The organism is Methanosarcina baltica, from assembly GCF_055394095.1.
Map to the genome: position 1 here is coordinate 3,342,697 of NZ_AP042463.1, position 57,671 is coordinate 3,400,367.

Annotated in this window: 46 protein-coding genes and 3 pseudogenes (2 of these 49 only partly in view); 32 read left to right on the plus strand and 17 right to left on the minus strand. The window is 44.1% G+C overall.

What is annotated here, in order from left to right; all coding sequences use genetic code 11:
- The 4 genes in view from ACZ5QV_RS14575 to fdhD are tightly spaced (at most 55 nt apart) and all read left to right on the plus strand, a layout consistent with a single transcriptional unit that may run on beyond the window.
- Positions 1–74, plus strand: the 3' end of a protein-coding gene (locus ACZ5QV_RS14575) for a potassium channel family protein (protein ID WP_464600491.1). The gene continues 970 nt to the left of window position 1, outside the view; 74 of the gene's 1,044 nt are visible here — the last part of the coding sequence; the start codon falls outside the window, past its left edge; it ends in the stop codon at positions 72–74.
- 42 nt (positions 75–116) lie between these two features.
- A complete protein-coding gene (locus tag ACZ5QV_RS14580) occupies positions 117–593 on the plus strand; it encodes a type IV pilin N-terminal domain-containing protein (RefSeq protein ID WP_464600492.1) in 477 nt (158 codons plus the stop codon).
- A 55-nt stretch (positions 594–648) separates the two neighbouring features.
- On the plus strand, positions 649–2,658 hold the full coding sequence (locus ACZ5QV_RS14585; protein WP_464600493.1) for a PKD domain-containing protein: 2,010 nt from the start codon (positions 649–651) through the stop codon (positions 2,656–2,658).
- A 2-nt stretch (positions 2,659–2,660) separates the two neighbouring features.
- Positions 2,661–3,383: a formate dehydrogenase accessory sulfurtransferase FdhD gene (gene fdhD, locus ACZ5QV_RS14590; protein WP_464600494.1), complete on the plus strand. Its 723-nt coding sequence runs from the start codon at positions 2,661–2,663 to the stop codon at positions 3,381–3,383.
- 829 nt (positions 3,384–4,212) lie between these two features.
- Here the strand turns inward: fdhD and ACZ5QV_RS14595 are convergent.
- On the minus strand, positions 4,213–4,695 hold the full coding sequence (locus ACZ5QV_RS14595; RefSeq protein ID WP_464600495.1) for a hypothetical protein: 483 nt from the start codon (positions 4,693–4,695) through the stop codon (positions 4,213–4,215).
- Between ACZ5QV_RS14595 and ACZ5QV_RS14600 the strand changes: the two genes are divergently transcribed.
- Both ACZ5QV_RS14600 and ACZ5QV_RS14605 read left to right on the plus strand, forming a co-directional pair.
- Positions 4,689–6,089 carry an MFS transporter gene (locus ACZ5QV_RS14600; RefSeq protein ID WP_464600496.1) on the plus strand — a complete coding sequence of 467 codons (1,401 nt, stop codon included), beginning with the start codon at positions 4,689–4,691 and terminating at the stop codon, positions 6,087–6,089. The two genes, ACZ5QV_RS14595 and ACZ5QV_RS14600, sit on opposite strands and share 7 nt — an antisense overlap.
- Before the next feature lie 321 nt (positions 6,090–6,410).
- A complete protein-coding gene (locus ACZ5QV_RS14605) occupies positions 6,411–7,727 on the plus strand; it encodes an APC family permease (protein ID WP_464600497.1) in 1,317 nt (438 codons plus the stop codon).
- Between the two features lie 15 nt (positions 7,728–7,742).
- On the opposite strand, the gene ACZ5QV_RS14610 is transcribed toward ACZ5QV_RS14605, so the two are convergent.
- The 6 genes from ACZ5QV_RS14610 to ACZ5QV_RS14635 form a co-directional block, all read right to left on the minus strand.
- Positions 7,743–7,940, minus strand: a complete 198-nt coding sequence (locus tag ACZ5QV_RS14610; RefSeq protein ID WP_464600498.1) for a hypothetical protein — start codon at positions 7,938–7,940, stop codon at positions 7,743–7,745.
- Positions 7,941–7,950: 10 nt separating this feature from the next.
- On the minus strand, positions 7,951–8,121 hold the full coding sequence (locus ACZ5QV_RS14615) for a hypothetical protein (protein WP_464600499.1): 171 nt from the start codon (positions 8,119–8,121) through the stop codon (positions 7,951–7,953).
- An 84-nt stretch (positions 8,122–8,205) separates the two neighbouring features.
- Positions 8,206–8,448 carry a hypothetical protein gene (locus ACZ5QV_RS14620; RefSeq protein WP_464600500.1) on the minus strand — a complete coding sequence of 81 codons (243 nt, stop codon included), beginning with the start codon at positions 8,446–8,448 and terminating at the stop codon, positions 8,206–8,208.
- Positions 8,445–8,615 carry a hypothetical protein gene (locus tag ACZ5QV_RS14625; RefSeq protein ID WP_464600499.1) on the minus strand — a complete coding sequence of 57 codons (171 nt, stop codon included), beginning with the start codon at positions 8,613–8,615 and terminating at the stop codon, positions 8,445–8,447. The genes ACZ5QV_RS14620 and ACZ5QV_RS14625 overlap by 4 nt, the downstream gene beginning before the upstream one ends.
- Positions 8,615–8,785, minus strand: coding sequence for a hypothetical protein (locus ACZ5QV_RS14630; protein ID WP_464600499.1), 171 nt, complete (start codon positions 8,783–8,785; stop codon positions 8,615–8,617). The genes ACZ5QV_RS14625 and ACZ5QV_RS14630 overlap by 1 nt, the downstream gene beginning before the upstream one ends.
- Before the next feature lie 446 nt (positions 8,786–9,231).
- Entirely contained in the window at positions 9,232–9,873 is a 642-nt protein-coding gene (locus ACZ5QV_RS14635; RefSeq protein WP_464600501.1) for an HD domain-containing protein, read from the minus strand.
- 1,228 nt (positions 9,874–11,101) lie between these two features.
- Between ACZ5QV_RS14635 and ACZ5QV_RS14640 the strand changes: the two genes are divergently transcribed.
- Both ACZ5QV_RS14640 and ACZ5QV_RS14645 read left to right on the plus strand, forming a co-directional pair.
- Complete coding sequence (locus ACZ5QV_RS14640; RefSeq protein WP_464600502.1) at positions 11,102–12,529, plus strand: DEAD/DEAH box helicase; 1,428 nt, start codon at positions 11,102–11,104, stop codon at positions 12,527–12,529.
- Position 12,530: 1 nt separating this feature from the next.
- On the plus strand, positions 12,531–14,165 hold the full coding sequence (locus ACZ5QV_RS14645) for a DUF790 family protein (protein WP_464600503.1): 1,635 nt from the start codon (positions 12,531–12,533) through the stop codon (positions 14,163–14,165).
- Positions 14,166–14,471: 306 nt separating this feature from the next.
- Here the strand turns inward: ACZ5QV_RS14645 and ACZ5QV_RS14650 are convergent, their stop codons facing one another.
- Together ACZ5QV_RS14650 and ACZ5QV_RS14655 are read right to left on the minus strand one after the other, a co-directional pair.
- On the minus strand, positions 14,472–15,029 hold the full coding sequence (locus ACZ5QV_RS14650; RefSeq protein WP_464600504.1) for a PGF-CTERM sorting domain-containing protein: 558 nt from the start codon (positions 15,027–15,029) through the stop codon (positions 14,472–14,474).
- Positions 15,030–15,124: 95 nt separating this feature from the next.
- Positions 15,125–15,958 carry an SDH family Clp fold serine proteinase gene (locus ACZ5QV_RS14655; protein WP_464600505.1) on the minus strand — a complete coding sequence of 278 codons (834 nt, stop codon included), beginning with the start codon at positions 15,956–15,958 and terminating at the stop codon, positions 15,125–15,127.
- 132 nt (positions 15,959–16,090) lie between these two features.
- Here ACZ5QV_RS14655 and ACZ5QV_RS14660 point away from each other — a divergent pair, with 132 nt between their 5' ends.
- From ACZ5QV_RS14660 to ACZ5QV_RS14720, 13 genes and pseudogenes are all read left to right on the plus strand, one after another.
- Positions 16,091–16,219, plus strand: coding sequence for a hypothetical protein (locus tag ACZ5QV_RS14660; RefSeq protein ID WP_464600506.1), 129 nt, complete (start codon positions 16,091–16,093; stop codon positions 16,217–16,219).
- Positions 16,220–16,369: 150 nt separating this feature from the next.
- Entirely contained in the window at positions 16,370–18,133 is a 1,764-nt protein-coding gene (locus tag ACZ5QV_RS14665; protein ID WP_464600507.1) for a PKD domain-containing protein, read from the plus strand.
- A 236-nt stretch (positions 18,134–18,369) separates the two neighbouring features.
- Positions 18,370–18,528 (plus strand): RRXRR domain-containing protein, encoded by a 159-nt coding sequence (locus tag ACZ5QV_RS14670; protein WP_464600508.1) that lies wholly within the window; start codon positions 18,370–18,372, stop codon positions 18,526–18,528.
- A 169-nt stretch (positions 18,529–18,697) separates the two neighbouring features.
- Positions 18,698–19,039, plus strand: a pseudogene (locus ACZ5QV_RS14675) (IS5/IS1182 family transposase); the annotation flags it as partial.
- An 84-nt stretch (positions 19,040–19,123) separates the two neighbouring features.
- Entirely contained in the window at positions 19,124–20,596 is a 1,473-nt protein-coding gene (tnpC, locus tag ACZ5QV_RS14680) for an IS66 family transposase (protein ID WP_464600509.1), read from the plus strand.
- Between the two features lie 28 nt (positions 20,597–20,624).
- Positions 20,625–21,362 (plus strand): annotated as a pseudogene (locus ACZ5QV_RS14685) (transposase); the annotation flags it as partial.
- 11 nt (positions 21,363–21,373) lie between these two features.
- Positions 21,374–22,462: pseudogene (gene iscB, locus ACZ5QV_RS14690) on the plus strand (RNA-guided endonuclease IscB); the annotation flags it as partial.
- A gap of 828 nt (positions 22,463–23,290) precedes the next feature.
- Positions 23,291–24,469, plus strand: coding sequence for a nucleotidyl transferase family protein (locus ACZ5QV_RS14695; RefSeq protein ID WP_464600510.1), 1,179 nt, complete (start codon positions 23,291–23,293; stop codon positions 24,467–24,469).
- Between the two features lie 562 nt (positions 24,470–25,031).
- Positions 25,032–25,229: a hypothetical protein gene (locus ACZ5QV_RS14700; protein ID WP_464600511.1), complete on the plus strand. Its 198-nt coding sequence runs from the start codon at positions 25,032–25,034 to the stop codon at positions 25,227–25,229.
- Positions 25,230–25,530: 301 nt separating this feature from the next.
- Positions 25,531–26,376, plus strand: coding sequence for a hypothetical protein (locus tag ACZ5QV_RS14705; RefSeq protein ID WP_464600512.1), 846 nt, complete (start codon positions 25,531–25,533; stop codon positions 26,374–26,376).
- 82 nt (positions 26,377–26,458) lie between these two features.
- Positions 26,459–29,635, plus strand: coding sequence for a tubulin-like doman-containing protein (locus ACZ5QV_RS14710; RefSeq protein ID WP_464600513.1), 3,177 nt, complete (start codon positions 26,459–26,461; stop codon positions 29,633–29,635).
- A complete protein-coding gene (locus tag ACZ5QV_RS14715) occupies positions 29,632–31,128 on the plus strand; it encodes a hypothetical protein (RefSeq protein WP_464600514.1) in 1,497 nt (498 codons plus the stop codon). Before ACZ5QV_RS14710 ends, ACZ5QV_RS14715 begins: the two co-directional genes overlap by 4 nt.
- Positions 31,109–32,962, plus strand: a complete 1,854-nt coding sequence (locus ACZ5QV_RS14720; RefSeq protein ID WP_464600515.1) for a hypothetical protein — start codon at positions 31,109–31,111, stop codon at positions 32,960–32,962. Before ACZ5QV_RS14715 ends, ACZ5QV_RS14720 begins: the two co-directional genes overlap by 20 nt.
- A gap of 883 nt (positions 32,963–33,845) precedes the next feature.
- Here ACZ5QV_RS14720 and ACZ5QV_RS14725 read toward each other — a convergent pair.
- Entirely contained in the window at positions 33,846–34,919 is a 1,074-nt protein-coding gene (locus ACZ5QV_RS14725; protein WP_464600516.1) for a Fic family protein, read from the minus strand.
- A 304-nt stretch (positions 34,920–35,223) separates the two neighbouring features.
- Between ACZ5QV_RS14725 and ACZ5QV_RS14730 the strand changes: the two genes are divergently transcribed.
- Positions 35,224–35,661 (plus strand): CoA-binding protein, encoded by a 438-nt coding sequence (locus ACZ5QV_RS14730; protein ID WP_464600517.1) that lies wholly within the window; start codon positions 35,224–35,226, stop codon positions 35,659–35,661.
- An 8-nt stretch (positions 35,662–35,669) separates the two neighbouring features.
- On the opposite strand, the gene ACZ5QV_RS14735 is transcribed toward ACZ5QV_RS14730, so the two are convergent.
- Positions 35,670–39,395 (minus strand): tetratricopeptide repeat protein, encoded by a 3,726-nt coding sequence (locus tag ACZ5QV_RS14735; protein ID WP_464600518.1) that lies wholly within the window; start codon positions 39,393–39,395, stop codon positions 35,670–35,672.
- A gap of 155 nt (positions 39,396–39,550) precedes the next feature.
- On the opposite strand from ACZ5QV_RS14735, the gene ACZ5QV_RS14740 reads away from it, so the two are divergent.
- Positions 39,551–39,730 (plus strand): hypothetical protein, encoded by a 180-nt coding sequence (locus tag ACZ5QV_RS14740; protein ID WP_464600519.1) that lies wholly within the window; start codon positions 39,551–39,553, stop codon positions 39,728–39,730.
- A 44-nt stretch (positions 39,731–39,774) separates the two neighbouring features.
- A complete protein-coding gene (locus ACZ5QV_RS14745; protein ID WP_464600520.1) occupies positions 39,775–40,491 on the plus strand; it encodes a hypothetical protein in 717 nt (238 codons plus the stop codon).
- A gap of 551 nt (positions 40,492–41,042) precedes the next feature.
- Here ACZ5QV_RS14745 and ACZ5QV_RS14750 read toward each other — a convergent pair.
- The gene (locus ACZ5QV_RS14750; protein ID WP_464600521.1) at positions 41,043–43,811 is read right to left on the minus strand and encodes a tetratricopeptide repeat protein; all 2,769 of its coding nucleotides are present in this window, start codon (positions 43,809–43,811) and stop codon (positions 41,043–41,045) included.
- A gap of 401 nt (positions 43,812–44,212) precedes the next feature.
- The gene (locus ACZ5QV_RS14755; protein WP_464600267.1) at positions 44,213–45,985 is read right to left on the minus strand and encodes an IS1634 family transposase; all 1,773 of its coding nucleotides are present in this window, start codon (positions 45,983–45,985) and stop codon (positions 44,213–44,215) included.
- 197 nt (positions 45,986–46,182) lie between these two features.
- Between ACZ5QV_RS14755 and lysA the strand changes: the two genes are divergently transcribed.
- The 4 genes from lysA (at position 46,183) to ACZ5QV_RS14775 (ending at position 49,585) form a co-directional block, all read left to right on the plus strand.
- Entirely contained in the window at positions 46,183–47,445 is a 1,263-nt protein-coding gene (lysA, locus tag ACZ5QV_RS14760; protein WP_464600522.1) for a diaminopimelate decarboxylase, read from the plus strand.
- 226 nt (positions 47,446–47,671) lie between these two features.
- On the plus strand, positions 47,672–47,971 hold the full coding sequence (locus ACZ5QV_RS14765; protein ID WP_464600523.1) for a carboxymuconolactone decarboxylase family protein: 300 nt from the start codon (positions 47,672–47,674) through the stop codon (positions 47,969–47,971).
- Positions 47,972–48,076: 105 nt separating this feature from the next.
- Positions 48,077–49,102: a HEAT repeat domain-containing protein gene (locus ACZ5QV_RS14770; protein WP_464600524.1), complete on the plus strand. Its 1,026-nt coding sequence runs from the start codon at positions 48,077–48,079 to the stop codon at positions 49,100–49,102.
- Between the two features lie 198 nt (positions 49,103–49,300).
- On the plus strand, positions 49,301–49,585 hold the full coding sequence (locus tag ACZ5QV_RS14775; RefSeq protein WP_464600525.1) for a ferritin family protein: 285 nt from the start codon (positions 49,301–49,303) through the stop codon (positions 49,583–49,585).
- Positions 49,586–49,702: 117 nt separating this feature from the next.
- Here ACZ5QV_RS14775 and ACZ5QV_RS14780 read toward each other — a convergent pair whose 3' ends face one another.
- Positions 49,703–49,978 carry a DUF1294 domain-containing protein gene (locus tag ACZ5QV_RS14780; RefSeq protein WP_464600526.1) on the minus strand — a complete coding sequence of 92 codons (276 nt, stop codon included), beginning with the start codon at positions 49,976–49,978 and terminating at the stop codon, positions 49,703–49,705.
- Between the two features lie 336 nt (positions 49,979–50,314).
- Here ACZ5QV_RS14780 and ACZ5QV_RS14785 point away from each other — a divergent pair, with 336 nt between their 5' ends.
- The 4 genes from ACZ5QV_RS14785 (at position 50,315) to ACZ5QV_RS14800 (ending at position 54,075) form a co-directional block, all read left to right on the plus strand.
- Positions 50,315–51,616, plus strand: coding sequence for a phenylacetate--CoA ligase family protein (locus ACZ5QV_RS14785; protein ID WP_464600527.1), 1,302 nt, complete (start codon positions 50,315–50,317; stop codon positions 51,614–51,616).
- A 377-nt stretch (positions 51,617–51,993) separates the two neighbouring features.
- Positions 51,994–53,499, plus strand: coding sequence for an NACHT domain-containing protein (locus ACZ5QV_RS14790; protein ID WP_464600528.1), 1,506 nt, complete (start codon positions 51,994–51,996; stop codon positions 53,497–53,499).
- 97 nt (positions 53,500–53,596) lie between these two features.
- Positions 53,597–53,890, plus strand: a complete 294-nt coding sequence (locus tag ACZ5QV_RS14795; RefSeq protein WP_464600529.1) for a hypothetical protein — start codon at positions 53,597–53,599, stop codon at positions 53,888–53,890.
- A complete protein-coding gene (locus tag ACZ5QV_RS14800; RefSeq protein WP_464602117.1) occupies positions 53,875–54,075 on the plus strand; it encodes a tetratricopeptide repeat protein in 201 nt (66 codons plus the stop codon). The genes ACZ5QV_RS14795 and ACZ5QV_RS14800 overlap by 16 nt, the downstream gene beginning before the upstream one ends.
- 352 nt (positions 54,076–54,427) lie before the next feature.
- Here the strand turns inward: ACZ5QV_RS14800 and ACZ5QV_RS14805 are convergent, their stop codons facing one another.
- The 3 genes from ACZ5QV_RS14805 to ACZ5QV_RS14815 all read right to left on the minus strand — a co-directional run.
- Complete coding sequence (locus tag ACZ5QV_RS14805) at positions 54,428–54,859, minus strand: potassium channel family protein (protein WP_464600530.1); 432 nt, start codon at positions 54,857–54,859, stop codon at positions 54,428–54,430.
- Positions 54,860–54,871: 12 nt separating this feature from the next.
- Entirely contained in the window at positions 54,872–55,924 is a 1,053-nt protein-coding gene (locus ACZ5QV_RS14810) for an AI-2E family transporter (RefSeq protein WP_464600531.1), read from the minus strand.
- Between the two features lie 137 nt (positions 55,925–56,061).
- On the minus strand, positions 56,062–57,671 hold the 3' portion of the coding sequence (locus tag ACZ5QV_RS14815) for a hydrophobe/amphiphile efflux-3 (HAE3) family transporter (protein ID WP_464602118.1). It continues 733 nt past the right edge of the window; only the last 1,610 of its 2,343 coding nucleotides appear in the window; its start codon lies beyond the right edge, outside the window — the gene reads right to left on this strand; its stop codon occupies positions 56,062–56,064.

Genomic DNA, 57,671 nt, shown 5'->3' on the forward strand with positions numbered 1-57,671 from the left:
TCAAGGATAACTCGGTCCTGCTTGCGGTGGGGTCTCCGGAACAGCTTTCAAAGCTGAAGAAACTGACGCATTGAAAACAGGGTAATGGATCCAGAGAGCTTTGGAGTAACATCACCGTGACCAAAAACAAGAACTTAAAAAAGTTTATCAACGATTCCGGAGGAGTATCCGAAGTTTTTGGAAATATTCTCCTTACGGCAATTGTGGTACTGCTTCTTTCAGCGCTTTCCGTTGCCGTGTACGGCCAGCTGGGAATAAATGACTTCCCGCATGTAGAGATTCATGAAATGGTGAATACAACCACCAACAGGATAAAGGTCGAACATGCAGGGGGAGAGTCCATAAAACTCAATTCTATAAAAATAACCCTCTACCACAACGGAAACAAATACGATTTTTTGCCCTCAGATACTGACGTCACATGTGATTCTGAAAACGGGGTATGGAAATTTGGAGATACCATAATTATCGATACGGACCAGGTGCGGAGCATCAACATGGAAAAAAATGACACTGTTGACCTGTATTTTATTCACACGGAATCGAAACAGGTACTCCTCAAAGTAAGGCTTTCAGACGCCTGGAACAATTAAAAAACTTATTTTTTCAGAATAGGCTTCTATTTCTATAAAACGTGCAAGGATTATTATGAAGGCTAAGGCAACAATTCCCGGCACCGTAAAGTTGAATACATCGTTTATTAATTCTGAAAGTGCGACTGCAATTGCCCTTGCCGGAATTATATTATTTGCACTTGCATTTACGGTCTACGCCGTAATTCAGGTAGAATACGTGCCAGAATGGAAAACCGATGCCGAGTACGCCCATATGAACGAGGTATGGGGGGACATGGGAGAGGTTAAATCAAACGTAGACTCTCTGATAATACTCATGGGTTCTGATAACTCTACGGCTGAAGCCGGGATTTCGATAAGCGTACCGTTAATTATGGGAGGTGGAGAACTTCCTGTAGTAGGCTCCCTGAAGTCCAGTGGAACCCTTGCCGTCAATGAAATTCCGCATACGGTTGAAATAAAAATCATGATTGATGACCCTAATGACACTATTTCTCCTTATAATCCTACTTATGAATGCGGGACTGTTACATTCCATTCAAACAACCGCTACTACGTGGACCAGCTATTCTGGTACGAAAATGGGGCCCTGATTTTCGAACAGGATGACCATTTCCTCATGAAATACCAGCCTTCCTTCATAAACTTTAATCGGAATGCAGAAAACGAATCCGACATTTACATAAATCCTGTAGAGATTCTGGGAAGCCCTAATTCAATTTCCGGAAACATCTGGGGCAGCCTCAAGTTATCTGCAAATGGCTATGAACCGGAATTAAATTTGCCCACCCATGAAAATTTCTCAATCAACATATCCACAAAATATCCCCTGGCCTGGGTAAATTACTTAGACCTGACGGCCAGAAATGCAGGTCTTTCCCTCAACGAGAACTATACCCTTAGCTCTACCGAAGAATCGGTAAACTTCACCTATCTGGCAGGAAACCGCACACTGAACATACATCTCCGCAACGCCACAATCAAAGCCGAAATCGTGGTCGGAGGCGAAGGAAATACCGCCTGGGAATACGATGAAGAATTCCTGGTGTATCCCGTAGCCGACTTCACCTTCAATGTAAGCGAAGGATATGCACCCCTTACCGTCAATTTTACAGATTATTCTCAAAATGCAATCAATTTGAGCTGGAACTTCGGCGACGGAAACACGTCCACTGAAGAAAACCCGCTACACACTTTCGTTAACCTGGGGACTTACACTGTTAGCCTGACCGCCAGCAATGAAAACGGGACAGACACCGAAACCGCAACAATAACAGTCCTGGAAATTCCGGTAACTTACCCGTTAGCGAACTTCACAGCCAACGTAACAAACGGCCCGGTTCCTCTGACCGTGCAGTTTAATGATACGTCCATCGGGAACCCAACTTTCTGGCTTTGGGACTTCGGGGACTTAGGGGACGGAAACACCTCCAACATATCCAACCCGATTCACACCTACAATACAGCAGGAAATTACACCGTCAATTTAACGGTGGAGAACATTAATGGCACCGATTCCGAAGTCAAGTCGAACTATATTTATGCAGGCGTTCTGCTGATAGGGGACTGGTACACCTACAACAACGTTTCCGTGAATTTGAACTCGACGATTGATGTGGAAGCTCTTCAGGACTGTAATACAAGCAGCATTAATGAGTCGTACTTTGAACCCGGAGGAGAAGGGGTAGAAGAGCTTGAAGGCTACGTGCCGGTGGATGCCGCTATGGAGGACACATACAGACAGGAAAATACCACAATAACATTTGATTTTGTAAACTTCAGCAAACTTGACAACAATGTGTCTAATGTATCGATTCTGATAGTTTATCTTTATGACATAGATCAGGATTCAGGTGCGATGCCACCAATATTATTAACACTTTATAATTCAGTGTTTGATTTATCACTAGTAGTGTCACCAAAGATTGATGATAATGTATGGTACGTATTCAAAACTACAGTCCAGGTGCCCGAAGATGCACCTGAAAACCTGACCTCCAATCTAATACTTGATATTAATGGGGCAAAGGAAGGCACACTCCTAATTGATTACATGGGAGTATATCTGATTGGAGAGGGATGAAAATGCCTGAAAAATACACAACCCTTTACTCCGCAAAAAAGATCCTTTCCGATGGCAGGGCCGAAAATACGGAAATCTTACTTGCAAAGGAATGCCCCGTGGAGATATATCTAAATGGCAGGCATTTTACAACCCTTCTCGCTTCCCCTGTCCATTTCAGAGAACTCGCCGCAGGCCATATGGTTTCGGAAGGGGTCCTCACCTTCAAGGATATAGCCGAAATAACGGTTGAGGGGAAGTGGGTTGAAATAAAGACATTTGAGCCCAAACCCCGGCGGTCTGGAAGCTGGAAAACCCCGGTTGTGAATTCGGACGCGGTTTTCGGGATGGAAACAGTCTTTGCAGGGAGAGACTATCTTACATCCGAAACCTACAAAGTCACCAGGGGGACGCACCTCGCAGCCCTGGTTGACCGGAACGGAAAACTCATTTTTCAGGCCGTGGATGTTGGCAGGCACAATGCCGTGGATAAGGTGATCGGAAAAGCTCTCTTAAACGATCTCCCCCTTTCGGAATTATACCTTCTTTCAACAGGCCGGCAGCCGGAGTACATGGTGCTGAAAGCCGCACGTGCAGGCATCCCCCTCGTGGTCACAAAAGCTATGCCCTTTGATTCAGGGGTTGAGGCTGCTAAAAAAGCAAATGTGGGGCTCGTAGGCCAGCTCAAGGAAGAGTCCATGCTGGTCTTTGCGCATGAGTGGCGGGTTAAAGTCAGGTCCGATTAAAGTCAGGTCCGCCTTTCCGACAGTTGAGGGGCAGTTTTTTCTTCCCCTCAAGAATGGTGAAAATATAACTTCAGGTTTTATTTCTGGAGTTGCTTCATACTCATAAATGTTGTGTTTTTGTGAGTGGGGGTGTTTGGTGTGGTGCATTCAAACCACGGAACACACGGAATACACGGAAAAATGAATGCAGGAAGACGGCAATTACGGTTTTTCCGGCATTTTTTAGTTATTTTAAAGAATCCAGGGTCGTTTTTGAATCCTATTGCATAAAGATCCAACTTACTCACCGGCCAAAGGCCGGTTTCCGTGTCTTCTGTGGTTAATAAATGGTAAACAAAAATACTTGATATTATATTTGATCCATTCCTCAGCAATCACTTCTGCCCGGCCGAAATGAATATATCTCGAAACATTCACAAATCCGGGCCAGGCGACTCAAAAGGCCTTTCGCCATTCCCGGCCAAATATATTTTTTCTGTTTTTATCGGTTTCCGGGCTTTCAACGCCACGGGCCGTTTTTGATCTGTATGTTTATTCACTCTGGATCAAACGCCAGAGCAACCTTAAATGGTGTCCATGCGTCATTCTTTTTTCCGTGTGTTCCGTGTGTTCCGTGGTTTGAATCCGTTTTGCATCATACTCAAAAAAGATCACTCTTCAGTTGTTGAGGACCTGTTTTTCCTTGACTCCGCAATTTACCCAGCCCTGTTAATGCAAAAAATTCAGCTCATACCCGGCCCAGGCGACTCAAAAGGCTTTTCGCCAAAACTGGCCAAATATATTTTTTCGATTTTTCGAGGTTGCCGGCCCCTCGTCCCAGTCGCCGTTTTTAAAAAATTTCGAATTTTACAGAAACCCGGACTTGAATACTGAAATTTTCATTTCCTCTCAAAAAACGGTGGTAGAAAAGTATGCATTCGTTTTGCCGTCCTGATGGGCGTTGAGGGCCTGGTCCCTTCCTGGTCCCCCGGCCCAAAAACCCGGCCAGACGATTGAAGTATCCATTTATGACAGGCAGGTTTTGGCTATCTTTTTCGCTCATCTTCTTTTCCATTTTTTCGGGAAGGCCGGTCAGCAAGCTGACCGGTGAGAGTGCCAATACCTGACTTCGGCTTCTGAAACGTAGCGGGGGTGGGATCTCAAAAAAGTGGCGGAGACTTTCAGGGTATTTGGAAAACTCTTTAAACTTCGGAAGCAAAACTTCTCCTTCACTATCCAGTTTGTTGCTCAATCCTGTTTCTTCACCCCATAACTCTATCATAACTCGCCAACAGTACAGCACCGAAAAAGAAGGACAGAATTTCCATGACAAATCCCGGTCAAGCTTCCCCCACACCCGAATACACGCCTCACGAACTGAGATGCGTGCTCTTTGCAGCAACAATGGCGTCCTTCCTGTCTCCTTACATAGCTTCCTCCATCAACATCGCCCTGCCCCTGATCGGGAAGGAGTTCGGGGTGGATGCGGTGCTGCTCGGGTGGATTCCCACAACGTACCTTTTGACCTCGGCGGTGCTGCTGATCCCCTTCGGGAGGCTGGCCGACCTTTACGGGATGAAGAAGATATTCACTTCCGGGATAATTGTTTATTCTCTTGCGGTTTTACTCTGCGGTTTTTCGGTATCTATCCCTATGCTCATCGGCTGCGAGATGCTGGCCGGGATAGGAGGGGCAATGATCTATTCCACGTCCATTGCTCTCCTGACCGCGGTCTTTCCGGGGAACGAAAGGGGCAGGGTACTCGGGATCACTGTTTCGGCCGTGTACATCGGGCTTTCGGCAGGGCCTTTCCTGGGGGGGCTGCTTGCGGAGGCTTTCGGCTGGAGGAGCATCTTTCTGTCCATCGTGCCCGTGGGCCTTGCTGCGTTTCTTCTCTCTTTCCGGGTGAAGGTTGCAAATGACGGCAAAAAAGAAAAATTCGATTTCGTGGGCACTGTAATTTACGGTTTCATGCTCTTTTCCCTGATCTACGGGCTCTCCCGGGTCCCTGAGAGGGCCGGGTTTACGTTCCTTGCAGGAAGCTTTGCGGGGCTGCTGGTCTTTATCTCCTGGGAACTGAAAAACGCAAGTCCGGTCCTGAACCTGCGGCTCTTCCGGGACAACCCGACCTTTGCCCTCTCGAACCTCGCGGCCCTCATAAACTACAGCGCAACGGCAGCAGTCGCCTTTCTGCTGAGCCTCTACCTCCAGTTGAACAGGGGGCTTTCTCCCCTTTCCGCAGGCTCCGTGCTTGTGGCCCAGCCGGTGGTCATGGCGCTCTTCTCGCCTTTTGCGGGCCGGCTTTCCGATAAGGTGGAGCCCAGAATCGTGGCCTCGGTCGGGATGGGGCTTGCGGCTCTCTGCCTCTTTATTTTCAGTTTCTTAACCGAAGAAACCCCGCTTCGAACCATCACCGCCACCCTCATGGTGCTCGGCCTTGGCTTTGCCCTCTTCTCCTCCCCAAACACAAACGCCATCATGAGTTCCGTGGACAGGCGCTACTACGGGATTGCCTCCGGGACCATGGGGACCATGCGGCTGATCGGGCAGATGCTGAGCATGGGGCTTTCCATGATGATTTTCTCAATCTTTATAGGCAGGGTGGAGCTAACGGCCGAAAATCACGCGGAACTCCTCACAAGCGTCCACACGGCCTTTACACTCTTTGCGGTGCTCTGTTTTATCGGGATCTTTGCCTCACTCGGGAGGGGCAGGGTGAGGCGTTAGGCCTGTCTGTCTCCGGGATATTTTTGGCCTTCTGGTCTACTACGGTTGCTCTGGCGTTTTTTAATCAGTTTCTCCGAATAAGGTTTATAGTCCTCTTGAGCTCGCTAAGCGAGTGAAAAGGACCCCGTGCTGTTGCGATTTCATCGCAACTCCCAGGAAATCTTCGATTTCCTGTGATCCCGAAGCGGAACTCGGGAAGTGCAACTCGGGCGTTAAAGTTATACGGGTATAGTTCAATTCATCCAATTCTAATGCTTAACTTTTATTACTCATTTTTTATTATGTGTTAATTTATTTTCACTATCTCTGAAGGAATTATTTATGAGCGAGCTTGGAAAAACAGTAACTCTGGGCCGGGGGGTTGTCCTGGCCGTCTTGATGGTCATAGGGTCGGGGCTACTTGGTCTTCCGGGCCTTATAGCGGATGTAGGGAATGTGCAGGAAGTGGTATTTGGCTGGCTCCTTATCATTTTTGCGACAATGCCCCTTATACAGATCTGTGCCAGGCTCGGGGTTAAATTTCCCTGCTCAGGCGGGCTTTCCCATTACGTAAGGGAAGCCGTCGGAGAATGGGGTGGATACGCGGTAACCACCCTTGTCTGTGGCTCCTTTATCCTGGGAATCCCGGCGGTTGCCCTTATAGGCGGCGAGTACATGCAGCATCTCTTTGACCTGCCGGCCTGGGGAGCTTATCTGCTACCAATTCTGCTCATAACGGTCATGACCACCATCACGGTTGCCGGGGTCCGGGTAATTTCCCTTCTCAACTATGCGGCCGTGGCCATCCTTTTGTTTTTGATTGCGGCTCTCACTTTCTTTAACTTTGATTTCTTTGCTACCGGCCTCAGTTTTTCAGTGCAGGCCCTGCACGGGGCTGTCTCCGGAACCGGAGGAGGGGAGGGGCTTAACCTCCACAACGTCTGGAAGATTTCCGCCATGCTCTTCTGGGCTTTCCTGGGTTGGGAAAATATGTCCTTCGGGCTTGGGGAACTTCAGGACCCTGAGAGAAACGTGCCCAGGGTTTTCTGGCTGAGCTTTGGCCTGACGATCTTCATTTACCTGATGCTGGCCCTTACAAGCATAGGGGCCGACGCAAGCGGGGTTCCGCTCGGAGGGGCCTCGGGGCTTGTGGAACTTGTCCGTTTTACTCCCATCGGCAATCTGTTGATCTGGCTTATGGCAGTCGTAATCGTTGCAAACGTGACGGCCTGGAACTTCGCCTCCAGCCGAATGCTCTATACCGCAGGCAAAACCGGGGTCCTGCCGGCATACCTTGGAACCCTCTCGAAAAAAGGGCAACCCCTGGCGAGCCTTTTGAGCATGTACGTGGTTTTTGTGCTGGTGATTTTGGGGACGTATGTGTTCAAAGTTCCGCTCTCGGCCCTCCTGATGCTCGTGAATCAGAACTTCCTTTTCCTCTACGGTTTTATCCTGCTTTCGTACTGGAAAACCGAAGTTGGGTGGAGACGCTGGGTCTATTCCGGTTTGTCGCTGGTTTCGCTTTCTTTCCTGATCTCGGGCTTTTCCTGGACAGTTATTTATTCGTTTGCCCTGATGGGGTTCGGGTATCTGGTCTACCTTAAAAAGAGAGAAAGGGTTGTGGTAGGCTCTGTATCAGAGATTTCAGGTTCTGACTGAACATTACCTGCCTTTTTATTTCCTTTCCTCCCCATTTCTCCTTTCCAAAAAGTCCCTTTCCTTTTCTCCCCCCACCGGCCTTTTTATTTTATTTTCCTCCCCATTTCTCCTTTCCCAAAAGTCCCTTTCCTTTTCTCCCCCCACCGGCCTTTTTATTTTATTTTCCTCCCCATTTCTCCTTTCCCAAAAGTCCCTTTCCTCTTCTCCCCCCATACCCCCCTCATCACCTATCTTCAAAAATGAGATTATTCTTTCCTTGTCTCCCTTCCAAAAAGTCCCTTTCCTCTTCTCCCCCCATACCCCCCTCATCACCTATCTTCAAAAATGAGATTATTCTTTCCTTGTCTCCCTTCCAAAAAGTCCCTTTCCTCTTCTCCCCCCATACCCCCCTCATCACCTATCTTCAAAAATGAGATTATTCTTTCCTTGTCTCCCTTCCAAAAAGTCCCTTTCCTCTTCTCCCCCCATACCCCCCTCATCACCTATCTTCAAAAATGAGATTATTCTTTCCTTGTCTCCCTTCCAAAAAGTCCCTTTCCTTTTCTCCCCCCACCGGCCTTTTTATTTTATTTTCCTCCCCATTTCTCCTTTCCCAAAAGTCCCTTTCCTCTTCTCCCCCCATACCCCCCTCATCACCTATCTTCAAAAATGAGATTATTCTTTCCTTGTCTCCCTTCCAAAAAGTCCCTTTCCTCTTCTCCCCCCATACCCCCCTCATCACCTATCTTCAAAAATGAGATTATTCTTTCCTTGTCTCCCTTCCAAAAAGTCCCTTTCCTCTTCTCCCCCCATACCCCCCTCATCACCTATCTTCAAAAATGAGATTATTCTTTCCTTGTCTCCCTTCCAAAAAGTCCCTTTCCTCTTCTCCCCCCATACCCCCCTCATCACCTATCTTCAAAAATGAGATTATTCTTTCCTTGTCTCCCTTCCAAAAAGTCCCTTTCCTCTTCTCCCCCCATACCCCCCTCATCACCTATCTTCAAAAATGAGATTATTCTTTCCTTGTCTCCCTTCCAAAAAGTCCCTTTCCTCTTCTCCCCCCATACCCCCCTCATCACCTATCTTCAAAAATGAGATTATTCTTTCCTTGTCTCCCTTCCAAAAAGTCCCTTTCCTCTTCTCCCCCCATACCCCCCTCATCACCTATCTTCAAAAATGAGATCATCATTCATGAGATTCCCCTTGCACGAAGTGCGGTGTTTTTTTTACAAGCATTCTTTTCCCCGCCCACGTAATAACCTGAAGAAACGAAACCTATGAAACCCGAGGGTTTATAATATGGAGATCGAACACAAATTTATGCCCGGTTTTGAAATATAATTTTTCGTAAAAAAAGGAGCCGGGAATGAAAAATAATCTGTTTACAATTCCTGCGGCGGTTGAGAGTGAAGTTATGCTCATAAACCGTGGGTTGGTTTACGGGCCGTAGGCCCAGTCGGCACAAATGATAATCATAGAAAAAGAATCGAGAAATAAATTATTCTCCGGATTCCTGCCCTGTTTATTCAGGCTTCTCCGGCCTGAACTCAAGCCGGGTCTTGAAGAGCAGGGCCCAGAGGTCTCCTTTCTTATACATCCTTTCCACATCGATTTCCGCTCCGGCGCCTTTTATATCAAACTCAACAACCCCTTCCCCAAACCTTACGCTCCCAAGCCTGCTTTCCATCCGGCTGTAATCAAGAGCATCAGCCAGTCGCAGAAGGGCCGCGATTTTCAGGGTCAGTTCCTGAAGGTCTTCAGGCATCCCGGCAAAAGCCATTTCCTGGAGTTTCTCCAGCTTCTTTTCCCCGGCTTTCTTTTTATGCAAAAACGTCGTCCAGGCCACGACCGGCCAGTGGTATTCGGGAAGCTCGGAAGGAGGGTGCAAAAACAGGATATCCCTTCCTGCTCGGTGGTGCTTTTCCAGATCCGTTGAAACCCCAACATCATGGACAAGGGCTGCCATTTCCATAAGTTTCCGGTATTTTATATCCAGGCCGTGGACAGGGGTCAGCAGGTCGAAAAGCTCAAGCGCATTCCGGGCCACGTTATCAGCATGGCTTCGCTCGATTCCGTATTTGTGACAAAGGGCCTCAAGAGAAAGAGGCTCGGGAACAATATTTTTTTCGGGTACAGCTTTTTCAAAGCTGGTATTCGGACTCATCTTGGTATTCCTTCTTTTAAATGTTAAGGGGGCTTCTCGCATAAAAAATAGATCGTGTTATCAAGGTGCGTTTATTGCCAGTTTCAGAATTCGGATTAGTCCTTATTCAAGAAGTCCTAGACAGCCTTTGAATATTCATATATCCGTCTTTTCTTTTTTGTCAAAGGGATCTGCCAGGAGATCTCTTATTTTCGAAAGATACTTTGACGACGGCCGTTTGGATTTTTTTAAAAAAGTTATCTACACTTCCACTAAAAATATTGTGCAAGTTTTCAAACATGTGGACTGATATTTTTTTCAAAGATCAATCTCAAAACCTCTGTAAGCAACAAAGAGTGCAGGAAACTCGTTGAATAACAGATTCAAATAAATTAAAGTCTTCCGTGGTTTCAAATAAAAGTGTCCGTTTTGTATAATTTCAAAAAAATTATCCCGTATCTTTTCTGGAGGAGTGTCTCAAAAAGGATAATTCCTGCTATGCCAGACCTATTATCAATATGATTTGTGAACATTGTGACATAAAATCACATATTTTATTGCCTGGTGTGTTAAAAATGGCCTGAAATTGAGGTTTTGGACTCCTCATGCCCGTTTTGTAGAATTTTCTGAAAAAACCCCCGGGGCTTTTGCAGGCAGCCTGCCAGATCCGGCCAGAGTATTGACTTTCCTGGACACTCCATGCTTCTTCTCTGGCCGTTTCTTTTTTGGTTTTTCTGGGCCATAGCCTCCACCTCTGGGAATCTCAATTATAAAAATCGAGAAACAATTTTAGATATACTCATACAGGATTATAAATCCGAATTGTATTGGATTATTCCTTACATTTTGATGCAAAAATTCCGAATTTTGCTGATGACAGTTCTCTGTTTAATTCTTGCTATGTTTTTGTTTGTGGAGGTGTTTTGTGTGTGCATTCAAACCACGGAACACACGGAAAAAAAAGGCCAAAATACACCAATTACGGTTGTGCTGGCGTTTTTCAGTCCGCTTGAGCGGAGCGAAACGGACCCCGTGCTGTTGCACTTGCAGTGCAACTCCCAGTAAATCTTCGATTTACTGTGATCCCGAAGCGGAACTCGGGTAGTGGAACTCGGGTAGTGGAACTCGGGTAGTGGAACTCGGGTAGTGGAACTCGGGTAGTGGAACTCGGGTAGTGGAACTCGGGTAGTGGAACTCGGGTAGTGGAACTCGGGTGATTTATATACCATATCCAAAGTCTTACTGAACAATGATTAAACTTACTTTTAGGCAGGGAACCCTCCTGATTTCGGGGAATTGCCGGGCGGGTCCCCACGCCGTCTGGGACGAGCGGAGCAAAGCTTTCCGGGCTCCGGGAATGTACTACCGGGAGATCATAACCTACCTCGAGAACTCTGGAATTGAGTTTGAAGACTCCGTCCTCGACCTTCTCCCCTGCCCGGACCTGAAAGCCGCCTACCTGGCCTCAGGGGACAAAAAAACCCTGAGAAACTACCAGGAAGAAGCCCTCGCAGCCTGGGAAGCAAACGAAAAATGGGGAGCCCTCGTCCTGCCCACAGGAAGTGGCAAAACCGTCGTTGGAATCAAAGCCATTGCCGACTGCAACACCCCGGCCCTCGTTATCGTCCCGACTCTTGATCTGCTCGAACAGTGGAAAACCCAACTCTCAAAAGCCTTCGGGATGGAGATCGGAAAACTCGGGGGCGGGGAGAAAAAACTTTTACCAATTACCGTTTCCACCTATGACTCGGCCTACATCCACGCCGAAATCCTCGGAAACCACTTCGGCCTCATCATTTTTGACGAGGTCCACCACCTGCCAGCTTCCGGATACAGGACCATTGCCGAGTTTTCCGCAGCCCCCAGAAGGATGGGCCTGACTGCCACCTATGAAAGGGAAGACGGTCTGCACGAGGAACTTTCCCGCCTGCTCGGGGGAAAGGTCTATGAAAAAACAGCCCCCGAACTTGCGGGCGAACATCTGGCCCCTTACAGGATAGAAAGAATCCCGGTTGCTCTTACCGAAAAAGAGCGGGAACTTTACGAAGAACAGTACTCGGTCTTCACCGCCTACCTCAAAAAAACCCGCATGAGGATGCAGAGCCCACAGGACTTCCAAAAACTCGTCATGAAAAGCGGCCGGGACCCCGCCGCCCGGCAGGCTCTTCTCTCAAGAAACAAAGCAAGGGATCTTGCCTTCAACAGCGAGGCTAAAATTGATAAACTGGCCGAACTCCTGCAAAGGCACAGTAGGGACCGGGTCTTTATTTTTACGGAACACAACCGCCTCGTCCACCGCATCTCTCAAAGATTCCTCATTCCGGCCGTCACCTACCGGACCCCCTCAAAAGAGAGAAACTCCATCCTCGAACGTTTCAAAAACGGGACCTACCGGGCGGTCGTAACCTCGAAGGTGCTCGACGAAGGAATCGACGTCCCCGAAGCCGGGGTGGGGATAATCGTAAGCGGGACCGGGAGTAAACGGGCCTACGTCCAGCGCCTGGGCCGTATCCTCCGGAAAAAGGAGGGAAAGGAAGCCGTGCTCTATGAACTGATCGCAGCCGAAACCTCGGAGACCGGGACCGCCCGACGGCGGAAAGAGGGCCTTTCTAAGGGAAAAGGCTCAGCTGGAAGGGATGAAAGGAAAGAACAGGAAAAACCGGAAGGAGGCAAATAAAATGCTCAGTTCTGACCTTCTGATAACCAGGATCTCAAAGGGAACAATCAGGCCGGCCTATGCAAAGTTCGACCCCGAAACCCTTGACCTGGCCAAACTTTTGATTGATACTTTCAAGCTGCATGTCGGAAAACCCTATGGGGAACTTCTGGCCGAACTGGAAGGCTTTGAGGAAATGAACTTCCGCTTCATCCGGGGGCTTTCCCAGCTCCTTATCCGGCGGTCGGTTGTCGAGACCGTTTCAGTCGTGGACCCTTCTTCCGCAAGGGAAGCGGTTTTTGAGGCCTGTGGGGGAATGGCTCCGACACCTGAAGAGAGGAAAGCGGCCCTGGAAACGGCCTCGGAAAAGTTTTCGGTATCCGTCCCCGAACTTGAAGAGGCCCTTTGGGCCGACCTTGAGGAAAACCAGGTCCTGAAAGAGTTTCGACCACAGGCCCCGGCCGAGCTCCTGCGTCAGTACAATATTTCCCAGACCCAGACCCTGCTCTTCAGGGCTGTGGATATGGACCTCTGGATCCGGGGAAATTATCAGCAATTGCTCTGGGCAGTCGTCCGGGCGGGGCTCATGTATTCCCTTGGAGAAGCTGGGGAAACTAATAGGAAAATAGAGGAAGAAGTCCGGCTGCACCTCGACGGGCCTGCCTCTCTTTTCCGGATGTCGGAACGTTACGGAAATGCTTTTGCGAGGGTCTTTCCAGTCCTCCTGAAGTGCGAGAGCTGGGGCCTGAGGGCCGGGATTCTGCATAAAGGATATCAGGGAAAGCGGATTCTCGAATTTACTCTTGATGATTCGGAGGAAGCCTTTGGGCTCGGGCTCGGACCCGGACCCTTACACAAACCCGGCCTGGTAGAGGAAGGAAAGGAAAGTTACGGCCCGGAGGAATCTGCGGAAACCGAAACCAAAACCCAAACCAGAAAGGAAGCTTATGACAGTGTCGTGGAAAAGGAGTTTGCATCCCTCGGTTTCGGGCGCTGGAAAGCCCGGAGGGAACCCACGGTTTTGAAAGCCGGGCCTTATGCTTTTGTGCCGGATTTTTCTCTTGAGAGGGACGGGGTTTTAGTTTTCGTGGAAATCGTGGGCTTCTGGACTCCGGAATATCTGGAGAAGAAGATCCGGAAATTAAAAGAAGTTAAGGAAACCGTGCTCCTGCTGGTCGGTAAAAAATTGAGGTGCTCCGAGAAGGACTTCCCCGGCCGGAATGTGATCTTTTACGATAAGAAAATCCCTGCCAGGGAAATTATGCAGGCTCTTCGGGAATATGAGGAAAAGAAGTTTGCTGAAGATTTGGAGAAATTGCGGGGGATGGAAATCGAGCTTTCCGGGGAGCTTATCGGGCTTGAAGGGCTTGCAGAAGAAAAAGGGGTATGGACCGAGGCCCTCAAGGCCTTGCTTTCGGAAAAACTGGCCGGGTCGGAAGACTATGTGCTGCTTGAAGATTTTGTGCTTCAGCGGGGCCTGCTTGAGAAACTTGACCGGCGGCTTGAAAAACTGAATAGCTATGCTGGAGCGGTCGGGTTGTTTGAGGAATTCGGGCTGGATCCGGGGCTTTATTATCCCGTGCTTGAATGCCTGGGGTATAAGGTCGTCTGGTGCGGGCTTAGTGAGGAGGACGCGCGGATTAAGAAAGGAAATTAATCATGAGAATATGTGGAATTTTTTTAAATATTAATCCAATACCGGCGCTCTCAACGGCCGACGAAGGAGGCCGGGCGGGACAAAATGATAATGAAGACAAAACGCACGCTAAAGACTGCGGGGTCTAAAGTCTGAGAGTGTCTTTTTCAAAAACCTGCCCGTATTTCTGTTTTCAAATTATTTTCCATTTCAGTCACGAAAAGCCCGGTATGCGGTCGTTGAGTAAGCCGGACCTTTATAGATTCAAATTTCCAAAATCTGCCCTGTTTTTTGTATTAATCCCTCATTCACAAGGGTCCAATGACATTATTTTCGGTAATCCCTTCTCTTCAAACACACGACGGTTAACACTCCAACAACTGCAAAAATAGCTTCAAATCCTGGAGCCTGCTCTTCATCCGGGGCCTGTTCTTCATCTGTTGTGTTGTTGATTATCTCATCAATGATTGTTTGTTCCTGAGTTTCGTTAACGATTGGCTGTTCTATACTTTGATTCTCCGACGGCTCAGTTACGTTGACGGTTGTTTCAGGTGGTAATTCTGATATGGTTTGTGGATAATCATTAAGATCTCCAGGAAAAGTCAGGGCATTGATTTCCTCATAATTGGAAAATCCATCCTTATCCGAATCAAGAGTTTCAATCGATGCAAAACTCTTTCTACTTTTTGAATATGCCTCCCCATAAGGATTCACGGACCCCCCGTTTGGGCCTTTATGACAGGTAACACACGAATCAAGCTTTGTGTCTCCGGTATCGTAGTGCTGATTGAAAGCTCTTAAATAGCTGGATTCCGCTGACACCATGGGTGTCCCTATCGAAATGATCACAACTAAAAACAATACAAGAATTATTTTATAGTCCATAGATTTAGCACCGTTTCCCCAATTATTAATTGACGGATCGTGTTCATGAGTCGTTTCTGAAAACAGAAAAAACGGACTCTGAAGGAATTTCCCCTTTACTCCACAAACTCCACGCTGGATTTTACGGGCCTGAAAAACTTCATGAACTCATGCACATCTTCCGGAAAGTCAGTGTTCACGTTGAGTCCGAGGGCCTTTGCATCCTTTGCGGAAAGCGGGGTTATGTGGATCATTTCCCCGCTGACCAGTTTTTCGACAATTTCATCCTTTTTCCCGACCTCAAATTTCCCTTCCAGGAGTTCGAGGGCCACGTCCCGGGTAAGTTCAAGGGATTTTCTGGAGATGTCGCTCATCAGAAGGGTGAAGTCTCCGGCTCTTTCTTTTTTCATGTTCTCTATACGGATCCAGGAGGCGGCCGGGTAGGTCCCCCGGATGAAGTCTCCGACCTGAGGATCGATGGGGCCGATGACGGCGTTTTTGTCCATGACAATTTCGTCGGCGGCAAGGGCGATCATGCTGCCTCCGGACATGGAGTAGTGGGGAATTATTACCCTGGTCTTTTCCGGGTGATTTTTGAGGGCCCGGGCGATCTGGATGCTGGCGTGGAGCTGGCCGCCGGGGGTGTGGAGGATGAGCTCAAGGGGGCGGTCCCGGAATTTCCGGATGCCTCGCAGGACCTGCTCGGCGTCTTCCTCGTCGATGAACTGGTAGGCCGGAAGCCCGAACATGGAAATGGCTTCCCGCCGGTGAATCATTGTAAGCACTTTGCAGCCCCGTTTTTTCTCCATTTTTTTCAGGCGGGCCTGGCGCATCATGCGGATTTTTTTGAGTTGCGACTGCGGATAAAGGACGGCGTAGATAAAGAAAAACACGAGTAGAAGAGTAAGAACATCCCAGAAACCGATGCTTATATTGTTGATAATGGCCACAAAAATTCCCCGCCTATTTGATAAATCCCCATATTATTATTGCTTGTTTTATATTAAATATTGAGCACCCCGGATTCCGTTTCAGTTGTTGAATGGGTCGTGGAGCATATCCCGGAGGTCAGATTTAATCTGATGTTTCAATACAGGCCCTGCTACCGGGCCCTGGAGTATCCGGAAATCGGGCGGGGTTTGACTCTGGAGGAACAGATGAGGGCAATTGAGATTGTGAGAGGGGCCGGGATTGAGGATTTGCTGATCTGAGAATTAATGTTGTTTTGAGTATTAGATGCAAAAAATGCAAATGAACCGGATTACTGCTGATAAGGTAAAGCGAAGAATTTTTTTTGAAATAATATTTAGCCTGCGATATATAAAAATACGTTCATATAATTTGATTGCTAATAATTACTTATGGGGAGGGTAAGCGGAGCCTGTAAATTTTTGGGGATGATCTTTATTCTCAGCCTGCTAATTCAGGGGAGTTATGCAGCAGAAGAAAGCAATCAAGCAAATACGAATTCGAATTACACCATAAACGATACAGTAAACGGAACAATAATTGGAACCATAAACGGCACGATAAATGATCCCATTAATGGAACAGCGATCGGCACCATAAATGGAACAGTAAATGGAACAATAAGCAGTACGATAAGCAAAATAGATCCGTTTCAATGGGTTTTGATACTACCAATATTAGTAGGTTATCTCCTTTTTTTGTGCTGGTTGTGTAGGTTTTTTGATAAAATGAACTTCTGCTTAGTGTTTTTTGTGCTTATAGCACTGACTCTTGCGATCTTTTCATTCGACCCTAGCTCGTGGGTAATCCGCCATGCCCCCCTTGGCCTTATGTCTCTTTTCATTATTTTAGCCATAGCAGTCATTTTGTATGAGACAAATGAGACAATCTTCAAAATAAAGTGGTTTCAGGACAAGCTTCAGGGCAACCTGATAATGAGTCTGCACGATATAGTAAGAAATTTCATTGTGATTTCTGCAGTTTTGATATGGCCTCTGATTCTCCTTTATTTATATAAGCACAATATCGAAAGTGTTACATTTTATGGGATAGAGGGAGTGGAGTTTCCAGTTATAATAGCTGCATCGTCTATTGGAGTTCTTTCTTACCTCCTGTTAAGTATTGAAGAAATATTTGGCCAGCTTATTCCTGAATATAAAAAGATGAGCATTGCCTGGTCATATATCAGGAGAATTCTTATTGCGCCCTTTATCGCGTTAATAGTTGTTTATATTCTTCCATTCAGCAAACCAGATGGCACTACTCTGACAGATGAAATTTCCGTCTTCTTTTTTTCCTTTATTGCAGGTTTCTTTACGAAAGCAGTAGAAGAATGGGTTTACGTGGGGGTTCAAAAAATTCTACCTGATGCATTCGAGGAGGAGTTCAAATCCAGGACTGAAAAATATGATGTTGAAAAATCAGATTTTATCATAAAACTTAGATTACCTAAAGATCTGGCATATATGCTGTACAATGCAAAGATAAGGACAATAGAAGAACTGGCAGGATACAATGCTGAGGAAATAATAAAGAAAGTAGACCTTGATACTCGAAACCTGGGAGAAATAATGGAATGTCCGGTCAAAAAAAGGAAACAACCGCTTGGAAACTATGAGCAGAAGCAACTAGAACCGTATACGAAAAGGGCAAAGTATTATACGGAGATGGACGAAAAAAATGATTTAGTCAAATACCTCAAAATGGACCGAGATTTAGCGTTCAAACTTTACCTCCGTGCCGATATAAAAGATTTTTATGATCTGAAAAAATGTGATCCAAAATATGTTCATAAAAATATTTGTGACTATAAAACGGAGTCTCAAGAGGCTCATGACAGATTGTGTGAATGTTCAGAAGAAATAATTCAAAACTTCAAAGAAAAAGCAAAGGTAGAACTGGAACAAGATATAAACCCAGTTGCTGTTTTTTTGGCCTGTCCTATATCAGGAAAACATCCGTTGGAATTTAAGTTTACTGATAAGAGCACTGGTAATCCTACAGCATGGGACTGGGATTTCGGAGACAATACATCACATTCGACAGAAAAGAATCCTGAACACACTTACAGTCTAAAAGATACATACACTATCGTATTAGAAGTGAAGAATCCAAAAGGTAGCAGTACACTCAAAAAGGATATTGAAGTGAAATAATACGTCAATAACCCCTCCCTGCCTCCTCACGGAGTCATGTTAAACCGTAGGTTTAACAGGAGTTTCTAATCTTCGATTAGAAACATCGAGGAAGGGGCTTGCTTGTAAAAATAGTTACCCTGGAATGCCGTCTCAGTTCCAGGCTCTAAGGGTGTAAGTTAAACAGTTCTGAGAGGTAGGAACAGTGCTTGCATCATACAAAACCTTTCAATATCAGATCGAGAGGAAGACGAAAAATGTTTGTATATGTACTGAACAAGAACGGAAAGCCGCTCATGCCAACAAATCCCGCAAAAGCCAGGATTTTGTTAAAAACTAACAGGGCAAAAGTGATGAAAACCACTCCGTTCACAATCAAATTGCTTTACGATAGTAAAGAATATATGGACCTTTAAAATTATTAGACAATACGAGGCAAATATGAGCCTTATTTCTCAAAAGAAGTATTTAATAGGCAATCCAATCCAAAAATACATTCTAATTTTGTCTAAAATTAAATTTTAAGCCTTAAAAAACCGTAAAATTTATGGAGGAGGACTACTAATCCTCCTATGGTGAATGTTTGTGAAACCTCCGCTTATCCCAATAAACGAAGATTACAAATGGAGATTGCTTTCAGAGATATTAAGTGTTTTCGATTTACGATCCACTAAGCAGATTCTTGCAAAATATGAGATATTGCCTCTTGAGAAGTCAATTCCTGCCCTAAAAATCGTTATGGTAAGCATGTATTTTTGCTTTGAGATTTCTTATGTGGTCAGTGAATTGAAGGATAAGAAAAAATTACGAAAATTTTTAGGTATCAAGTCAGTACCTTCTGAAAATGAAGTATACAGTATTATGAGTGGCTTTGATCCGGAGCAGTTTATCAACTTCGTTATTGGATTACTTAACAATATTTGTAACTATTCAGCCATACTTTGAACAAAGGCAATTTTTCCTCGTTTCGAGGAAAAATTGCATATAAAATAACTCTATCTCTTCAGTATCATGCTTACACGTGAAGAGATTCTTGAAATCTATGAAGAAGGCCCTGAAGCAGTCGTTGCTGTAATTCAGAGACTTGAGACTATCATAGAGAAACAGGCTTCTCAAATTGCTGAACTTGAGGAACGTGTAAGGGTTTTAGAGGCTCGTCTAAATCAAAACAGCCAAAACAGCAGTAAACCTCCTTCTACTGACGTTTTTGTGAATGAAAAACCTAAACCTAAGAGTAGCCGCACAAGAAGTGGGAAAAAACCTGGTGGTCAAAAAGGTCATTCTGGAAGTACTTTCGAAATGGTTGGGGATCCTGACCATATAATATTTCATTCCCCTCACTGCTGTGAAAATTGTGGTCATGATCTTGAAGATACTGAAGTTCGGGACTGTGAACGCAGGCAAGAAGCTGATATTCCTCCTGTGAACATCATATTTACCGAACATCGTGCTGAGTCCAAGAAATGCCCTCACTGTGGGAAAATAAACAAAGGTACTTTTCCAGACTCTATAAAATTCCCTATTCAATATGGACCTCGCCTTTTATCCTCTCTTGTATATTTAAGGAACTTTCAATTGATTCCTTATAAACGGATTTGTGATTTGTCAGAGGACTTTTATGGAATACGTATCAGCCCTGCTACCATAAAAAGAGCTGAAAAGGAATTATTCCAGAAATTGGAACCTTTCGAAAAAGCTGTTTTCGAACATCTACGGGTAGCCTATTCTGTACATTGTGATGAAACAGGAATGAGGGTTTTAGGGACAAAATGGTGGCTCCATGTTGTTTCAAACAGTCTGTGGACATACTATTTTGTACATCCAAAAAGAGGATCAGAGGCAATGAATGCTTTGGGTTTTCTTCCAGAATACAAGGGGGTAGTAGTTCATGATGGTTGGGCATCATACAACAAATATGGATGTGAACATGCTCTCTGCAATGCTCATCTTAAGAGGGACCTCACTGGAGTTGAAGAGAATTTTGAGCAGCAATGGGCTAAAAAAGTAAATGAACTTCTGAGTGAAGTAAAAAAATATACCGACGAATGCAGAGAAATGGAAATTCCAATAGATCCAATAAAAGTCAGGGCATTCGAGGAAATATACGATAAAATAATTAAAGAGGGAATTGAAGAAAATCCACCTCCTGACCTCTCAAAACAGGTTAAAAAAAGAGGAAGACCAGCACAAACAAAAGCAAAGAATCTCCTTGATAGGTTCATAAAATACAAGGATAGGATTCTGAAATTCCTCAATGACCTGAGAGTTCCATTTGATAATAATCAAGCAGAGCGAGACATCAGAATGATGAAGCTACAACAGAAGATTTCGGGAACTTTCCGAAGCATCGAAGGAGCGGTAGCTTTCTGCAGAATTCGGGGATACATATCCCCTATTAGAAAGAATAGCTTGAATGTCATGGATGCTATTCGAGCGGCGCTCAATGGAGCGCCGCTATTATCCGATAGTTGCAACATTAGCTGAAACTATGCTTTTTTTATCAGTAGGCTGAATAGTTACCAATATTTGTTCTCGTCGCAAAAGAGGTTTAAGCCATATCATAATCGATAGCACAGACATCAATCTTGATCTTAACTGGTTTAAGAGAAAAATTAGCAAAAAAATGCTAGAAGATCGAGATTTTAAATGGGGCCACTCTAAACACAGAGGTTATTTCATAGGGATGAAGCTGAGTCTTGCCCTGGAATATCCCACCTTAAAACCGTTAGCATTCATCGTTAATGAAGCAAATGTTAGTGAATACAAGGTTTATCCCCAGATTTTAGAAGAGCTAAAGAGAAGAAAGAAAATAAGAGCGGGAGACACCCTTTATTTCGATAAAGGTTATTATTCATATGAAAATTATGTAATAGGAATAGCAAAATACAAAATAGTTCCGATGATTTTTCCAAGGATAAATTGCAATTATAATAAACTTTTCGACATGCTAAGCTATCCCCTGAATATATTTGATTCAAAAAGAAATACGGAAGAAGAAAAGAAAATATATAAAAGACTTGTAGCAAAATTTAAAGCTTTGATGGAAAATTGGGGAGGACTTAAGCCTATTAGATCTCTCATTGAGGACGTATTTAAATTAGCCAAAAAAACGTGCAATATGGAGAATTTGCACCGATATACGATGCGTTCTGTAAAAAAGTACTGTTCTTTAGCTGTATTTTTGACAGGGGCAATTACTGCGTTCTTTATTAGTGATAAGAAGGGATTACAACGCTTGGCTGAGAGTTAAGAGAAAAAAGCACCATAAAAGAATATACTCAACCAATTATTGCAGGAATGAACACGGGATCAAAACATGTCGGTTGTGCTGCAGTTTCCAATAATCAGGTAGTGTACCAGTCTGAAATCGAAATCAGAGATGACATCTCTAAAAAGATGAAAACTCGATCCAGTTATAGACGTACACGAAGAAGTAGAAAAACAAGATATCGACCAGCAAGATTCAACAACCGTCATAACTCCAAAAAATCTGGTAGAATAGCTCCGTCAATCCGCAGCAAGATTGAATCTCATCTGAGAGAGAAAGATTTTGTTGAGTCCATCCTACCGATAACAAAATGGATAGTCGAGCTTGCGTCATTTGATATTCACAAAATAACAAATCCTAATGTCTCGGGAACTGGATCTCAAAACGGTCCTATGAAAAACCTGTATAACGCAAAAGCATACGTCCTGAGTAGAGACGGATATACGTGTCAGCATTGTAAAGGCAAATCAAAAGACCGTAAACTGGATTGTCATCATATTCTATTCAAATCAAATCATGGTACAGATACTCCCGATAATCTTATCACATTGTGTCGTACCTGTCATGATGAATTACATGCAGGCAAATTTGAAATTACAGGATCTCCCTCCAAAACAAAACATGCAACTGAAATTGGGATTATTAAATCTCAACTTAAAAAGTCATCCTGGGAATTCGACGAAACGTTTGGTTACGAGTCGAAATTCAAACGAGAACAAATACTAAAACTGCCGAAAACTCACTATAATGATGCAGTTGCGATATGCTGCACCGACAATCAACATGTTCAACTGGATGATACAGTATATTTCAAAAGACATGTTAGTGCGGGAGATTACCAGCAAACCAAAGGCAAACGATCCGAAAAATCAATACCAACTGGTAAAATATTCGGAATTAGAAAATTCGACAAGATAAGAACTAAAAAAGGAGAAGGATTTGTAAAGGGTCGGATGTCCAAAGGATACGGAGTATTGTGTGACATCAACTGGAACACGACAATTACAAGTGTCACCATCAAAAAGAACTGTGTCCGACTAACTGCAAGATCGACAACACTTATTCAAATAATTAAAATTTAAACCAATTTGTCGCATTCATCTCCCACCTGCCCGCCTACGGCGGTCGTGTTAAACCGCAGGTTTAACAGGAGTTTCTAATCTTCGATTAGAAACATCGAGGAAGGAGTCTTCTGCGACACGAGATAAATTCAACACTTCACCATTTATCACTTCCCCATAAATAAGGCTTTATGATACCATTATTTCCCAGGCTCTTCGCTATTTCGAGTGTGTAATTTGTAACAACATTCTAAATTTGGAAACAACATATATAATATTTAAAAACACTTGTTGTGTAAAATCAAATACAAGATCGATGTTTGTCTCTTTGAAAACGACAACATCTCATCTACACAACTATTTTCAACCCATAGAAAACATCGAAGAGCCATTTCCCATTTTAATCCAAGCATCCCTTATCTTTTTTAGATTGGATTTTCTAATTTTCTGGCACCCCTTTTGTTTTTCGCTATTCAGAACCCCGGATTCTCACCGGGTGCCTTCGGCACCTGGCCTTTCCAAAATGTAAATGAAAAAGAGAGGCTCAAAGCATACCCATCCATTTTGAGGGGGCTGCATGCAATTTTGTTTCTGGTGGCGCGGGTTTTATTGGTTCCAGTCTTAGGCCTAATCACAAAACAACCTCTGCATATTTCGCTTAAACGTATTGATTTTCAAGATCAAGCTCTCCAATCGAGGTTATAATTATAATAAGTTGCACAGTTATTTCGTTGCGAGCCCTTAAAGGCCCCTCCGAAATAACGATGGATGTGAATAATAATATTTATAATCTGATTAAGTGTATCCATCTGATTGATGGCAAATAAATCGGCTTTAGATAATAACAGTATGCTTCTTGAACGTATTCTCCAGATCCACAAATCTCCCTGCAAAACCGTTCTGGCAATAACCGGTGGAGGGGCCGAGCTTATCGGGGAATTGCTCCGGCACGGCAGCGGCTCTGCAACAGTGCTGGATGCAGTTGTTCCGTACAGTACGAATGCAATGGACCGGTTTCTCGGAAGAAAACCCGATAAGTACTGCTCGGAAAAAACCGCAAGATTGATGGCAATGGTCGCTTACCAGCGGACCCTGGAATTGTCAAAAGGTCCTGATGGACTTGCAGACCCGAATGTAATCGGGATCGGAGCAACCTGCAAGCTTAAGTCGGCAAACGAACGGGAAGGCAGGAAACATGAGATTCATGTATCCCTACAGGCTGCCTGCAAAACCGGGGTCGTAACACTTGAACTGACTGCGGAAAGGACACGGGAAGGGGAAGAAAAGATCGCTTCGGCCCTGATTTTCAACGTACTTGCCCGGCACTGCGGCGTTACTGAAATCGATTTGCCGGGTGGAATTGGGAAAGAAGAAGGGGAAAAAGTTTTAGAAAAATATTCTTCAGTTTCCGGCCCGGTCGGAGATGTCCTGAAACAGCAGAGCTGTAATCCGGATAGTTCTTATGAAACCGTGGGTATGGCAAGGATTAATTTCAATGAGTCAAAAGTATCCGAAGAGATAAAGCTTGTATTTCCCGGCTCTTTTGACCCCTGCCACAAGAATCATGTTTTTATGGCAAAGTGGGCCTCGAAAAAATATAATGTGCCCGTCCATTTTGAGATTTCTCTGACGAACGTTGACAAAACTCCAATTGATTTTATTTCGCTGGACCAGAGGCTTGATTCATTAAGGAAATACAAAGACGAAGCCTTCATGGGTGGGGTTTGTCTGACCAGTGCGCCGCTTTTCCTGCAAAAAGCTACCCTTTTTCCGAACAGCACATTCATCGTTGGAGCCGATACCATCAACAGGATTTTTGACGCAAAATATTATGATGGTGCAATAGACACTTCCTCTATTTTGGGCCATTTTAAGGAAAAGAATATACGGTTTATGGTGTTTCGCAGGAAATCCGTTGAAATGTCCGTCAACCCTGAGATTCTTGAGTTATGTGAAATCATCCCGGTAGACGAATACGAAGACGATGGGACGTCATCCAGGGAAATTAGAAAGAAGTGCGGGAATTAATAAGGGGTAGCCTCCAGACCCTAATTTGTGTTCCTTAAACATTTAATCCCCCAAACTTCTTCCTTTTTTGTCCGGAAATGCCTTATTTATGAGTTATAAAAAATCAAATTGGGTGCGGCCACCCCGCCCTAAAGGACGGGGTATGCTGATGGGCCGCCCGCGCGGTTCCCCGTATACTCCGAAATCATCGAATTTCAATTGCTAAGATTACCTCAATCTATGCGATTGAAACTCTGCTTTCGGTTTTCTCTGGGAGGAGCACAACAAAACCTGCAAGGGTTCACTTCATCCCCGACCTAAAGGACGGGGTATGCTGATGGGCCGCCCGCGCGGTTCCCCGTATACTCCGAAATCATCGAATTTCAATTGCTAAGATTACCTCAATCTATGCGATTGAAACTCTGCTTTCGGTTTTCTCTGGGAGGAGCACAACAAAACCTGCAAGGGTTCACTTCATCCCCGACCTAAAGGACGGGATATTCATGACCCTCCGCGCTCCCAAAGTAATAAAGGCGCATCAATAGCTCTCCTCGACAAAGCCCTGAACCACACGGCACTTTATATGTACAAGGAAACGAAAAGTCCGGAAATCTACAAGGTAAAAGTCGCAGATAAAACAGAAAACGATAACCTCTTCCACAACAATATTGAATTAATAGTTAATGGGGCTGAAAATCCCTGGGATGAATTTTCAAATGTAGTAGATTATGAAATAGAACTTAGAAAAGAAAATATAAATTGTAGGCTTCAGGGACTCTGACATATTTCTTTATCAAAAACGGAGTCTCAAGAAATCGCAATTCATGTCCAGGGTTGGCATCAGTTTTTCGAAAAATTTTTTGATTAACCTGATCTGATCCACCCTAATATTTTTTAATTATATCTGTAGCTAAATAGACATCTTATATTTATTGTTACTTTTTAATATTTTGTAAAAAATAATTATTTATCATATGATGTGGACATTGAATAGGAATTATAAGCTTCCTTGGGGGGAATGTTATTTGGGAGGATATAAAGCCGTTCATGGCATTAGTTTATGCTTCTTATTCTTTCTTATTTTGTTACTTGTAGGGCCAGCATTTGCAATTGAGGTCCAGATAGATGGGGAACTTCCTGAGGCCATAGAAGAAAAGCAAATAATCGATTGTGTTCTTACAATAAGCGGTATACCCAATGCTGCGGACTACATCCATTTCGATACGGACCTCGGCAAATATAAGGGAGAGCCTGTTTATAACTTCACGGATCTGAATATTTCCGGTGATGATGGTAATTTCGTACTTCCTGTCAACCCCGATATTAAAAGTGTTAAGGTTAAGCTGAAAGGACAGATTCCTGCAATAAAGGTTGTCAGACAGTACGAAGGGATTACACTGGTTAAGTACAACCCAAAAAGGACCGGATATGCCTATTACAGGATTAGCCTGACGGACGAAGATGGAAATTCCATAAAAGACAGTGATACCCGAACTTTTACTATCCTGGCCCCCGAAGTCAATGCTTTCAGGAACAATATAGCCGGAATAGAAGACCCTGTTTTGAACAGTTACCTCCAGGACCTTTTTGATAAGGGGCTTGTCGAAGAGGCAAACGAACTGGCCAATCACCTTAATGATAAGAAAAATAGTAGCACTGTTTCTGAAAAAGAGAGCAAACAGTTTAGTGAGAAACTCATCGCACTTGAAGACCCTTTCCTTGATACCCGCCTGCTGGCTCTTTTTAAGCTCGGGCTCGACAGTCAGGCCACTGAGCTTGCGGACTACCTTATACAGGAAAAAAAGGACGTTTCGACCCTTAAATGGATCTTCGCTCTGGGCCTGATTGTTGCCCTGGTTGCAGGTTTTGTGCTGGGGGTAAAAATCAATAGTTCCGATGAAGATGAGGGGGAGGACGACTTATTATGAATTTCGGGAGTGAGGTAAATCATTCTGAATTCGGGGAAAGTGGGGGAATTATTCTAAATTTAGGGAGAAAGGGGGAAGGATTTTGAATTCGAGGAAAGATCCTTATTCGACACTCCAGCTCCCGCAGGACCTGACAATTGTTGGGCTGGGGGGATGCGGAAAACGTATGTGCAGAGAAGTCTGCAATCACGAATGGATCTTGAGCAACTACCTGGCCCCGGGAAGAAGGCTCCGGATCTACACAATGGATACGGATGCTAACGAAAAAGCGGAAGATGAGGTCCACAGAAATGAAATTAAGGACAGTATCCAGGATCTGGGGGGCAGGGGAAATATCGAGTACAAATATTATTACCTTCCCTCCCTGGCAAACATAAACCAGGTCTCGGACCTGGCGAGTGTGGATGTTGCAACAAAAATTAAGGACAGGAAGTCTGATCCCGCGGTAACTACCTGGTGGTTAAATGACCCGGGAGATTCCGGGTTGAGTTTTGAGGAACTAAGGTCCATTGACCCTTTTTTAATTGACGATTTCGGCGGCGGGGTCCACAGGCGGCGGGCTATTTCAAAAGCGATTTTTTACAAGGTCCTGAGCCAGGGACAGGCAAGCGGTTTTCCTACTTTTCCCAATACCGGGACAACAGCAATCATCGTGGGCCTGGGAGGGGGAACAGGTTCCGGGATGTTTATCGACCTTGCCCGCTACATTCGCGGGCTCCGTGGGGAAAGTACGCAGATCTGGCTTTTTGCAGTTATCCCCACAACCAAGGAAGGGGAAAAGGAGCAGCTAAACGCGGCAATCGCACTTACCGAACTTGAATACCTGAACCTGAATGAGAGGCTTTTCAACTACGTAATCCTGACTTCCCTGGGCCCCACCGGATATAAGAAGGGAGAGGAAGCCAGGATGGAAGTCCATGAGTTTGACGCCATGTTCCCCCACATCCTGACCAATTTCTTCCACATCAAAAAAGGAGACATCAATCTCAGCGATCCGAAACGCCTTTATTCCTCTTTTATTTTTGCGGATGCCCACGTTATCGAGTATCCGGTTGAAGAGTTAAAGTCCCTGAAAAAGCAGTATGAGGGAATCATTCAGGAACTGGAAAACATCACAACTGCCCGAAAAGAAATCAACCGGAACGTAAGAGCTCTCCTGGACCGGTTCGACCCTTCAACGGAGACGGTTCCAACGAAGACCGAACTTGAGTTTGTCAAAAAAGAGTACGGCAATGTTGAGAAGGTCTGGAAAAATGAAATAGGAAAGCTTCTCAATTACCAGACTCCCGGAGCTATTGAATTTTTTATAAACAACAACGTTTCGGTGGAAACCGGGATTGAAAACCTCCGAAATTACGATAACCTGCTTGAATTTATAGGAAAAGTGAAGGCATTTACCAGCAGCGCAAAGGAAGAAGAATTGAAAGATGAGAATGACAGAAAACTTTTCAGGCTGATCCCCGAAGCCCTGCAGAGTGTCGAGGATACGGGGACCCTGCTCAAAAGGGCAGCCGGGATTGAAGAAGAAGCTGTGCAATCTCTACTTATTAATATTCTCAAGGGCAAGCAGGAAATGGTTACCTTTGTGGATAAACTGAGTGCCAGAAACAGGACCCTCAAAGAAGAAATCCTGCAAACGGAAACTGAAATAAACGAAAGGAAGGGAGAAGAAAAGTCTCTGACACAGCTTCAGCAGCAGGTCGAAAAAACCGTTGAGAAGGTTCTGGGGGATAATGACCATGACATCGAACGTTATTATACACAGAGGAAAAAGCTGAAAAACATACAGGAAAATGAACAGAAACTGAAAGCAAAAATAGACGTTTTCCTTAACAATTTCAGGGCAGGGAATGTCAAAACAGGAGAAAAAAATAACTGGCTGCTGCTTTCCGGGGTCCCTGATATACAGAGGGAAATCGATACCCTGGGCCGGGAAAACGAGGTAAACCTGGAAGGGCTCGGAAACCTGCTTGAGGCAATTGCCCTTTACTATTTCTATGACAGCAAGCTGAAAGCAGGTGAAAAAATCGGTTTCAAAGACAGGATCCTGGGAGCCATCAAGGGGAATAAGAAAAAGCTTGCCAGAAAGTACGAGGCCCAGAAAAGAAACCGGGAAGAGTTCATAAAAGTCTCCGGGAAGGACTATATCCAGATAAAGAGTCCTTTCGAACTCTATGTCGCAGAAAATTTCTTGAGTGAAAACCTCAACAAAAAGGCCGAAGAACTCAAAGCTTCAATTCTGGATTCCATATTTTCCGGGCTTGACCGAACGGATGTCAATACTGAAGAAATTTCCAGGACTTTTTATTCCGGAGACAGACCCAAATTACGCAGTATGTTCAGAGAGGTCCTTACTGCCGGATACCTCCGGAAGGAAGATTATTCAGGGAAACAGGACCGGCTCGGGACAAAGTCCAGGGTGCTGGAAGAAGAACACTCAAGGAAGAAAAAGTTCGAAGAGTTCCTCAGGGGAGTCGAAACCCTTACTGAAGAGACAATAATGAGCAGAAGAGACCTGAACCGGGAGTATTCCAGGTTTTACGAAGACTTTTCCAGGATAAACGATGTCAGTCATTCGGGAAACAAAACATTAAGCAGTCTCTATCTGACAAAGTTCGGGGACATAAATCCCAGGATTCTTTCCCTGATTGATGCCAGTTCCGATATGAGGGACCTGGACTGGGACGACGGCGGGAAGCAAGAACTGGATAAGCTTGTTGATGAGATCAGGGTGACTTACAAAAACCTCATTGAAAGCTATAAGCTGGGGATTCATAACCTCATGATCCCTATAAGCTCCACGGAACGCTGGAATTTCGGAAAAGCCGTGCTTGTGGTCTCTTCAAGGTCTTCCTATATCTCCGGCAGGATTGCAAGCGAGGAGATAGCTGACAGGATAAGAGAAGAAATGAATGGTATCCTTGCTCTGAGCAACAACAACGATGCAAAACTTGCCACTCATAACCATACAAAACCCTGGGACGTTGCCCTTACCTTCTTTTCGGCCACAGGTTTCCTGGACAACATTTCTCCTCTTACTGCGGGGGGAGGTTTCTGGGAGATTTATGAGAACAATAAGGACAATGTGCTGCACCATGTGCTCAAACTCCAGGAAGGAAAGTACATTGTCCGAAAAAACCTGCTTGATCTCAAGACGGCAGGAGCTCTCGCAAATCAGGAGAAAAGCGGGAAAAATATTTCTGAAAGCATTTCCGAACTGTATGAGGAGAAGAGCCTGAGGGAGGCCTTAAACGAATGAGGATACATGGGGACCGGAAAGGATATCAGTATCTGCCCGGACTTATCCTCGGGCCTGGCCTCTCCTTACTCTTTTTTCATTTCGGGAAAGCCGTAAGTATCTCGGGTTTTCCCTGGTATATTACAATTTCCATCAGTTTCCTGCTCACGTTTTCCCTTGTCTGTGCCTTCGGGCTTTTTTTCCATGAGCAGTCAATCGGAGGTGCGTTATTTTTGCTGGGGGCATATTTACCTTTTTTATACAATTTTTCTCTTTATTCCGGAGTTTTAAGGATAGAAGGTATCCTGCCCGGGCTTTTTATCGCTGCGGTATTAGTTCGTAATTTTATTTTAATAAACAGGTTTTCCACTCTTGCAGGATATGCCAGGGTTTCTTCACAAATCTTTTTCGCCTGGTTTGCAGCATACCTTTTTTATCTGATCCTGGATCTTGCATACCCCTTTTTGGCTGAAGGTTTAGTAAACCTGCTGGAAAGTGAATCTACGGCAGTAAAAAACCTTTTAATTGCTTTTATAGCCCTTCTTGCTCTTTTTTATTTTACTTCCCTTATTCGCGGGATCCGGGCTTCGGATGTCTTTATATACGGGCCTAAAAGGTCAGGGAAGACACTTTTACTTCTTGCTCTCTACAGCCACTTTGTGGATATTTTCAATGGGACGCACCAGGAAATCGTTGTCTCCTGCAACATTAATAAAGACAAAGCAGAAGCCAGGGAAGAAAAGCTTAGAATCGAGTCCTTACTGGCAGAAGTTGAAAACGGGAATATCCCGGAAAGTACCCAGAGAGACGAAATGGCAATTTACGTGCTCTCCGGGAAAAAAGGGCCTAAACCAATTGAATTTACATTTATTGATTATAGTGGGGAATATACTGCGGATATTGACCCGAAAAAGTACATTTCAGCTGTTCAGAGCTTTAGCGAGCATTTCAATAACTTTAATGTGAACACTGTTTCCAGAAGGATAGGAACGCTCAGCTTTCTTAAATTGCTAAAAAATGAACATGCAAAAGAACTTGGTGAACAATTTCATAATTTGATCCTGGCTACGATGTATAAAAAACTCCAGAGTTCAGGGAAGATTATTTTTCTCATCGACGGAGACCACCTGCTCGAATATCATAAAAACGGGAGAAAAGAATTAACACGCCTTTTCGGACATTATGTCAGGATCATGGACCTGCTTGGAAACGATAAGTCCTATGCCTTTGTTTTAACCAAAACCGATAAGTTAAAAGACCTGGCCGAAATTTCCGAAGACTCGGAGGAAGCCGGGGAGATAGAAAGAGATATTTACAAAATGTTCAGTGAGATCCATACTTTCCAGGAAATCCAAAACAGAGCGCGGAAGGTTCCTGTGTATTTCTATACAGTTAGTATAAACGCAACCCTTCCCCCCAGGGTTGTAAAAGGTAAAGAGTTGTCCGAGGACGAATACCGTATATCACAGATATTCCCGTGGAGAGTGGGTGAACTTGCAAAATTCGGTTTCTGATTTTGGGATTTATAGTTCGAGTGGGGAACTTCTGAAAGGCAGCCCCAGGTTTGAAGAGTACACTGCCCTTGCAAAACAGCTCGACATTAAAAGAACTGCCCTCTACTTTGAATCCCGGGACAACAAAGTTATTCTGGGTTGCAGCCTGCTGGCCAGAATCCGGATGGGCCGGGAAGAAAGGGTTGTTTTTATAGAAGTCTTCTCTTCGTATAAGCTTGACCCTGAAGGAATGTGGATTAAAAAGTTCTACGAAAAGGCCAGAGCAGCCGTCGAAGGGCTGGAATCCATTCGGTATGAAGTCATCGGCTTATGGGAAGCCGGGGACCTGGACAGCTTTGATTTTTATCCCCCCTCCGGGGATTCCCTTGCCTATCCCATCGGAAAAGTCCTCTCCATGCAGCGGGTTTCGGCAGGGGTTTCCGGCCCGGCTGAAGGCGTATCGTTAGCAGGCAGCCTGGTTTCACAGTTAAAGCCTGTCCTCCCTCTGGGCTTCAGTTTTGCTCTTTCTCTTTATCCGTCTGAAGTGGATTTTTCGGCCGGGCCGGGGGAATCCGATCCGGACCTATACCTTGAAAATGGGAATATAATACTCAATCCGGTCTCAAGGGATTCGAAGAATTTGGAGCCTTCCTATCCTGCCGAATATTACGAATTTCGGTATAGGGCTTTCGTCCGTATGACAGAGAAGCAGGGATTTCCTGAAAATATCAGGAACCGTAAAGAATTGCTGGGGGAAATCCTGAAGGCTCTTACCATAGATTCAGGTTCCGAAATTACCGATTCTTTTCTGAAAAAAGGAGATGTTGAAAGCCTTTTCGAACTTTGCCGGGACAGTCCCGAGGCCCTGAAAACCCTTGCTGATTCTCTCATTGCTAAAGGCCGGACCTACAGGATCGTTGTATTCAGGGACAAGAAACTTGCAGCCGATGTAGTCCGGAAACTGAGCAGGACTGATTCCGTAAGCAAGGGCCTTGAAGCCTTCATGCTTGACCTGTACCGGGGGCTTAGCCGCAGTGAAAAAGGAGAAGTTCAGCGCTACCTTCTGGAAAATGGCCTTTTCTACGAAAGTTTTGTCTCCGAACTTGCAGGGTTGCTTGTGGAAACTTCCCGCAAAAGTAAGGCCGCCCATTCCCTTCTTTCGCTCTGTGCCGGGGTTTCTTTTTCCGGAAATTCTTCTCGAAAGAAGGCCTTTATAAGTGGACTGCACAGAGGGCTTGATGGCCTTGGTCCGGCCGAAACCGTATATTTTTTAAAGTATATTCTTTCCACTCTGGATGGCGTGGCTGAAGGAGGAAGACTGCTTCTTAAGATTCTTGTGGATCAAAGTGCAGGTAATGATTTTGTCCTGGAGTTGAGCGAGAATGATGTGATAAAACTGGACACCTGGCTCGGAAGCGATTATTTTGAATTAAGGGAGGAAAAAAACCATAAACGCCGAAAAAAGTTGATGAAACGTGTTCGCGTTTTTTCCCTGATATTCGGGGTTTTTGCCGTGTTCGGGATACTCGCGTTCGCTTTCCTGAACTATGGGCCCGGCCTTCCGGGAATCGGCCCCTCCGGGAATGAAGTCCTTCCATTCAATATCTCTTCCCGGTGGTTAGACAACGTTTCTCCTGAGAATGAAAGTGAGTTTGGACCTGGAAACAACTCTATTGTACAGAACGAAACCGGCCTGGAAGTTTTGGGAAATGTGACCATTAACCGGTCTGATTCGAACTTTACAAATTCCAATGTTACGAATTCCAATTTTACGGATTCCAATTTTACGGATTTCAATATTACAAATTCCAATGTTACACCTGACCATGAGGTGGTTAAAACTAAATTTTTTTAACAGGCCTGGACTGGGTGTTGTGGTTCCGAAAAAACGGGTCCTGAATGAAGTAAAGAAGCGTAAATCAAAACCGGCCCCAGCGTTGAAAGGCCGGCAAGCTCGGGAGAACAGGAAAAATATATTTGGCCGGTCTTGGCGAAAAGCTTCTTGAGTCGCCTGGCCCGGATTTGTGAGATGAGGTTTTTGTTTTGGCAGAGCTGGACTGGGTGTTGTGGTTCAGAAAAAAACGGCCCCTCAACGACTGAATAGCCATCTTTTTTGTGTATGATGCAAAACGAATTCAAACCACGGAACACACGGAACACACGGAAAATATTTTCGTCTGCTTGAGCGAGTGAAACGAGTGAAACAGACCCGTGCTCCCGAAGCGGAACTCGGGCACGGTAAAAAGAATGACGGTAGACACCATTTACGGTTGCTTTTACGTTTGATTCGAGTGAGTAATGAATCGATTATTTTAGGGACTTATCAATTTATGCCCGGGGAGGATTGATTGCTGAGGAAAGAAAAACCGGGCCCTCAACGCCCATCAGGGCGGCCTTTTTCGAGAATGATACATAACTGATGCATACTTTTCCATCACCGTTTTTTGAGATGAAGTGGAGATTTCAGTATTCAAGTCTGGGTTTCTGTGTATTCGATATTTTTTAAAACAGGCCCCGGCGTTGAAGGACCGACAAGCTCGGGATAACAAAAAAAATATATTTAGCTGGTCTTGGTGAAAAGCCTTTTAAGTCGCCTGGCCCGGGTTTCTTGAATGGTTCAATCGATTCATTCCAACCGGATAGAATTGATTGCTGAAGATAGGAAAAATGGAAGGGATTATAACGCTCTCTCCTTCAATTTTTCGCGATTTTGAGTCATACTTCTAAAATGTAAATCGTTACAGTTCATCCAGTCCAAAATCTGTCAATCTCATCTGTTTCCTTTTCGGAGGTATGACAACTTTCTTCAGATTTTCTTTTATAATTTCCGAACGCTGGCGCATAATCAGCTCTGCAAAAAGTGAAATCATTTCAGAGTAATTGCCATCGTTTCCCATTTTTAAAGCCGAAATATAATCATTTCGATCTTTTCCTAAAAATAGCAATTTTGGATAGCCTTCTTTCTGTAGCAGATAATTGAAAACTTCTCGCCCGACTCTACCGTTCCCATCCGCAAAGGGGTGTATCATTTCAAATCTATAATGGAATAAAACCGCCTGTTCAAAAGGGTACTTTCCATTTTTAATACTGGTATAGTATTCTTCTATTGATTCCTCTATTTCGTCTTCAATCATAATAGAAGGTGTAACCCTCAGATCACAGCCAACAATGCCAATGTCATCTGTTCTTCGAAAAACGCCTGCGGATTCATAATCGATGTTATTCATTATAAAAGAGTGTAGAGTTCTTATGAAATCCGGAGTTACTTTTCCTTTATACTTATTCCTAAAGGTTTGTACTTTTTTGAAGTTCTGGATTTCGTTGATTTCTCGAAGTGATTTTTCTTTGGGCAAGATGCCGTTTATCAACAGGTCATGAGTTTCCCGGACTGAAAATGTATTCCCCTCAATTGAAGTCGTTCCCTGGACGTAATATACCTCGAACTTTTGTTCGTAAGCTTCAATTTCGTTGGTGGTCAGGAGTCCGGTGAATGTCCTGTACAGGAAGCGAAGTTCTTCAATTTCTCTAACTTTATCAGTGGAAAAATAGTCTGGAGTATAAAAAGCGCTACTGAACTCTGCCTTCTTTTCAGCGGCCCTGGTTTCAATTTCAAGAGTATGTTCAATAGACAGTTTTTCAATATCCTTTTCCGAAGGCGGAGTATTGCCCAGATATTTCTTTACTTTACTTTTTTTATCCTTAAACCCCACATCTTTTACAAGAAAGTATTGTGGGGGCCGGCCTTCCGGATAATTAGCTTCTACTCTGTACGGTCTCCTTTCCATATGCTCCAAATATAAGAGGACGGGCATATTAAGTTATCTATGTAATTGACCGTCCTTCAATAACCAAAGGCCGGCGGAGAGGAGAGTTCACCGGGACGAAAGTACGACGGACCCGCGGATCAGGCACTGGAAGCTGCTCAGCAACTCGAGTTCCGCTTCGGGATCACAGGAAATCAAAGATTTCCTGGGAGTTGCGATGAAATCGCAACAGCACGGTGTCCTTTTCGCTCGCTGCGCGAGCTCAAGAGGACTATAAACATTATTTCGGAAATCATAATTATTATACAAACGGGAAGAATATATATTCAGGAATTTATCAGGGGGAATTCAGATGGAAACAGGAACATCCGATAGAGAAAACTACTGGATCGCAAAGTCTTTTGTAATCGTTACAGACAACACAAAACCCGCCATGAAATGGACTGCATCCGAACTCAAAAACCGGGGCAAGAATGTCTATGTCGTGGACCTCTCCGATTCTCCGGCCGCCGACTCTCTGAAAAGCGTATCCGACCTGTCCGTGGGAACCGACCGAGCCGTAATCGGTGTAACGAAAAGCGAGCCTGCTGACCTGATCCCGGTTTTAAAAGAAAAAGGCGTAAACAAAGTCTGGTTCCATTGGACAACTGAAACAGAAAAAGCTGTGGAGGCCTGCCGGGAAATGGGGGTTGAGTGTATGACAGGCCACTGTCCGATGATGTATCTTGGAAAAGGTATCAGTATTCATGGGGTGCACAGAACGGTTGCGAAGGCGACGGGGAAATATTGAAAGTGGCTTTACACTTTCCCATAAATTGATATGAGCTTATCCATAATTTGATTACAGTATGGATGATCTGGTCCCAGTTTCTTTTCGAGAATATCAAGGGCTTGTTCTAACAGGGGAAGAGCTTCATCATATCTACCATTTTTATCATAGAAACCCGCTATATTGATCATAACCTTTGCAACTTCAGGATGTTGTGGCCCCAGTTTTTTTTCAATTATTTCAAGTGCACGCTGATAAAGTGGTAGTACTTTCTTGTACTCGCCCATGCTTTCATAGAGGCCGGCGAGATTGTTGAGCGTTCTTGCAACATCTGGATGTTCCAGTCCAAGCACCTTTTCACGAATGTCAAGTGCACGCTGATAAAGTGGTAGTGCTTTTTCGTAATCTCCCGTACTTTCATAGAGGCCGGCGAGATTGTTCAATGTGTTAGCAACATCTGGGTGTTCCGGGCCAAGAACTTTTTCACGAATGTCAAGTGCACGCTGATAAAGTGTTAGTGCTTTTTCGTAATCGCCCATGCTTTTATAGAGCAAGGCGAGATTGTTGAGCGTTCCTGCAACATCTGGATGGGCAGGCCCAAGAACTTTTTCACGAATGTCAAGTGCACGCTGATAAAGTGGTAGTGCTTTCTCGTAATCACCCATACTTTTATAGAGGGCGGCGAGATTGTTCAATGTGTTAGCAACAGATGGGTGTTCTGGGCCAAGCGTATTTTCATAAATTTCAAGTGCATGTTGATAAATGGGAAGGGCTTTCTCGTAATCTCCCATGCTTTCATAGAGGCCGGCGAGATTGTTCAATGTGTTAGCAACATCTGGGTGTTCCGGGCCAAGAACTTTTTCACGAATGTCAAGTGCACGCTGATAAAGTGTTAGTGCTTTTTCGTAATCGCCCATGCTTTTATAGAGCAAGGCGAGATTGTTGAGCGTTCCTGCAACATCTGGATGGGCAGGCCCAAGAACTTTTTCACGAATGTCAAGTGCACGCTGATAAAGTGGTAGTGCTTTCTCGTAATCACCCATACTTTTATAGAGGGCGGCGAGATTGTTCAATGTGTTAGCAACATCTGGGTGTTCCGGGCCAAGAACTTTTTCACGAATGTCAAGTGCATGCTGATAAATGGGAAGGGCTTTCTCGTAATCTCCCATGCTTTCATAGAGGCCGGCGAGATTGTTGAGTGTTGTAGCAACATCTGGGTGGGCAGGCCCAAGAACTTTTTCACTGATCTCTAGAGCACGCTGACAAATGGGGAGGGCTTTCTCGCAATCGTTCATATGAAGATAGAGCAAGGCGAGATTGTTGAGCGTTGTGGCAACATCTGGGTGGGCAGGCCCAAGCACTTTTTCAAGAATGTCAAGTGCACGTTGATAAAGTGTTAGTGCTTTCTTGTAATCACCCATCTGACGATAGAGGCTGGCGAGATTGTTGAGCGTTCCTGCAACATCTGGGTGGACAGGTCCAAGAACTTTTTCACGAATGTCAAGTGCACGCTGATAAAGTGTTAGTGTTTTCTCGTACTCGCTCATATGAAGATAGAGGCCGGCGAGATTGTTGAGCGTTGTAGCAACAGATGAGTGGGCAGGCCCAAGAACTTTTTCACGAATGTCAAGTGCACGCTGATAAAGTGTTAGTGCTTTCTCGTAATCGCCCATGCTTTCATAGAGGCCGGCGAGATTGTTGAGCGTTGTAGCAACAGATGGGTGGGCAGGCCCAAGAACTTTTTCAATAATGTCAAGTGCACGTTGATAAAGTGTTAGTGCTTTCTCGTAATCGCCCATCTGACAATAGAGTTCGGCGAGATTGTTGAGCGTTGTAGCAACATTTGGGTGGACAGGCCCAAGAACATTTTCAAGAATGTCAAGTGCACGTTGATAAAGTGTTAGTGCTTTCTCGTAATCGCCCATCTGACGATAGAGTTCGGCAAGATTGTTGAGCGTTCCTGCAACATCTAGGTGCTCCGGCCCAAGAACTTTTTCACTGATCTTTAGATCACGCTGATAAAGTGTTAGTGCTTTCTCGTAGTCGCCCATTCGAGAATAGAGGGCGGCGAGATTGTTGAGCGTTCCTGCAACATCTGGGTGGGCAGGCCCAAGAACTTTTTCACGAATGTCAAGTGCACGCTGATAAAGTGTTAGTGCTTTCTCGTAATCGCCCATATGATAATAGAGGACGGCGAGATTGTTGAGCGTTCCTGCAACATCAGGGTGGGCAGGACCAAGTTTTTCTTCAAGAATTTTTAAAATTTCTTCATATAGGGGGAATATCAATTTCCAATAAGCAGCTTTTTCGAAAGGTTCTGAGGCAGTAATAAAACAATCGAGTAATTTTTCAGCTTCAAGCACCTCTTTTGCGTGGTAAAAAACCTCCATCAGTGCGGTTTCATGTTCAGAATTTATTGCTTTGATATCGATGTCTTTTATCTGGCCGCTGTAGTATTCAAGCATGAAATTCTGGACTTCTTTTTTCAAATCCTGGGCCTGGTAAATCTGTAAGCTATCTCTCATAAGCGGGTGAAGCTGGAATTTTCCTTTTGTTTCCTGTACAAAGGAGAAACGGTTTAATTCCGAAAAGGCCGTGAGGGGATATCCAGTTTTGAATTTCTCAATTAATACCTCAAAAACTTCCTGATTCCAGAAACGGGGAGAGGATAACACTTTTAGGGTTTCCTGTTCCTGAGTGCCCAGGTATTTCATAAAGCGGTCAAATATTTCACTCGGTGTTCTTGAAAAATCTTCAGGAACCGGAGGCCGGGTTTTCCTGATTTCAGCATATGTGTCAACTGAAAGTTCAAGGTAATAGGGAACACCTTCACTGCATTCAAGTATCACATTTTGAATAGTTTCTTCCTTAATCCCGCACTGGTTCAGGAAATCAATAGCATCTTCTCTTGGGAGTTTTTTAAGATGCTTTGGTTCCAGATATTTTATCCAATCCTCATCGACTTCTTCCCAGCGGAGAGCTTCCCGGCCACAGATTACCCAGAGACATGATTTCGGGAGATTTGAAATAAGTTCTCTGACCCAATCATCTCTTGAGTTAAAACTACCCTGTCCTTTTTCCTTTTCCCAGAGGGCCTCGTAGCTGTCTATGAAAATGACCGCTGATTTTGAAGTCTTTTGTAGATAGTCTAAAAGGTCGCGTGCAAAGCAAATGGGAAGCCTTTTTTCAATATCCAGAGCTTCCATGTTTAGCAGGTTCGAGATTTCCTTATCTTTTTTTAAGGACCATTCCTTAAAGCGGTCAGGAGCTTTTTCCACAACACTTTTTATGCTGCCGTAATTTATCGAGACTAAACCACCGAAAGAATCAAGAAGCTCAGTAACAACGCTGTCTTCGGAGTAACCTTCTCTTTGAAGAGGTATCTCAGGGTTTACTTTTCTCCAGTAGGCGGCCCTGGCGATGTCGAAGAGGTGAAATTTGACGCCGTACTTTTGCAGTTCGTTTTTCAGGATTCCAAGAAACTTATCCGGCTGCCTGTGGGACTCAATGCTAAAATCTACCGTGGCCCATATTGCACCTGTATTCCGGTCGGACTCGTTATATTTTTCAAGTAGTTTGGGGAGCTCTTTTCTCAGGCCGGTTTTACCAATTCCGCCTACCCCGTAGTAGGAGAGGACGCTGTAGTCTTTTTCTCCGAAATTCTTAAAGGCGGTTTCAAAGGCTTCTATGAACTCTTCCCTGTCAACGAATGGCCTATCTTTCGGGTTTATCTGAACTGTCGGACGTATTGCCACCTGATCCCTCCGAGCTCGCATAATAATTAGAAACTGTAAATATGTTATAAGCAGGCCTATTTTACTCTTTCTTAATTTTCTGGCCGGAGTTTGTCGAAATTTTACGCCTGAAACTCGGCCTGCTTGAGAGTACGAAGGTAGAAAGGGAGAAGTTTGTGGTTGATAAGCGACTTCCTTTTCAGGTGGACCTTGTGCTAAAAGACGGGGACAGGACATACTTTATCGAGATAAAAAACCGGCTTACAGTTGAAAGCATGTCCCGGTTTGCCCTAATAAAGGAGCTGCTCAAAGGAGAAAGGGAAGAAAAAGAAATCCCGGATTTTATCCGGTTATAGCTGCAAAGGTAATTCCGCCGGGGGAAGAGGACCTGGCAAAAGAGTTGAATATTAAACTGGTCCAGCTCCCACCTTCTTTTAAGCTCGGGCCTTTCGATGTGGGGGTGCAGAAGAGGAAGGTAAAAATCAGTTCGGAAAAGGCCTGGAGGGTAATATCCCGCCTGCTAAAGGAGAAAATGACTTCCATCAGGCAGCTGTCTCTTCTTGAAAATGTATCTTACGGCTGGGCCCATGCGACGGTTCGGGCTTTAATCGAGCAGGGAGTTATCACAAAGAAAGGAAATTATGTGAGAATCTCGGACGTGAATAAATTATTGAACGGGCTTGCCTGGGAGAGGCCTTTCAGAAACCTTCAGACCGGAGAACTTATCAGCGATTACGGGGATGCGACAGAGGCGGCTAAGGAGATTTCTCATATACTGAATAAGCAGAATATCAAATTCGCTTTTACCACTTACACAGCCGGAGGGCTTTACACCGGTTATGCTGTTAGGCACGATGCGGTCTATCTTTACCTGAATGAGGCTGAACTCAATTTTTTCAGGGAAAGTTTTGGCGGGGCCGGAGCTGCGGAGGAGGCCAGAGGTAAAGGGGTAAAGGTCTACCTTTATGTTCCTGACAGGGACGTTTTTAAAGATTCCAGAGAGATCGAAGGAATAAGGGTTGTGGCTCCTTCTCAGGTCTTACTGGACCTTGCGGGCCTTGGATACGGGGGTATGGACATGGCAAAGGCGGTGCTAGAAAACTATGCTTCCTTATGAGAACCTTCAGATTATTGAATAGTAAAAAAGCAAGTTTCCTAAGGAATGATTCAAATATAATATCAAGTATTTTTGTTTACGATTCTTTAACCATGGAACACACGGAAGGGCACGAAAACCGGCCTGCCGGCCGGTGAGTACGCCGGACTTTAAATAATCGATCTCACTTTTCGCAGATGTACACAAATGTATAATTAATTTACCGATTTGTCCAATATCTTCAATATTATGGCGAGTTGATTTTTAAGCCATGGCCGTATTGAGAAAAGATGTGGCATTTTTGTGGACTTCTGCGGAAGGTCGGATCGATTCAAAATCCATTGTGAACAAAACGCCAGAGCAACCTTAATTACCTCTGCCGGCCGTTCTTATTCAATGTGTTCCGTGGTTTGAATGCCCACACCAAACACCACCTCTCACAAAAACACAACCTTTACGAGTATAGAGCAATTCCCGAACTGAAAATCTGAAGTTATATTTTCACCATTCCTAAAGGAATCGACAGAGCCGTAATCGGCATAATAAAAAGATAGCTATTTCTTTGTCATATATTATACATTATTGATCGATCTTTCTTCATCAATCAACTTTTGATGTATTCTCTCAATATCATTTGCTGTTTCTATAATATAAAAATCATTTAGTATGTTCTTTTCAAAAATAGCTAGTGCATTTTCATATAGGGGCAACGCATCATCATATTTACCCATCATTTCATAGACTCCAGCCAAATTTTTAAGAATTGTTGCGACTTCAACGTGATTGGGTCCAAAAGCTTTTTTGTATATCTCTAGAGCTGTCTTGAATGGATTTAATGCATCGTGATATTTGCCCATTTTTAAATAAATGAGTGCAAGTCCAACGTAAGAATTTGCAATATCAGGATGTTCACTTTCCAAAGTAAGCTTATAAATATTGATTGCTTGCTGCAAAAAAGATAATGCCTTTTCAAATTTTTCTTCATCTTGATAAACAGATGCCATGTTGCTTAATGTGGTCGCAAAATATGGATGGATATTTCCAAAATTACTTTCGAGAATATTTAAGCTGCGTTGATACAACTCGATACTTTTTTTGTGCTCTCCTATATCTTGATATGTAGAGGCCATACTGTTAAATATTTTTGCAAAAGAAATGTCGTTGGAACTTAAGACGTCTTCACAAATTTCCTCGGCACGTTGATACGCATTAAGTGCTTCTTCGTACCTACCTAAGTGATGGTATACTTCACCCAAATTATTCAAATAACTTGCAATATTGTAGTGATTAGGGCCCAAGTTTTTTTTGGTAATTTCTAAGGCACTTTTTAGTAAAGGTAATGCCTTTTCATACTCTCTTTTATTTATGTAAACCAGAGCCATATTGTTAAAACTTATTGCAACACTTGGATGATCAACTCCTAAATTTTTTATACGCATTTGTAAAGCGCATTGATGCACCTCCAACGCCTTTTCATATTCCCCTATTATTCGATAAAGTTCTCCCGTGTTATTCAGTGTTATGGCAATACTAGAGTGATTGGCACCAAAGACTTCTTTATGAAGCTCAAGTGCTCGTTCATAATTGTTCAATGCTTCTCTGTACATTCCCATATCTTTATAGAGAACTGCTAAATTGTTCAAAGTTATAGATAACTCCTTTTTATCAACAGAAACGTCATGTTCAAAAAGCTTAAGTGAACGTTCATAGAGCTCTTTTGCTTCTTTATATTGGCCAACTCTATGATGCAATTGTGCAAGATTTATAAGACAATTTCTGAATTCTGGGTGACCTTTACCTAATTTTGTTTCTAACATTTTCAAAACTTCGTAATGTAATGGCAAAATAAATTTCCATAACCCAGCTTTGAAGAAAATTTCAACTTTTTCTTTGTACCAGTTAAAAAGTTCCAGTTCCTTATTCTCAAAGATCACTTTCCCGTGATAAAAAGCCTCAATTAAAGCTTTTTCATTCTCGTTAGTTATCTGCTTTATATCAATTTCTCTTAGTTTTTCGCTGTAATATTTAAACATAAATATGTGAACTTTTTTTTGAATAGATGGGTTTTGTCTTTCCTGATATTCCTGCAAGCTTTTTCTCATAAGCTGGTGCATGGAACATTTTCCTTTATCGTCAACGGTTATGAAAGAAAAGCCATGCAATTCTGAAAAACAGGTCGCAGGGTATTCGGTTTTAAATTTATCGACCAGGGTTTCGAATAGTTCACGGTCCCAGTATCTGGGGCCTGATAAGACTATCAGTGTCGCTTTTTCTTCCCGGTCAAGGTATTTGACGAACCTGCAGAAAATACCATCCGGAACCTTTGCAAAGTCTTCCGGAGCGGGTTGCTTTTTTTTCTTTATTTTTCTGTAGGTGTCGATGGAAAGTTCAAGGTAATATGGTACGCCTTCGCTGCTTTTAATGAGTACTTTCTGGATGTCTTTTTCAGTGATTCCACACTGTTCTAACAGATTGATGGCATCTTTTTCTGGCAGTTTTCCAATTTTACGCTGGTTAAGATGATTATTCCAATCTTCATCAACTTCTTCCCAACGGAGAGCTTCCCTTCCACAGATTACCCACATACAGGATTTTTGTATATTTTCAACAAGTTTTCTGAGCCACTTATCGCGGTCATTAAAACTTCCCTTATCTCGTTCTTTTTCCCAGAGTGCTTCATAGGTGTCAATGAAAATGACTGCGGATTCTGAACAGTTCTGCAGGTGGTCAGCAAGGTCATAGGCCCAGTAAACGGGGAGAAGTTCATCGATGTCTGCCGGTTCAAGATTGGGAAGCCTGGAAATCTCTTTTTTGCGTTTCAGGGACCATTTCTGATAACGTTCAGGTAAATCTCTGGCAAGATTAAGCACATTTGGTATCAGGTTGGCTGGGACAAATTCATCGCAGATGTCCAGCACATCGCGGACAATGCTGTCTTCAGAGTAGTTTGCTTTTACCAGAGGAACGTGGGGGTTGATTTTTTTCCAGTAGGTGGCAAGGGCAATGTCAAAAGAGTTGAATTTGATGCCGTATTCCTGGCGCAGTTGACTGGAGAGGACTTCGAGGAATTTGTAAGGTTGCCTGTACTGTTCGGTGGCGAAGTCTATTGAAGTCCATATAACTCTCCTGTGCCGGTCCGATTCGTTGTGTTTTTCGAGCAGGACTGGAAGTTCCTTTCGAAGGCTGGTTTTTCCGATTCCGGCAACGCCATAATAGACAAGGATGCTGTAATTCTTTTGGCTTATGTTCTGGAAGGCGTTTTCAAAAGCTTCTATGAATTCTTTCCTGTCAACAAATGGACATTCCACTATTTCATCAAAATTTATAGGACAAACTGCCACCCTTATCCCTCCAAGTATGCTTAAAAATTAAAAACTGTAAGTATGTTATAAGCAGGCCTATTTTACTGTTTTTGAATTTTCTGGATCGAGTTATCACTGATAACTTAATATAGCTATCACTTTTCAGTGATACCTATCACTGATAATTTGATTTACCGATCGGAGGTCTCCGGTTAATCGAAAATGAGTCCGAAAATCTTAATATCTTACATTTCGACCCACCCTTGATTTTTCCACTTAATATTGATCCAATAACCATACTTTCTGGTTAATCCAGTAGTTCAACTTATCAAAATAGTTATATTTTCGTCCTTCATTAACCAAATTGTCAGCAAAAAACGTATAGCTACCGCTACAAGTTTACTTAGGTTTAACCTTTTATCCCTTTTGATTTAATAAGATCATCCAGGTTCAAGATTCAATCCCAATAGCCGTAGCAACTTTTGCAAGTGATCGACTTTACCGTTTTTTGCAAAAACTATATGTTTCCCACCCATAGTGATAACATTATGAAAGGAAAGTAACCTCAATAATTTTTCAGCGGTAGGATTTTTCAGGATATTCCTGCCAAAATCGATACGAAGAGGGTCTTTTTCGGTTTTCAAATTATTTCTTGCAATAATCCTCATAAGTACCCTTACTAACAAGGAAACATGCAGCAGCATCAGCAATGCTTCAATACGCTCTGGTTTTTTCAGAAATATACTGTAAAACATAGAAGGTTTTTTCAATTCTTCAAAATTAGTCTCAACGACATATTGACCTTTATATAACTGAAAGATTTTTTTATCATTTTTTGTTTTGGGTAGAACATTTGTAATCAGTACTACCGTTTCCAATGATCGCTTGCGTTTTTCCACTTTTTCTTTGTTTTGTTCAAGGCTTTTGAGTTTTACATGGAATTTACTGATGATTTCAAATATTTCTTGACTCTTTGATGGCCTTCCCCTTGGTCTTTTTATAATTGTTTCTTCCTGGATTTCGAATTTGATATTGAATAATGAGTTTTTATATTTTTTAATGAACTCATCAATTTCTTTCTGTGCATCTGGTTCACAGGAATAAGGGTCTTTAAAATTCTTCTTTATATCTGCTTCAATTATTTCCCTTTGTTTTTTAATCTCATAAACTATCTTTTCATTGTCACCGATGTCCCTATAAACAATCACACGACACTCTTTTTCATGAGCAATTTTATTAAAACTCTGTGCTTCATACTCCATTGCTCTTTTTGATTCTTCATCTTCACAGCAGGCCCCTATGTATTTCCATTTATTCTGAGAATAAGCTTCATTTATTGTCTTTTCTGCAAGTCTTGCACTGAATTTTTCTGGACACCTGGAAATAAAAGTGATTGGATTTGTTTTATCATAAAGAATTTTAAAATTGTTTTTACTGATCAGCTTACAATCTGCTATGAATATTGATTCATCACACATTTTACCAAAGAATTTTCTAAAATTGCGTATTGCATTTGGGATCCAAACAATGTCAGCAGTATTTCCATCAAGTGCTTCTGTATAAAGAGGAAATCCTGAAGAATCTGTGATCATACCACTCATTATTTGTTTTTTATCAGAACGATGAGCTTTGCTATGGCCGTAAGTGACTTTCAGGCCTTCATAATTTTCCTGTTCACATGCCTTATAATCCCCATAGCAAACGTGGGAAGTAGTATCCGCATGAAATACATTATCAAAAGGAATTTTGAATTTTACAAAAGTTTGCAATACAATCATGCTGAAAAGGCTAGAACACCCTGCTTCGTGAATTCGATCCAACAGCAAGCCTAAACAATCATCATTGAAGTAAAAATTGGGATATTCCTTACCAAAAACGAGTTTAGAATCCATGAATTCAACAATTTCTTCGACACTGCACAAAGGATATCGTTTATCTGTTCGAAAAAAAGGAGTTAACACTATACTCAATGCAAGTGTTCCTGGAGAAATTCTCCACTGATCTTGATCCCATCGAATATTGTCATTGATAATGGATTCAAAATTCATTTTATCCAAATAATTTTTGGAGGCCATAACTGTAAATGGGGTCGTTTTTGTCTGTGGAAATTCATTTGCATTCAAGTGTTTTGAAATGTTATTACAGTTGTAGTCCACTTCCATAGAAGATATCGCTTGTATTTTATTAAGAAGTGGAAGTGATTTATTCATCATGTGAATATATATCAATCACGTTTTATAAAAATCGTTTCTTATTTAATAAATTGTTATGAAGGGGAGCTCAAAATACTTATTTAAAAAAGAAATTATGTTTTATTGAAGGGTGGGGTCGAAATACGAGAATATCATAATAGCTATTGAATTCCTTAGATCCTCACAATTCAATTCACACAATAACAAGGGTTAGAATAATGGTTTCAAAAGAACTCCCGTTCACAAAAGAAGAAATCCTTAAAATAATGGATAAATATCCCACCCCCTTTCACATCTACGATGAAAAGGCCATCAGGGAAAACGCGCGTCGGTTGAAGGAGGCTTTCCAGGATGTTCCCGGTTTCAAAGAATTCTTTGCCGTAAAGGCCCTCCCGAATCCCTATATTCTCAAACTCCTCAAGGAAGAGGGTTTCGGAGCCGACTGTAGTTCCCTGCCTGAACTGCTCCTTGCGGAAAAGGCCGGGATAACGGGGGAGGATATCATGTTCAGCTCAAACGATACCCCGGCGGAAGAGTTCGTGAAGGCAAAAAAGCTTGGGGCCTACATTAACCTGGACGATATCAGCCACATCGATTACCTCGAAAAACACGCCGGCCTTCCGGAAATCGTCTGCTTCAGGTACAACCCCGGCCCCCTCAAGGAAGGAAACGCACTTATCGGAACTCCCGAGGAAGCTAAATACGGCTTTACCCGGGAGCAGCTCTTCGAGGGCTACAGAATTCTTAAAGAAAAGGGCGTAAAACGTTTCGGGATGCACACCATGGTCGCCTCGAACGAGCTTGACCCGAAGTACTTCGTGGAGACTGCAAGGCTCCTTTTCGAGCTGATCGTGGAGATTTCAAAAGAGCTCGGCATAAAGTTCGACTTCGTCAACCTCGGCGGGGGAATCGGGATTCCCTACAGGCCCGAGCAGGAACCTGTCCCCTATGACGTAATCGTAAAAGGCGCAAAAGCAGCCTATGACGAGACAATCGGGGCAAGTGGGCTCGACCAGGTCTCCGTATTCCTTGAATGCGGAAGAGTTATTACCGGGCCCTACGGTTATCTTGTCTCCCAGGTCAGGCACCTCAAGCACACCTACAAAGACTACGTGGGCCTGGATTCCTGCATGGCAGACCTCATGCGGCCGGGCCTTTATGGGGCCTACCATCACATAACGGTCCTCGGGAAGGAAAAAGAAGCTCTCGACCACACATACGACGTAACAGGGTCCCTCTGCGAAAACAACGACAAATTTGCAATAAACAGAGAACTTCCGGAAATCGAGGTCGGGGACGTCCTCGCCATCCATGACTCCGGGGCCCACGGGCATGCCATGGGCTTTAACTACAACGGAAAACTCCGCTCGGCCGAGCTTCTGCTCCGGGAGGACGGAAGCGTTGTCATGATCCGACGAGCCGAAACCATCGAGGACTATTTCGCAACCCTGGATTTTGAAGGCTTGAAAGACTTTAATTAAATGGGCTTCGGCCCTTTTTTCTTTTTCTTATTAATTAGAAAGGCAGAAAGCTTCTTTACTTTAGCGGGGGTAGTTGTGATCTTTATTTGAGGCAGGCACCAGAAGAAAAGGTTATTTATTTTCGAATGGTTTAAATTTATTCAGGTGTTATCTAAACTTACTTCAAATTCAAACATTAAAAAAAACGTAAATACTTCAGAATACATAGCCAATCGGAGATAACACAATGCCAGAAGATCCCCTGCAAATTATTAATAATACGGACCCAGAATTTTTCAAGCTCCTCGAAGATACCCGCAAAATGGCGCTTGCGGAAGGCAGTATTCCTTTGAAGTATAAGTTCCTGATCGCAATGGCGCTGGACGCATCTAAAGGAGCAGCGGAAGGAGTAAAGGTCCTTGCAATGCAGGCCTTACAGGAAGGGGCCACAAAAGAGGATGTGATGGAAGCTATCAAGATCACCCAGTACATTTGCGGGGTAGGAAGTGTTTACACAGCCTCAAACGCCTTAAAAGATATTTTATAATTTGTTAATCATAACATTAATGCTTTTATTATTTTATCTTTACATAAATTCATAAGTTCTTATAATAATATTTGGAAGTTTCTATCTAAATATGTGGTGTTTGTGTTGGTAGACCAGGAGAAAATTCATAACCAGTGTCTCAGTGATTCCCCGGAAGAGCGTATCCTGGCACTGGGGCAATTCAAATTCAATTTTTTATACTTCCCTGATAAAGAAAAGGCCTGGGATGACCTGCACAGGCTAACCGAAGACGAAAATAGGGATGTTAGGTGGGAGTCGGCAGGTGTCCTGATTTCTGTATTTTATAACGTCCCGGACAGGGAACAGGCCTGGAAGGACCTGATTAAATTGGCCGGGGACCCCTCAGACAGGTATGTGAGACAGCGGGCTTCAGGAGACCTTGCTTCTGCTTTTCCTCACATGCCGGACAAAGGACAGGCCTGGGAAGACCTGCACCGGCTGATAGCCGAAGGTGAAGACAATTATGTAAGGTGGCGGGCAGCCGAAACCCTGGGTTTTGCTTTTCCTCAAATGCCGGACAAAGAGCAGGCCTGGGAAGACCTGCACAAACTGATCGAAGATGAGGACAGAGATGTGAGGCGATGGGCGGTCGATGTCCTTGGCACTGTATTTCCTCATGTCCCGGACAAAGGGCAGGCCTGGAAGGCCTTACACAGGCTCACCACGGATGAAAACTGGGATATAAAGCGGAGAGCAACCGATGTCCTTGGTTCTGTTTTTTCCCATGTACCGGACAAAACACAGGCCTGGAAGGACTTAATTAAACTGGCAGAGGACCCCTCGGACAGGTTTGTGAGGATGAGTGCAGCTGATGCCCTTGGTCCTTTGTTTATTAATGTGCCGGACAAAGAACAGGCCTGGAAGGACTTAATTAAACTGACCGGAAGAGAAGACAACTACGTGAGAATGAGTGCAATCGGGGCCCTTGGCCCTTTGTTTATTAATGTGCCGGATAAAGAACAGGCCTGGAAGGACCTGATTAAACTGGCCTCGGATAAAGACAGGGATGTGAGACTATGGGCCGCCGGGGCCCTTGGATCTGCTTTTCCTCACGCTCCGGATAAGGAAAGGGCATGGCAGGACCTGACCAACCTGACAGATGAACCGTAATTCCCATTTTAACCGTCGCTTACATATGTTTTCAACTAAAACTGGAATTGCTGAGTCAGGCTTTAAATGTTTGAACATATCCTTCTCCTCCCTGCAAGTTTCTTCAAAATAGGGACTGTAAAATAAAATAGTATGTGTTGGAAGAGATGAAAATCTATATTATTGGGTGTTTCCATATAAAGAAGGGAGGTAAATGATTTGTTATCAAAAATTCCAATCAATCTTGAGAACGTATCGAAAGAAGACATTGATAAACAGATCCTGAGGGCCGGAATCATTGCCGAACTGGATGCTATTAACCTTTATGAACAGATGGCAGGCCTGGCCAAGGATGCTGATATCAAAGCCATACTACTGGATATCGCAAAGGAAGAAAAGACACACATCGGAGAGTTTCAGGCTCTACTTCTGAGGTTCGACCCGCAACAGGGACTGGAACTTGAGGCCGGAGCCGAAGAGGTGGAAGAAGAGTTATCCAAATGAGTTTGGCCTAAAATCGAGAGTGTCCGGGATTTTTTGAAAACCCCGGAACCTTATTTTTTTGAAATACTGAACCCTGGGAAGCAGGAAAAACAGGAACTATTTTTTCGTTTTTTGTTTTTACTGAAGGTTGGCCCGGAGCACGAAGAGCACGTGAAGCAGTATAAAGAAGGGGACTGCAAACCTGAAAAGCGGCTTCCGGGTCTTGTGCCTGAATTGCTGCATCCCGAGCCAGGCCCCGACTGGCCCGAAAAAGGAGACTATCAGAAGGGTTTTTTCAGAAATTCGCCACTGTTCTCTTTTTGCTTTGACCTTGTCCAGGCCGTAAAGGGTGAAGGAAAGCGCATTGACGCAGGCGTAGAAGATGGGAATAAGGAAAACAATTCTGCTTGTCATGAACATAACTTCTTTTCAATAATAATTAAATGCTGCGATTTCCAAGTTCCAAAGTCTCGAAAAGCATTACATACACAAAGCTGGCCTCCAGAGTACTTCTCAATACTCCTTCTTTCCCCGACCCCGCATTAAATTCAATAATATTTATATGGGGGAAAGGAATTACTCTACTGAATAATTTTTCCGATTTTCACACATCTAAAACAAAGCCTTTGAGCATATCATGACACGCAGAGGCATGGCACGGATCTAAATAACGAACCGAAACAAATAAACAAATAAATAATGTGGGAAATCCACCCACACATAACAAAATCTAAAAGAAGGTCCTTTATAATGAATTACTGGCAGCCGAAATTCGAAACAATGGGTCACGCCGAAGTGAAAGAACTGCAGTTAAAACGCCTTAAAAAGAGCACTAAAACTGCTTATGAGAACGTGCCCTTCTACAGGCAGAAATTCGAGGAAGCGGGGGTCACGCCGGATGATCTCAAGACTCTTGAAGATGTCCGGAAGCTTCCCTATACTCGCAAAACCGACCTTCGGGACAACTACCCCTTCGGGATGTTCGCTGCCAGCAATGACGATATCGTACGGATCCATGCTTCCTCTGGGACAAGCGGGAAACCAACGGTTGTCGGCTACACGGCAAAGGACATTGACACCTGGTCAAACCTGATCGCCAGAAGCCTTACTATGATCGGGCTTACGAAGAAGGACGTTATTCAGAACTCCATGAACTACGGGCTCTTTACCGGGGGCCTGGGTTTCCACTACGGGGTTGAAAAAATGGGAGCCATGGTCGTGCCCGCTGCAACCGGAAACACGGCCCGGCAGCTTGAGATGATGATCGACTTCGGGGTAACAGCGGTTCACTGTACGCCTTCATATGCCTATTACCTGGCCGAGACCGCGGAGGACCTGGGCCTTATAGACAAACTTTCCCTGAAAGCGGCCATCTTCGGGGGAGAACCCTGGTCGGAAAACACGCGCAAGCAGCTTGAAAAGCGGCTGAACCTCAAGGCCTATGACTGCTATGGGCTCTCAGAAATGTTCGGGCCCGGGGTCGCGTTTGAGTGTAAGGAGCAGGACGGACTGCACATCTGGAGTGACCAGTTCCTTGTGGAAGTCCTGGACAAAAACGGGGAACAGGTGTCCGAAGGGGAAAAAGGTGAACTTGTCCTGACCTCCCTTGATAAGGAAGCTTTCGCAAACATCCGCTACCGCACCGGGGACATGACCCGTCTGCTCGAATCCGACTGCGCCTGCGGCCGGACCACAACCCGGATCTCCCGCCTCCTGGGCCGGGTCGATGATATGATGATCGTCCGGGGAATCAACGTCTTCCCCTCCCAGATCCAGGACGTCATCGCAAAAATCCCGGAAGTAGGAGACCATTTCCAGCTCATCCTCGACCGGAACAAACACATGCTCGATGAACTTACCGTGGAAGTCGAACTCGAAGAAAACGCCTTTACTGGGGAACTCAGGGACCTCAAAGCTATCCAGAACCACGTCCAGAAAGAACTCAAGGCCATCCTGAACATCAGGACGAACGTGGAACTGCTTGAGAAAGGCAGTATTGAAAGGACCGGCGGAAAGGCAAAGAGGATTATTGACAGAAGGGCGGAGCTGTAAACTTTAGTTTTAACTTTACTTAACGTAACGTAACTTAGCGATTCAGGGAATTTTTCCCTGCCCCTACTTTTTTCGAATTTTTTATTTTCTGAAGTACCAATTACTTTTGAGATATTTTTACTCAGAAACCGGGCTGTTTTTGTTTGCCCATTTTCAGAAAACAGGGCAGCCATCGAGTTTTAACACCCATGTTCACTCACCGTTCGCCGGAGGCGAACGGCTTTTCCCTGAAGACTGCAAAGAAGTAGCAGCTTTGAAATTTCAACCAACCTTTGAATTTTATCGCAAAAAAACCCGGACCTTTCACTTTTTAACTTTTTAAATGACAAAACTTATTTTACCTGCCACCAATGTCAAGAAAGAATTGGAGAAGTTTTATGGACCCGGCAACTTTCGAAACCATTGCTCAGCAGGCAACTAAAGTTCTTCTGCCAGCCCTGCCTTTCCTCAGTCTTGCAGGAAAATCCGCAGTTGAAAAAGGCAAAGAAATTCTTGAAGAAATGGCCTACGAAAAAGTAATTGAAAAGCTTGGTTCCGAAAGCGGGAAAAGAGTGAAGGCTCTGCTGGGTAAGCTAAACCCTAAAATGAGTGAATCACTGGAAAGAGCCCTCACAAAGGCGTCCGGAAATTCCGAAGACCCGAAAGCAAAGGAAGAATTGCAGCAGGAAATCCTGAAACTGTTGCTGGAAAACCCGGACCTTGCCAGGGAAATAGAAATCATCGTAAATATAAATCTCAAAATCGACCTGGTCAAGCAGCTTGTTTTTGGAGACAATAACCTGATACTGAACCTGGAAGGCGTTCAAGGTGAAGAACTGATCAAAGTTCTGAAATATATGGAATGGAAGAGGAAAGAGGAACTGATACAGGAAGTTCAAAGAAATTATACCCCTTCTGCTCTTCCAGAGCTTTCTGATAATCTCATAACATTTGTCACCGAAAACAGGGCAGAAGAAATTTCTTACTCCCTCAACCGACTTCAGGAAAACAAAGTTCTACTTTTCAGCGGCATTGCAGGTATCGGAAAAACTACCCTTGCGCGGGTCCTGATCGACTTCAGGCCTACAGGCATCCCCGAGCCTTTCTGGTTCAATTTTTATCATAACAGGGATGCAACCCTTGAAGATGTGCTTGAAGCTCTTGCAGCCTATCTGGACGCCCCTGAAATTATGAGCTTCAAAGGAATAAGAAGAGCCGGAAGAACCGATATAAACAGGCTTACGGAGGAACTGAGAAAAAGAAACTCCCTCTGGCTGGTTTTTGACGACCTGAGTTACATAGTTGATGAAAAACGAAATTTCACAGACCTGGGGCTTGGCCTGCTCTTCACATCCCTCAGGGACAACACCCACAGAGCAAAGGTAATCCTGACCAGCCGGGTTACGCCGTTGCTGGACAACGGAGAATACCTGATCGATGAACTCGAAGACGAAAATCGGCAGGAGATAAAGGGCCTGAAACCGGATTTTGCCGTCAACTACCTGAGATCAAACGGCCTCGAAAAAATCGAACTCAAAACACTGGAATCTCTGGTCGAAAGTGTGGATGGACACCCCTTCTCGTTGAAACTGCTTGTGGGTCTTGCAAAAAAACATACAGCAGAGAACATACTAAAAGACCTCAGTCTTTACAGAAAGCACCAGGAAGATCGCATCAAAAAAGCAAGGTTCCTCTTCGACAAACTGGTCGGCGGAGAAAAAGAGCTGCTGGAAAGAATCTCTGTCTACCGCCAGCCCGAACTCCCCGAAGCCATCAAAATAATGTTCACAGACAGCACCCCCATTGATTCCCTTGACACTCTCCTCGACAAATCCCTCCTCGAAACCCGATCACAATGGAAAGTACTGGCTCCACCCCCTCGTTCAGGAATTCTCTTACGATGACCTTGAAGACAAAAAAACAGCCCACATACTTGCAGCAAACTATTACCTTTCCCTTCCACTGCCTGATAAGCCTTCAGGAAAAAAGGATGTACAGCCATTGATTGAAGCTCAGCACCAGGCCTGTATGGCGGAAGAGTACGATCTTGCAGTAAATATTATAGGACAATTCAATCTCTATGATCTTCTGGATCTCTGGGGAAATTCAAGAACACTAATTGAAATTTATGAAAAGTTGTTGCCAGAAGACCACTTCAACGATGAACCACTCCTTAAAAACAAACAGATTCACGGAGCTGTTCTTGGAAATTTAGGGACAGCATACAGGCAGCTGGGAGAACCAAAAAAGCGATTCAATATTATGGACAGGCTCTCAAAATTTCGAAAGAAATAGGAGACAGGCGCGGAGAAGGAAATCACCTTGGAAATTTAGGGAGTGCATACAGTCAGCTCGGAGAAACAGGAAAAGCCATTGAGTTTTTGAAGCAATCCCTTGCTATAGGAAAGGCGATTGAAGACCCAAAGATAATTAACTTTTGCGAGCAGAAATTGAAGGAACTTGAAGGAACTGAGAGCTGACTTTTCTAAACTTCCAGTTGACCAGCAGGTATCCACACCTTAGTTATTCCTCCTCATTTTCTACCCCAACAAGAATTTCCCAGACCCAGCGTCCGAAAACCGGGTCTTCCAAAAAATATAGTGTTACTAATAAATTTATTACTAACAAATTAGTTAGTTCCAGCAGAGAATTATACTTTTTATAATATTTTCACATAAACTCAAACCGGCCCCGTTAGCCTTGACACATTCATTCCCACCTGTCAGCCTCCGGCTGTCGTGTTAAACCGCAGGTTTAACAGGAGTTTCTAATCTTCGATTAGAAACGGAAGAAGTCTTCTGCTATCTGAGATAAACCAAGAAAAACTAACGTTTAGTTTTCCGATAATTCAAGTATTTTTTCTTCCGGTTTTTCAGGCCAGGCCTTTTGCCTGAGATTTTTTGTGAACGTTTTCCTTTTTTGCTGCCTTCTCTGCATAGCTCCATGGCCATCTTCCACAAGCTGCTCTCCAACTACAGAAACAAAACCGAGCAGGAGTCCCAGCCCCGCAAAAATGTAAAATATCGTAAATAATTTTCCGGGGGCTGTTTGGGGAGAAAAGTCCCCGTAGCCTACCGTTGTCAGGGTGATGACTGAAAAATAGAGAGAATCAAGCCAGGTCCATCCCTCTAAATTATGGTAGACAAAAGTGCCGAGCCCCAGAGTCTCAAGTACAATATAACAGAGAGAGCGAAACTCCTGTCTTTCGAGCATCCCGGATAGTGTTCTAACAAAAAGCAATACAGGTCTAAAAAAAGGTATCATAAGTCTCGCTTATTACTCCTTTTCCGGATAAATCTTCACAAGTTCCTCATAGGCCTCACTAATAATCGTCTTGTAGATAATGAAAAGAGGAATTGCAAGCACCATCCCGAGAGCTCCGAGCAGTTTTGAAGCCGATAGGGTCAAAAGCACGCTCAAAAGAGGGTTGATGTTTACCTTTTCGGAAATCATGAAGGGGATAAGGTAGAGGTTATCCACGAGCTGAGCTATGAAAACCGTAACCGCCGCAAAGAAGGCCGTCTCAGGACTGTTGATGTAGCCCACTATAATTGGTGGAATCGCTCCGATTATCGGGCCTATATAGGGGATGATATTCAAAAAACCCGAAAGAATTCCCAGGAAAAGCCAGCCATCGATTCCCACAAGATAGAACCCGATGCAGCAGATCAGGCCCACCACAGAGCTTTCGATCATCTTCGCAGTAAAGAAGTCCTCAAGTTTCCTACCAATGCCCTCCAGGGCCCTGACAATTCCTTCGGCATATTTAGGGGGGGCTATTTCGTGGATGTAGTTCCTCAATTTATGCCGGTTCCTGAAATACATGCCACACATAAGGGGAATTATAAGAATCCCTGCAAAGAGGTAATATGACAATTTTGAGATAGTTCCGGTAAGCTCCGTAAAGATATCATTACCGATTCTCTTCAGGTCTTCGGGTTTTAAAACTCCGGAGTCCACAAGTCCCGAGAGGGCAGAATCTTTTCCAAACAGTTCAGAAGCCCCGCTTAAATAGTCCTCCTGCACTTTCGTGGATTCTGTGATAAGGATCTCGATCTCCGGCATCTGGCTACCAACCAGAAAAACAAGGGCAAGCAGTGCAAAAGAAAGCAGACCGATTCCCACAACTCTTCGATTCAAATCCGGAAATCTGTCCATTATCCTGTTATAAAAAAAGAGAAACTTCTCAGTAACCAGGATAAGGATGGCTCCTATGATCAGGACTATGAAAATGTCCTGAAAATAAAACAGGACCGCACACAAAAATGCAAAAATCAGAGAGATCAGGGTGAGGAATCTCCACACATACCGGTTGGAACTGAGAGCCATTTATCTTTCCTTCTTCAATTACTTCTTTACGATTGGGCAACATTTGATATATATTTATCTTTCTCGGTCCCTGATTTCTCTTTTTTTCCCGGTTTTTTAGCTTTTCCTGATTTTTCCTGATTTTTCCTGATTTTTGCTTATTCAGGTAGCACTCCTTTCCGTCCTGACCAGTACCCGTCCATCAGGACAACCAAGGGTGGGAAGATCACAAAGGTAACAAACATTGCCAGGAGGACATCTATAACCGTAACCAGCCCGAAGTCGCTGATCATGGGGAAAGGGGACGCTATCAGGGCTGAAAAACCGAAAACCGTTGTTGCTCCCGAGGCAATCAGAGCCGTTCCCGTGGTTGTTACAGCCTGGTTAATCGCCTCCGTGGGATTCAGGCCCATGTCCTTTTCCTCATAATAACGTTCCATCATCAGGATGGAATATTCCGAACCAACCCCCAGGATAAGGGCTCCCATAACCGCAGTCATGGGGTTATAGTCAATTCCCATCCCTTTCATAACCAGGCCTGACCAGCCGATCACTACCAGCATGGGGATGATTGGGGAAATAGCCTTTACCGGGTTTCTGTAGACCACAAGAAGTCCTATCAGTACAAGCAGGACCCCGATCATCGTCATCCGGACCCGGCCACTCGTAAGGCCTGCGATCATCTCGATAAGCACCGCCGAGTCTCCGGTAATTGTGACTGCGACCCCGGGAGGTGGCTGCATCCAGTTGATATCTTCAGCAACTATATCATTAAGTTCGGAAATGCCTGTTATCTGAATGTCACTCATTGCATTTCCTATGTCCAGGTCAATATGAAGGAGCTGGTTTCCTTCTATGTAAGTACCTATCTGGCTGTCGGGAATTTCCGCATATATGTCTTTTATTTCCTGGGAACTTTCAGGAAGGATACCGCCGTTTCTTTCCTTCACGAGGTCCACAATGCTTGTTGCTGAGTCGATTTGACCCCGGTTTGCAACCTCGTGCTGGCCAAACTCTTCCATCCATTTCAGAACCTCCGGGTCACTTGCATCCTTGACTTTGAGGACAACGTTCAGGTGATCCCCCTGGCCTGGCATGACACTTAGCAGTTGATGGAAGTCTACCAGGGAAGGCATGTCCTGAGGGATGAAGGAATTGGTATCCGTTTTGATCGGAATTGACTGATCAACGTACATTCCAGCCGAAGCTGTCAGGACTGCGATTATGAGGATGGCCCAGGTGTGTTTAAGGGTAAAGCCGGTAAGTCCTTTCAGAACTTTATCGAAGGGACCGGGGGCATGAATTCCGGGGACCGGTTCTGTCCCATTTTTATTTTTGTCTCCTCCATTCCCATTTTTCTTCTTTTTAAAGATTCCTAAGGGATTCTTCTGAGCAAGCCAGTCAAAACTGTAAAGGGTTACCAGCCCGAAAAAAAGCGATGAAAAATAGCACATAATGATCCCTATCAGCAGGAGTTTTCCGAAGTCCTGAATCATGGGGACAGTGGAGGTAAAGAGGGAAACAAAACCAAGTGCGGTCATCGTAAGGGCAATCAGAACAGCGGGGGCCGTATGCTTGATCGTATAAATAAGAGCCTTTTCCGGGCTTTTCCCGAACTTAAGTTCTTCTTCCATCCTGCTATGAAACTGGATGGCATAGTCGATCCCGATCCCGATAAGTACCGGGAAAGCGGACATGGAAACCATTGTCATGGGAACTCCGGTATAACCCATGAAACCAAAGGTAAAGACAATTCCCAGCAGGACGA

Excerpts from the sequence above, each read along its gene's own strand:
- ACZ5QV_RS14585 (WP_464600493.1), top strand. The coding sequence starts at position 649 with ATGAAGGCTAAGGCAACAATTCCCGGCACCGTAAAGTTGAATACATCG.
- fdhD (WP_464600494.1), top strand. The coding sequence starts at position 2,661 with ATGCCTGAAAAATACACAACCCTTTACTCCGCAAAAAAGATCCTTTCC.
- ACZ5QV_RS14600 (WP_464600496.1), top strand. The coding sequence starts at position 4,689 with ATGACAAATCCCGGTCAAGCTTCCCCCACACCCGAATACACGCCTCAC.
- ACZ5QV_RS14605 (WP_464600497.1), top strand. The coding sequence starts at position 6,411 with ATGAGCGAGCTTGGAAAAACAGTAACTCTGGGCCGGGGGGTTGTCCTG.
- ACZ5QV_RS14610 (WP_464600498.1), bottom strand. The coding sequence starts at position 7,940 with ATGGGGGGAGAAGAGGAAAGGGACTTTTGGGAAAGGAGAAATGGGGAG.
- ACZ5QV_RS14615 (WP_464600499.1), bottom strand. The coding sequence starts at position 8,121 with ATGAGGGGGGTATGGGGGGAGAAGAGGAAAGGGACTTTTTGGAAGGGA.
- ACZ5QV_RS14625 (WP_464600499.1), bottom strand. The coding sequence starts at position 8,615 with ATGAGGGGGGTATGGGGGGAGAAGAGGAAAGGGACTTTTTGGAAGGGA.
- ACZ5QV_RS14630 (WP_464600499.1), bottom strand. The coding sequence starts at position 8,785 with ATGAGGGGGGTATGGGGGGAGAAGAGGAAAGGGACTTTTTGGAAGGGA.
- ACZ5QV_RS14635 (WP_464600501.1), bottom strand. The coding sequence starts at position 9,873 with ATGAGTCCGAATACCAGCTTTGAAAAAGCTGTACCCGAAAAAAATATT.
- ACZ5QV_RS14640 (WP_464600502.1), top strand. The coding sequence starts at position 11,102 with ATGATTAAACTTACTTTTAGGCAGGGAACCCTCCTGATTTCGGGGAAT.
- ACZ5QV_RS14645 (WP_464600503.1), top strand. The coding sequence starts at position 12,531 with ATGCTCAGTTCTGACCTTCTGATAACCAGGATCTCAAAGGGAACAATC.
- ACZ5QV_RS14650 (WP_464600504.1), bottom strand. The coding sequence starts at position 15,029 with ATGGACTATAAAATAATTCTTGTATTGTTTTTAGTTGTGATCATTTCG.
- ACZ5QV_RS14660 (WP_464600506.1), top strand. The coding sequence starts at position 16,091 with ATGTTTCAATACAGGCCCTGCTACCGGGCCCTGGAGTATCCGGAAATC.
- ACZ5QV_RS14665 (WP_464600507.1), top strand. The coding sequence starts at position 16,370 with ATGGGGAGGGTAAGCGGAGCCTGTAAATTTTTGGGGATGATCTTTATT.
- ACZ5QV_RS14670 (WP_464600508.1), top strand. The coding sequence starts at position 18,370 with ATGTTTGTATATGTACTGAACAAGAACGGAAAGCCGCTCATGCCAACA.
- tnpC (WP_464600509.1), top strand. The coding sequence starts at position 19,124 with ATGCTTACACGTGAAGAGATTCTTGAAATCTATGAAGAAGGCCCTGAA.
- ACZ5QV_RS14695 (WP_464600510.1), top strand. The coding sequence starts at position 23,291 with ATGCTTCTTGAACGTATTCTCCAGATCCACAAATCTCCCTGCAAAACC.
- ACZ5QV_RS14700 (WP_464600511.1), top strand. The coding sequence starts at position 25,032 with ATGTACAAGGAAACGAAAAGTCCGGAAATCTACAAGGTAAAAGTCGCA.
- ACZ5QV_RS14715 (WP_464600514.1), top strand. The coding sequence starts at position 29,632 with ATGAGGATACATGGGGACCGGAAAGGATATCAGTATCTGCCCGGACTT.
- ACZ5QV_RS14725 (WP_464600516.1), bottom strand. The coding sequence starts at position 34,919 with ATGCCCGTCCTCTTATATTTGGAGCATATGGAAAGGAGACCGTACAGA.
- ACZ5QV_RS14730 (WP_464600517.1), top strand. The coding sequence starts at position 35,224 with ATGGAAACAGGAACATCCGATAGAGAAAACTACTGGATCGCAAAGTCT.
- ACZ5QV_RS14755 (WP_464600267.1), bottom strand. The coding sequence starts at position 45,985 with ATGATGAATAAATCACTTCCACTTCTTAATAAAATACAAGCGATATCT.
- lysA (WP_464600522.1), top strand. The coding sequence starts at position 46,183 with ATGGTTTCAAAAGAACTCCCGTTCACAAAAGAAGAAATCCTTAAAATA.
- ACZ5QV_RS14765 (WP_464600523.1), top strand. The coding sequence starts at position 47,672 with ATGCCAGAAGATCCCCTGCAAATTATTAATAATACGGACCCAGAATTT.
- ACZ5QV_RS14780 (WP_464600526.1), bottom strand. The coding sequence starts at position 49,978 with ATGACAAGCAGAATTGTTTTCCTTATTCCCATCTTCTACGCCTGCGTC.
- ACZ5QV_RS14785 (WP_464600527.1), top strand. The coding sequence starts at position 50,315 with ATGAATTACTGGCAGCCGAAATTCGAAACAATGGGTCACGCCGAAGTG.
- ACZ5QV_RS14790 (WP_464600528.1), top strand. The coding sequence starts at position 51,994 with ATGGACCCGGCAACTTTCGAAACCATTGCTCAGCAGGCAACTAAAGTT.
- ACZ5QV_RS14805 (WP_464600530.1), bottom strand. The coding sequence starts at position 54,859 with ATGATACCTTTTTTTAGACCTGTATTGCTTTTTGTTAGAACACTATCC.
- ACZ5QV_RS14810 (WP_464600531.1), bottom strand. The coding sequence starts at position 55,924 with ATGGCTCTCAGTTCCAACCGGTATGTGTGGAGATTCCTCACCCTGATC.